Raw genomic sequence first — 57,671 nt, 5'->3', positions numbered from 1 at the left:
ACCATCAGGGATATTACAATGAAAATCCCACACAGCCTTACTGCAGCGCCGTGGTAGGTCCTAAAATCCAGAAATTCAAAAAGCATTTCGGTGAATTGGGAATGCTGAACACAGAGTAATAAATAAAATCAAACCTTGAAGGTTTAAAAGATTAAAAAAATAAAGCGAAGAGAAACTGTTCTCTTCGCTTTTCTAATAATAATTAATGGTAAGTCTATGAGTATATTAATATCCAGGATTTTGTGTAAAATCTTTTGAGGCGTCAATAGTTGCCTGAGGAATCGGGAAAATTCTTCTGTAAGGCTGGGATGCAGGTTTTGCTGTTCCGGCAAGATCAAATTTCCCGAACCTGATCATGGCTTTTCTTCGGTACATTTCCCAGTAAAGCTCAAATCCTGATTCTCTGAATAATGTATTCGCATCAAGAGTAGTTAGAGCAATACCCGGAGCATTGTTCTTTAAAGCGTCATTCGTTCTGCTTGTTCTCAGTATATTGACATCTGCCAATGCTGCCGTTATATTTCCGCTTCTGAAATACGCTTCCGCCCTCATCATATAGATGGTTCCCAGTCTGTACAAAGGTACATCCATCCCACTCGTTCCGTTGTTTCCGTACCCGGGATCAAATTCAAACTTGAAATTTCTTACCCCTCTGTTGATCTGTGCCTGCGTAAATACGGCCTCCGAAGGGTTGTCAAAATTCAGCTCAGGAGTAAAATCAGCTGCTAGTGTCGTATTTTTTTCTGTGAATAATTTGTACACTTTAATTCTTCCGTCTGAAGTCATATCAAAATTACCATTTGAAAGAATTTTAGGACCATACTGTTGCCCAACCTGCAGACCTCTGTTGAAATGAAACCACGGTTTTCCGGTTCCTTCCACTTTGCTTGTAGAAGGCACGCTCACATCGGTACCGTCATTTCGGAACCAGGTTCCGTCTTCGTACTGGTATGATCTCTGAAAGCGCGGGTCATCGTGATTTCCGTTCCACGAGTAATAAAATTCAGGAGTTATACAAGAAGCATTGGTTCCTCTGTTATCCGGAGATGGCTTTTGAATTCTTTCCATCGACATATAAGCAAGATCATTATCAGAACCTTTATCAGAGCCTGCAAATTTCTTCTGAACGACTGAGAAAATCATTTCTTTACTGTTGTCATTATTGATATCGAAATTGTGGAAATAATTGGACTCTAAGCTGAACAACGAATTATTAATCAACAAATTAGAATACTGAATTACTTTATCCATATCCGTCCCTCCCCCATTTACAGCCTGTTCCGTGAAGTTGAAGGAACTTGCAGTTTTATTCTTAAGAACTGCCCTGTTCAGGTACATATCTGCCAAAAGAGCATAAGCCGCCTGTTTCGTGAATCTTCCTGCATGGGTATTCTGGGTTTTAATATCCGCTAAATTAGGAATAAGTCCTTCCACTTCTTTAATCAGCTCATCGATGGTTGTATCTGCTTTTCTGATCTGGATCGGCGCGTTGATATTGTCCGGATCTCGGTAAGGAGCCTGCCCGAATAAATCAATCGTGGTATAAGTATAAAATGCTAATAACCCTTTTGCTTCAGCTAAAAATAATGTCTTATTGCTTCCCGTACTTTTATTGGCACTTGAGATGGCGGTTAAAGATTTTGTAATTCCGAAATTCAGCTGGTTCCAGGTTGTTTTTACCACATCACTGTTGGCATCCCAGGTAAATTCATGCATGGCTCTCCATTTCCCGCCGTCTCCCCAGTCGCTTCCTCTCGTTGGTAAGAGCGCCTCATCCGTAGAGTATTCCTGCAAAGCAAAAACACTTCCGTGATCTACAAAAGTTCCCTCCCCAAGCTGGCTATACGCTGCAGCAAGAGCTGCTTCCGGATCTGCCACTTCAGCACCCAGTACCTCATCGATTACTTTTTCATCCAGATTGGTACAGCCTGTTAAGGCCAATACAGCAACGGATAAAATGATTTTATTGATCGTTAAAAATTTAGATTTCATAATTTTTTAGCTTAATTAAAATTTAACAGTTGCTCCCAGAATGAATGTCTTTGCAGACGGGTAAGTAGTGTAATCAATTCCCAGAGACTGGTTTCCTCCCACCTGCTTATTGGTGTCAACAAGCGGATCGTATCCGGAATAATTGGTAATGGTAAACAGATTCTGAGCACTGATATACAAATTGATGCTTTTCAGGAACTTCAATTGGTTCATATCAAAAGTGTATCCTAATCTTACATTATTCAGACGAAGAAAATCTGATTTTTCAAGATATAATGAAGATAGCTGCGGCTGATTGGTAAAGCTTGCCCCTGATTCATAAAAACTTTTCAATACGTTTCTGTCTGATGCCAAATTATTGATGTTCAGATCCAATGCTGTATTATTTACCAGGTAACCTCCGGTTTGTCCGATAAAAGAGAAGGCGAAATCAAACTTTTTATATTTCATGTAAGAGTTGATCCCGAATGTGAAATTAGGAATAGCTCCTTCAAAGATCTTTCTGTCATTCTGGTCGATTCTTCCGTCTGCATTCAGGTCTTCATAAATGTATTTCCCGTTCGCGTCTATTCCCAGGTAATTGTACATATAAAAAGATCCTGCTTCATAGCCGTTTCTGTAAATATTGGCAGTAACCCCGGAAAGTCCCGGCCCGGAAACTTCTCCCGAATAAATGGCAGAAACCGGAAGGTCTTTTACCACATTATTCACCGTTGCTCCGTTTACATCAACATTCCAGGTAAAGTTTTCATTCCGAATAATTTCTGAACCTAATGAAAATTCAAAACCTTTATTCACAATTTTCGCATCGACATTTTTCCATACGGTACTGGTAGGACTTAGAGGGCTTGAAGGAATATTCAGAATAGGGTCTTTTGTTGTTTTGTGATAATATTCAAGCGATCCGTATAATTTGTTTTTCCATAAGCTGAAATCCGCACCAATATTACTCTGCTCCACAACTTCCCATTTCAGATCAGGATTTACCGTTCTGTTAATAGATACTCCGTTAATTAAATTTAAATTAGGATATAAATAGTATCCTGCGGCCTGCGTAAGAGACGAACTTGCCTGCGTAATTTTATTTGGAACTTCCTGGTTTCCGGTTTGTCCCCAGCTTCCCCGCAATTTTAATTCGTTGATGATTTGTGAATCTTTAAGGAAATTCTCGTTAGAAACCGTCCATCCCACAGCAACAGAAGGAAAATATCCGTATTTATTATTTTTTCCGAAACGGGTGGAACCGTCTGCTCTCAGGGAAGCTGTTAACAAATATTTCTTATCAAAATTATAGTTAACCCTTCCAAAATAGGATTGTAATTCATTTTCCTGAGCATAACCCGCACCCGGAACAAAAGCCGTCCCCGAATATCCCGGATTAATTTCCGGAGAAATTCCCGCTCCCTGCGCAGCAATATCTCTTACTCCGAAATAAGTCCCCGTATTCTTAAATTTCTGATAAGAGAAACCACCAAGAACATTAAAATTATGCCTGTTCAGATTAAAATCATACGTCAGATAATGTTCCAAAAGTACGTTGTAAGAATCCAGATTAGCCTGTACATACATCCCTTTCGGCGTTCTGTCGGTAACGTTCGGGTACATGGTTGTATTTCTTTCCGACATGGTTTTATCAACACCCAGATTAAATTTATAATTAAGTCCGGGTAAAATTCTCAGTGTCGCTTCCGTATTTCCCAAAATCCTGAATGTATTGGTTTTGTCATTATACACACTCAGCAAATACAAAGGATTGTAATGAGCATTCATATTGAAATTGGTGAAATTTCCGGTTTCATCGTATACAGAACGGGTAGGATTCGCCATCAAAGCATGGATAATCAGCTGACCGTCTGAACCGGCATTTCCTCCGTTCGGAATTCCGGTTTCTTTGATGTCACTCGCCGTAAGGTTTAGTTTTACCTTTAACCTTTTATTATCGAAGAAAGATTCTTCCGCATTCAGGCGGGCAGTTGTTCTCTTAAAGCTGCTGTTTAAAACAATACCATCCTGATCCATATGAGAAAGGGATGCGAAATAACTTCCTGTGTCCGTAGCTTTTGAGAAAGACACCGAATGATTGGAAGAAACGGCATTTCTGTAAATTTCGTCCTGCCAGTCGGTATTTCCTCCATGATCATACAAAGGATTAATACCAGCCGTTCTATATTCATCCGCCGTTAAAAGATCGAGCTTCTTAATGACTGAAGAAAAACCTAAATAGGTATCATAAGTGAAGATCGGCTCTCCTTTTTTTCCTCTTTTTGTAGTTACCAGAACAACTCCGTTTGATCCTCTTGCTCCATAGATCGCTGCAGCCGATGCATCTTTTAGTACTGTGATTGATTCTATATCCGAAGTATTCAGAAAATTCAGCGGGTTTTTAGCCTGTACATTTCCCAAACCTACATTCGGGCTTTGCGCGCTTACCGGGTCGTTATTCAACGGCACACCGTCTACAACGAATAAAGGTGTACTTCCGCTTCTGATGGATCCGATTCCCCTGATGGAAACATTCACACCGGCTCCCGGTTCACCACTGGTCTGTACAATACGCACCCCTGCGATTTTTCCCTGCATCAGGTTGTCTACAGAAATATTCATCCCTTCTTTGAAGTTCTCTGCTTTCAATTGGCTGATCGCACCGGTTAAATCAGATTTTTTCTGAGACCCGTATCCTACAAGTGTTACTTCTTCAATAGCGGTGGTTTCTTTATTTGATTTCAGCTGAACCGAAACCGCAGTTCCTGAAATTTTGGTTGTCTGAATTTCATATCCATCATAAGAAATGGATAATGTCTGACCGATATTTGCAGAAATTTTGAAATTTCCGGCATCGTCGGTCGTAGCCTGAGTTCCGGTTTCAACAACAGTAATTGTTGCTCCTGCAATGGCAGCACCGTCCTGATCCGTTACATTTCCGGTAATTGTTTCGTTCACCTGGAAAGCAATACTGTGATTTGCCGAAAGATTTTCTGCATAGGTTTGATTTGCCAACAGGAAAATCATCGCAACCGGAATTAGTTTTTTAAAACTAAAAGAGTTAATTTTGTGGTACATATCATTAAGTAAGTAATTACAAGACGTTACATGCTTAGTAAAAGCCGCTGTTGTTGCCGCAACAGTGGTTTTCATTTCTGCCCGTCGTTAGTTTTTATTTCGGGATACAAAGTAAAAACGTTTAACCTGAAAACATTTTAACATAATATTATCTTAAAATCAATAAAATATCAATTCCTTATTGATTGTTTAAAATTGACATTTTAATTTTCAGCCAGTTAATAATTCATCATGTTATATTCATTTACATAATCTTAAAGAACACTTAACATAATATACAAGCCGACTATCATAAGACTTCCTAATTTCGCCAAAGAAAATCGAAACAATGAAAAAGGTAGTTCTTTTAGGATTGTATGTAACATCTATACAACTTTTCCAGTCACAGACGCAGAATCTTAATAATCTAAAAATAAATCAGGTACAGGTAATAGGCTCCCATAATTCTTATAAAAAGGCAATTTTGCCGGAAGTGTACCGCTATTTATCACAAAAAGACACCTTGAATTTTCTGCCGAGAATTCAGTATGAACATATTCCTATTCCGCAACAGCTGGACCTCGGCTTAAGAAATCTTGAAATAGATGTGTACGCAGACAGCAAAGGCGGAAAATATGCCCATCCTAAAATTCTGGATCTTGTAAAAACTTCCCAGCCATTTGATCCCGAAGGTAAAATGAAAAAGCCCGGCTATAAAATGATTCATATTACAGACATTGATTACCAGACACAATATTATACACTGGAAGACTGCCTGAAAGATTTAAAGAAATGGTCGGACATGCACCCTGATCATGATCCTGTTTTTATTACTCTGGAACCAAAGGATGGAAAAGCCAACCAGTTCGGAACAGAAGCGGAACATTATACTTCAAAACTTTTTGATGATCTTGACAATGAGCTCAGAAAATATTTAGGGGAAAATAAAATCATTACTCCGGATGATATCCGCGGTTCTTATAAAACTTTAAATGAAGCTGTTTTAAATAAAAACTGGCCAAAGGTACAGGATGCGAAAGGCAAGTTTCTGTTTGTTCTCGACAACAACAGTGAAAACAGAGATCTTTATATGAAAGGACATCCTTCGCTGAAAGGAAGAATAATTTTCACCAATTCCGAGCCGGGAACGCCTGAGGCTGCGGTGTTATTCAGAAATGATCCGAATCCCGAAATTGCAGAGCTTGTAAAACAAGGATATATCATCAGAACACGGGCAGATGCAGATACGATGGAAGCCCGTAAAGAAGATTATTCAAGATTTGAAAAGGCTAAGGAAAGTGGTGCCCAGGTTATTACAACAGATTATTATCAACCAAGCAAACTGTTTAAATCCAGCTATAAAATCAGTTTTGACAATAATTCTTACGAAAGAAAAAATCCCGTAAACGGAAATTAGAACATTTTTACAATTAGATTTATATTGGAAAAGGCTTTCAGAGATCTGAAAGCCTTTCCTGCTTTTTCCGGCGGATCATTTCCGTATGCGGAATATCATCTTCCAGATATTTCTTTCCGGTATCTTCAAAACCGAATTCTCCGTAGAATTTAATTAAATAATCCTGTGCGGAAATTCTTACTTCACTGGTACAAAAGCGTGCTTCGATAGCTTCAAGAGCATAGGCTATCAGCTGCTTTCCAAGATTTTTCCCTCTCCCCTTTTCAGTGGTCAGCACTCTTCCAATCGAAGCTTCAGAATATTTAATGCCTTTGTCAAAAATCCTGCAGTTTGCGAGAATTTCACCGTCTTTCTCAGCCCAGATATGAATTGCTTTCTGATCATAATCATCCAGATCAGGATATGGACAGTTCTGCTCTACTACAAAAACATTGATTCTTGCTTTAAGAACATTATATAATTCCGGAATGGTAAATTCTTCAAAAGTTTTGATCTTCCAGATAATATTACTCATCGAAATTTACATTATTATTAGCCAGAAATTCATTGGTTTTTTGAATAAAATCAAGGATTTCATCGCAACCTTCTTTTTTCTCCGCAGAGGTTACGTAGATTTCAGGAAGATCTTCCCATGTTTTGTGCAGCTCTGTTTTATAATCTTCAACATTTTTTATCGCGGCATTTGGTTTTAGTTTATCCACTTTTGTAAAGACAATAGAAAAAGGCACACCGCTTTCCCCGCACCACTGAATGAATTCCATATCGATCGTCTGGGGTTTATGGCGGGAATCTACCAGCACAAAAAGATTAACGAGATTTTTTCTGTTAAGAATATAGTTTGTAATCAGCTTTTCAAAATCTTTTCTGATTGACTTCGACACTTTAGCGTACCCATATCCCGGCAAATCCGTAAGATACCAGTTTTCATTCACTAAAAAATGATTGATGAGCTGGGTTTTCCCTGGAGTTTGGGAAGTTTTGGCGAGATCTTTATGATTCATCATGGCGTTGATGAGTGAAGATTTTCCAACATTGGATCTTCCGATAAAAGCATATTCCGGAATATTGGGCTCCGGACAATCCTGCCATTTACCGCTACTCTTTACGAATGTTGCTGTTTTAATAACCATCTTAAAATATTTTTAGAAAAACAAACCATTAAGAAAGTTCTTAATGGTTCATTTATATTTAATTTAAACTTTATCTTTTAACCAGCTGTACAGAATTTCATTAAACTCATCCGGCTTTTCCATCATGGCTGCGTGACCGCATTTGTCTATCCAGAACAGATCAGAGTTCGGAATGAATTTATGCATATCTTCCGCTACTTCAGGAGGCGTTACGTTGTCCTGTTTTCCCCATATGAGACAGGTTGGCGTAAGGATCTTCGGAAGATCATGAATCATATTATGCTTGATCGCGCTTCTGGCCAGCATGACGGTTTTGATCCCTTTCATCCTGTCATTCACCACTGAAAAAACCTCATCTACAAGATCTTCCGTAGCAATAGCAGGATCATAGAAAACCTCTTCCGTTTTTTTCCTGATATACGAACGGTCGTTTTTTCTCGGAAAACTATCTCCGAAAGTTCTTTCATACAATCCTGAACTTCCTGTCAGAACAAGATTTTTGATCAGATCCGGTCTTGCCAGTGTTAAAATCAGCCCTATATGCCCTCCCATTGAGTTTCCTACAATAGTTACGGGCGCTTCTACATGGGTTTCAATAAACTTGGCGATATATTTTGCTAATGTTGTAAGATTGGTATTGAGTACCGGCAAATCGTAGATTGGCAGCTGGGGAACATATACTTTGAATCCCCTGTCTGAAAAAAAATCAACCATCTTATCGAAATTGCTCAACCCACCCATTAAACCATGCAACAGCACCAATGGATGTCCTTCTCCCGCCTCAATGAAGGTGTATTTCTTTTCTTTTTTTGTACTAAATATCATAAAATGCCTTAATAAAGCCTTGCAAAAATACAAATTAAACCTCAAAAATATTTTGATAAGCCTAATTTAAAATAAAAATAATATACCAAACTGCTTTTTAAAGCATTTTTTCTTAAACACTTTGCTATGGACTGAATAACAACTTAGTCAACACCCTATATACCAGTTTACTAAACAACTGAAATTCAAGATTTAATAAAACTTATCAACATTAAGGCAAAAAGTGGGAAAAAGTGGGAACTTTTGGAAATTATTATATAAATTTGTCCCAAATGAAAAATTTCATTGGAACATATGAGTGTAAAATCGATGATAAAGGGCGTTTAAAGCTACCTTCTTCTTTGATTAAACAAATGGAAAACTTCGACGATAAAACGTTTGTAGTTAAAAGATCCGTGTTCCAATCCTGTCTGGAAGTTTACCCTATGAATGCATGGGATAAAGTGATGGGCAAAATTAATAAACTAAACAGATTCATTAAAAAGAATGCTGATTTCATTAGAATGTTTACGGCAGGTGTAAAAACAGTAGAGCTGGACAATGCAGGAAGACTTCAGATCTCAAAAGATCTGATGACTTTCGCAAACCTTCAGAAAGATATTGTAATTACAAGCGCAGGAGAACTCTTCGAAATATGGGATAAAGACGCTTACGAAAAAGTAATTTCCATCAACGAAGAAGACTTTGCAAGCCTAGCCGAAGATGTGATGGGCGCTTTCGATGAGGAATAAACGAAGTTGATTATTAATTAAAAAGCTAAAAAACACAACTTAAACATGTATCATAACCCCGTTTTGTTGAAGCAAAGTGTTGATGATTTGGTAACGAATCCAGACGGAACATACGTGGACTGTACTTTTGGCGGTGGCGGCCATTCAAGAGAAATATTGAGCCGACTCTCCGACAAAGGAAGGCTTTTCAGCTTTGATCAGGATCTCGATGCTCTTAAAAATACGATCGATGACCCGAGATTTACATTAATCAATCAGAATTTCAGATTTCTCGAAAACTCTCTGCTGATGCATGGTGTTTCCCAAGTAGACGGTATTCTGGCCGACCTTGGAGTTTCATCCCACCAATTTGATGAGGCCGACAGAGGCTTTTCCACAAGAAGCAATGCTCCACTGGATATGAGAATGAACGTAATGCAGAATCTTGATGCTAAAAGAGTTATCAATGATTATGAAGAAGGAGAGCTTGCGGATATATTTTACCATTACGGTGAGTTGAGAGAAGCAAGAAAGCTGGCAAGAGATATTGTGCATCACCGGAAAACAAAAAGCATAGAAACAACGGAAGATCTGAAAAAACTTTTCAGTTACATTCCGCCGCATAAGGTAAATAAATTTTATGCCCAGTTATTTCAGGCGATCAGGATTGAAGTAAATCAGGAGCTGGAAGTATTGAAAGAAATGCTTGTTCAGGCATACAATGTTTTAAAACCTGAAGGCAGACTGGTTGTCATTTCTTACCACTCCCTGGAAGACAGGCTGGTAAAAAGATTTTTGAAAAACGGAATGTTTGAAGGAGAACCGGAAAGAGATATTTACGGAAATTATAAAAAAGCATTCGAGCTGGTAAAAAGCAAAGCGATTATCCCGGATGAAAAAGAAATTGAAGAAAACTCAAGAGCCAGAAGTGCTAAAATGAGAACAGGAATCAAGGTAGGATAAATTCCACCCGCAACTTCCCCTCCTCTGGAGGGGTGGCGAAAATTCAAAGAATTTTTGACGGGGTGGTTAACAAAATAATATAAAAATAAATCAGACAAAGTCTGTGGCAAAAAGAACAACATATCGTCCTCAGAAAAAACTCACTTTTATAGACATTATAAAAGGAAATTTCCTGAACCGGGATGAAATCAAAATACATTACCGGTATTTTCTCCTGCTCTTTGTGCTGATGATGGCCATGATTTACAGCAATCACCTGGTTAATAAAAAGATAGAAATCGTTAATGCCTTAAAGGAAGAAACAGAAGAATATAAATCACGAAACGCTTATGCACAAAGTAAGCTGATCAAAGTAAAAATGGAATCGGAGTTGGGGAAAGAAGTCGCCCGGGATTCTTTGATGACCCTGGAAAGCCATCCTCATAAATTGCTCATAAAACTGGACAGTACAGATGCAAAAACAAAATGAATACGATAACAAGCGTAAAAAAACGTTACGTTGGGGCTACCTCTTTGCAGTGGTAGCTTTGTGCGTGTTTGTCATGTTTTTAGCAAGGATTGTAATCCTTCAGAATACTAATGTTCAGGAAATTAAAGACGATTACATTAATAAAAATTACCGCGAAGCCACTCTTAAAGCTGCCCGTGGAAATCTTTTCGCTTCAGATGGTTCTATCCTCGCAACAACTGTCATGCGTTATGATATTTATCTTGATTTTAAAACGATGAAGGATACCGTTTACACGAATAATATCGGTGCATTAACGGATTCTTTGAGCAAAATGTTTGGGAAACCAAGAGGTGACTTCAGAAAAAAGTTTGACGAGCAGAGAAAAAAGAAAAACCAATATTACACTTTGGTGAAAGGTCTTGATTTTGACCAGTACGACAGAATCCGCAGATTCCCGATTTTCAAAAAAGGCAAAAATAAAGGAGGCTTTATTGTCGACAGAAACTATAAAAGAGAACTGGCTACTTCCGAAATCGGAGCAGGAACAATCGGAATGGATAACGGTGAGTACAGTTCCGGTCTTGAAGGTGCTTTCTCAAAATATTTAAGAGGAACCGACGGAAAAAGACTGGAACAGAGAATTAATTCCTCACAGTGGAAACCGATTGACTTCTGGAAAGTTCAGGAGCCTGTTGACGGAGAAGATGTTTACACTACGCTAGACCTTAGAATTCAGGATATTGCGCACTCGGCTTTGCAGAAACAGCTTGTTAATTTCGAAGCAAAACACGGAACTGTCATTGTAATGGAAGTGGAAACAGGAAAGGTTCGCGCAATGGTGAACCTAAGAAGAAACGATGACGGAGAGTATGTAGATTCTTACAATTATGCCTTAAAAGATAATATCGAACCCGGTTCCACTTTTAAAACCATTTCCCTTCTCGCTGCAATGGACGACGGTTTTATTGACGAAAATACAACCGTAGATGTAGGAAACGGAATCTGGGTATATGCCAAACAAAGAATTTCCGATGGCCACGGCGGCGGAACATACGACATCAGTGATGTTTTGGCCAAATCCAGCAATGTAGGCTCTGCAAAGCTTATTACGAAATATTATGCGGAAAAACCCCAGATTTTCCTTGATCATTTGAGACGCTGGAAATTGTTTGATAAAATGGATATCGAACTTCCCGGAATTACAAAACCAAAAATTCTTACTCCGGAAAGTAAAAGATGGAATGCCGCAACATTAGCATCCATCGCCTATGGATATTCTACCAATATTAACTTGTTACAGCTTACAACTTTCTACAACGGTGTTGCTAACAATGGCAAAATGCTGAAGCCACTATTCATCGATAAAATCATGAAAGACGGAAAGGTTATGTACAATGCAAAACCAGAAGTAATGGTGAGCAGAATGGCATCCGACAAAGCCGTTAAAATGATGACACATGCTTTAACAAAAGCTGTGGAAAAAGGTACGGCTAAGAGTATTTTTACCCCGAATCTGAAAATGGCGGGAAAAACAGGAACGGCAAGATTTGAATACTGGCTTCCCGGGCCTATGAAATACCGCTCTTCCTTTGCAGGCTTCTATCCCGCTGATAATCCAAAATATACGTGTTATGTAATGATCAGCGAGCCGAATACTTCGAAAGGGTTTTACGGAGCAACGGTTGCAGCCCCCGTATTTAAGGAAATTGCTGGAAAAACGTTCCTGAAAACGCCACAAAATATTGAAAGAGAAATGCTCGTTGACAGAAAGGTAAACCTCAATAAAATGGTTGAGCCTAATGTGAAAGTAGCCGTCAATAATAAACAGATGCCCAATGTTGTGGGACTGATCGGTAAAAACGTGATTCCGCAATTGGAAAATTTGGGATATCGTGTTGACTTTAAAGGCGTAGGAAGAATTAAAGAGCAATTTCCAATGGAAGGCACCATGATTAGTAAGAATCAGAGAATTTATTTGTCTCTGCAAAATTAAAGAAACAGTCCTGAAAGGACAATTTAAAACAGAATAGGATAAAATCCTATTAAAAATGAAAATATTTTAAGAATATAAAGCATCAGTATAAATGCAGTTAAATGAATTATTAAAGAGAATTCCAGTTTTAGAAATTCATGGTGATGACAGCCGTGAAATCTCACAATTGGTTTTCGACAGCAGAAGGGTTACGGAAAACTCTTTGTATATCGCAATGAGAGGAACGGTTGTGGATGGACATTCATTTATTGCAGCTTCTGAAGAAAAAGGCGCAAAAGCTATTGTCTGTGAAGAATTTCCGGAAATTCTTGATGAAAGTATTACTTATGTTAAAGTAAAAGATTCATCTAAAGCGCTGGGCCAGCTGGCCTCTAATTTCTACGGAAATCCTTCAGAAAAATTAAAATTAATCGGTGTTACAGGAACCAATGGAAAAACATCTGTTTCTACCTTACTTTTTGATGTTTTCAAAAATTTAGGCTATGATTCTGCATTGATTTCTACAGTAGAGATAAGAATTGCAGACCAGATCATTCCTGCAACCCATACAACACCTGATGTTATCACTATTAATAAAATTCTGGCTCAGGCAGTTGAAGAAGGCTGTGAATTTGCCTTCATGGAAGTAAGTTCTCACGGTATTGCCCAAAACAGGATTGAAGGCCTCCATTTTAAAATCGCCGGATTTACTAATCTTACCCACGATCATCTGGATTATCATAAAACCTTTGATGAGTACCTAAAAACAAAAAAGAGATTTTTTGATGAGCTGGATGGAAACGCCGTTGCTATCACAAATATTGATGATAAAAACGGAAATGTCATGCTTCAAAACACAAAGGCAGCAAAAAAGTCTTATGCTTTGAAAACCATGGCAGACTATCACGGAAGATTACTGGAAGTGGATTTTAACGGAATGCTGCTGAATTTCAACGGAAAAGAATTCTGGACAACGCTGACGGGAAAATTTAATGTCTATAATTTACTGCTGGTGTTTGGGATAGCTTCAGAGCTTGGTTTTGAGCAGGAAGAAATTCTGCAGGCCATCAGCCAGCTAAAAAGGGTTTCCGGAAGGTTTGAAACGTTCAAATCAGACGGCGGAATCATTTTTATTGTAGATTATGCTCACACTCCGGATGCTTTGGAAAACATTCTGGACAGCATCAACGACATTAGGACAAAAAACGAAAGACTGATCACAGTTTTCGGTTGTGGAGGCAACAGGGATCACGCTAAAAGATCTGAAATGGGAAATATTGCCACCAAAAAATCAACATTGGCGATTATCACATCAGACAACCCGAGAACGGAAGATCCTGCAGCCATTATCAAAGAAATTGAAGCGGGTGTAGAACCCCAGAACTTCAGCAAATATACTTCCATTCCTGACAGGAAGGAAGCTATTAAAATGGCGATAAAATTTGCTGAGCCGAAAGATATTGTTCTCGTAGCCGGAAAAGGCCATGAAAACTACCAGGAAATCAATGGTGTGAAACATCATTTTGATGATAAAGAAACCATTAATGAACTTTGGAAATTGATGAGCAAGTAAAAATTTATAATCGATAATTGATAAATGTTAATTGGTTTTATCATTCATCAGTCATCATTTATCATTTATTAAAATTTGAAAAAATGCTATACTATCTATACGAATATCTAACCAACCACGGAATCCATGTCCCCGGACTTGGATTGTTGAAATACATCTCTTTCCGAGCGGGAATGGCGGTACTGTTTTCTTTAACCATTGCTCTTATCTATGGAAAAAGAATCATTAATTATCTGAGAGCCAAACAAATGGGCGAACTGGTACGTGATCTCGGTTTAGATGGACAGAAGCAAAAAGAAGGAACTCCAACTATGGGAGGGCTAATTATCATTCTGGCCACGCTGATTCCTGTATTGCTGTTTACAAAATTTACCAATATTTATATTGTTCTTCTCATTGTTTCAGTCCTTTGGATGGGCGCCATCGGTTTCCTTGATGATTACTTGAAAAAAATAAAAAAGAACAAAGACGGCCTCAGTGGCAAGTTCAAAATCGTAGGTCAGGTGGGATTAGGTCTGATTGTAGGCGTTACAATGTACTTTCACCCCGATATTACCGTAAAAAGAAAATATCTGGACGCTAAAGTGGTAAACCGTAACAATGTAGAGCAAAACTTCATGCCTACCGAAAAGATTGCCGTTTCCACCGTTCCTTTTGCAAAAAATAATGAATTCGACTACAGCGGAATTTTGTTTTGGATGAATGATAAAGATGCTCACGAATGGGCATGGGTTGTTTTCATCCCTATTGTAATTTTCATTGTAACAGCCGTTTCAAACGGTGCCAACATTACTGATGGAATAGACGGTCTTGCTGCAGGTACCAGCACCGTTATTTTACTCACATTGGGATTGTTCGCTTATCTCTCAGGAAACATCATATTCGCTGATTATCTGAACATTATGTTCCTTCCCAACATGGGTGAAACCACCATTTTTGTAGTCGCCATGGTAGGAGCTGTGATCGGTTTTTTCTGGTACAATACTTATCCTGCCCAGGTGTTTATGGGAGATACGGGAAGCCTTATGCTGGGTGGTGTAATCGCCGTTCTGGCAATTATTCTGAGAAAAGAACTGATGATTCCTGTATTATGCGGAATTTTTTTAATAGAAAACATTTCCGTCATGCTTCAGGTGATTGTTTTCAAATACAGAAAAAGAAAATACGGGCTTGAATATGCCCAGAACAATAGATTATTCAGAATGTCACCTCTTCACCATCATTATCAGAAAGGCGGTTTTCATGAAAGCAAAATCGTTAACAGGATGATCATCATAGGGGTAATGTTAGCAATTGTATGTCTCATTACATTAAAGATGAGATAAACCGGCGGTATGCAATAAGCGATAAGCATCAGGCTTAAAGCTTATAGCTACAGCATAAAGCAAAAAAGTATGAAAATAGTTGTTTTAGGAGGAGGAGAAAGCGGTTGTGGCGCTGCTTATTTGGCTAAAAAACAGGGTCTGGAAGTTTTTCTTTCAGACCAGGGGGCTATTAAGGATCACTATAAGCAGTTTCTTACGGATAATGAAATTGAATTTGAAGAAGGAAACCATCATGAAGAAAGAATTCTGGATGCAGACTGGATTGTAAAAAGCCCGGGAATTCCTAAAAAGGCAGACATCATTCATAAGATCCACGATAAAGGAATAAGACTTTCCTCGGAAATTGAATTTGCTTCGGAATTTACCGATGCCAAAATCATCGCGATTACAGGAAGCAACGGGAAAACAACTACGACGTCCTTAATCTATTACATCCTGAAAAATGACGGCTTGAATGTAGGCTTAGGAGGAAACATCGGGTACAGTTTTGCTAAACAGGTTGCCGACGAAAAGTACGACTATTATGTATTGGAAGTAAGCTCGTTCCAACTTGATGATATTCAGAATTTCAGACCCTATATTTCTTTATTGCTGAATTTGTCACAGGATCACTTGGATCAGTACAATTACAACTATGAAGAATATGCATTAGCAAAGTTCAGAATAACGGAAAATCAGGAAAATGACAATTTCTTCATCTACAATAAAGATGATGAAATGAGCAAAAATATCCTTGAAAAGCTGGAGGTTAAAGCGAAAATGATTCCTTTTTCCACTAAAGAGAAACTGTCTGAAGGAGGTTTTGTTGATAATGAAAATATTGTGGTTAAAATGAAAGAAAAATTCTCAATGAAAATCGAGGAATTATCTCTTCTTGGCAATCACAATGTAGCCAATAGTCTTGCTGCATCAATTGCGGGTAAGATTCTGGAAATCAATAATGAAAGTATTAGAAATTCACTAATGACTTTTCAGGCCGTTGAGCACAGACTGGAATTTGTGACAGAGATTGATGGCGTAAAATACATCAATGACAGCAAGGCGACCAATGTCAACGCAACCTATTACGCTTTGGAAAGTATGAAAAATCCAACCGTATGGATTGTTGGCGGAATCGATAAAGGAAATGACTATACCGAAATTGAAGATTTAGTCAAAAGAAAAGTAAAAGCAATTGTATGCTTAGGCATTGATAATGAAAAGATTATCAACTTCTTTAGGGATAAAAAAGAATTTATTTACGATACTTCAAGCATGGAAGAAGCAGTAAAGATATCAAAATCACTGGCCAAAAAAGGAGATATGGTTTTACTTTCACCATGTTGTGCAAGCTTTGATTTATTTAAAAGCTATGAAGACAGGGGACAACAATTTAAACAGCAGGTTTTAAAAGCAGGTGGCAATTAGCCAAAAGCTAACAGCATTAAATATGAACGAACAAGATACAGAAAACAGATTTGAATTCCTGAAGGGCGATAAAGTACTTTGGATGGTCATTCTTGTGATCTCCATCTTCTCTATTTTCCCTGTATATTCTGCAAGCTCAAATCTGGAATATATCGTAAATAACGGGACTACAACAGGTCACGTGATCAAGCATATGTTCTTCGTAGTCTTAGGTCTTTCGATCATGAGAGTGGTAGGAATGGTAAAATATGAATACATCGGAAAGCTCAGCAGCATACTGCTTGGTTTAATGATTATTCTTCTCATTGTCACGATGTTTACCGGGCAAACCATCGATGGAGCAAGTGCCTCAAGATGGTTGAAAATTCCGGGGACGCCGATATCATTCCAGCCTTCTTCTTTTGCATTCCTTATGCTGATCATTTATCTCTGCAGGTATCTGACCAAAAAAATAACAAGAGAAAGGCTTCCGATTGAAAATATCATGTACATCTTTGGCCCTATTCTCCTTGTCTTTGTTCTTGTTGCAAAAGATAACGGATCTACGGCATTAATGATCCTGATGGTTTCTGTGATTGTATTGATTATCGGGCAGCTTCACTGGAAATATATTGCAGGATTCATCTCCGCATCATTTATTGCAATTGTATTGTTTTTGATTATTGCACTCAACACAAACCTTATCGGAGGAAACCGGGTACACACCTGGATGAGCCGTATCGAAACTTTTACTTCAAGCAAAGCCAAGTCGGCCGATGTAGACGATGAAAGTGTAAAAGCTAAAAACTATCAGGTAATGCAGGCTAAAGCAGCCATTGTCCACGGTGGGATAACAGGAATGGGACCCGGAAAAAGCGCATTAAAACAAATGCTTCCACAGTCTGCGTCCGACTTTATTTTTGCGGTAATTGTTGAAGAATATGGAGTAATAGGTGCAGCCTTTCTGATCAGTATGTATTTAATTATGATGATCAGGATTGTAATGATTGCCAGTAAAATGCCGGCATTTTTCGGATCGTTGCTCGTGCTCAGTCTCGGGGTAATGATCTTTATACAGCTTTCCGTAAATATTGCGGTAGCCGTCAATCTGATCCCGGTAACCGGCCAGCCGTTGCCATTGATCAGCTATGGGGGGACATCCATGCTGGTAACCTATTTACAGCTGGGAATAATTTTAAATATAAGCTCACGAATCCAGATTTATGATGAAGAAGGATTGGGCAAAAAGCAAAGCATTGCAGAAATAAACGACATTGCTTAAATAAAAAAAGAGTCTCGAAGGGACGACATAAATCAGGATAGGATGCAAATCCTGTCAAATTTAAAACAGATAAAATAAAAAATGGACAATCAATCATTCAATAGCCAGAAGCCACGAGCCATCCGCGTTTTATTATCCGGAGGCGGAACAGGAGGACACATCTTCCCGGCTATTGCTATTGCAGACGAAATCAAAAAGAGATTTCCGGATGCAGAATTTTTGTTCATTGGAGCCAACGGCAAAATGGAAATGGAAAAAGTTCCTCAGGCCGGCTACAAAATAGAAGGCATTGATATTGCCGGAATCAACCGGGGAAATATCCTCTCTAATTTAGGGCTGCCTTTTAAGATTTTAAAAAGTTTATCTAAATCTAAAAAGATCATTAAAAGTTTCGCTCCCGATTTCGCGATAGGAACAGGCGGTTTTGCAAGCGGACCGGCTTTGTATGAAGCAAGCAAATTGGGAATCCCGATTTTTATTCAGGAGCAGAATGCCCATGCAGGTGTAACGAATAAAATTTTAAGTAAAAAAGCGAAAGCAGTGTTTACTGCTTATCCAAAAGTAGAAGGCTTTCCGTCCGAAAAAATAAAGTTTCTGGGTAATCCTATTCGTTCAACTATTGTTTCCGGAATGCAGGATACTGCTCAGGCAAAAGAGAAAATGGGACTTGATAAAGATAAACTGACCATTTTATCTGTCGGCGGATCTTTAGGTTCAAGAACATTAAACAATGCCTGGAAAGAAAATCTGGAAAACCTAAAGAAAAAAGGCTACCAATTGATCTGGCAGACCGGAAAACTGGACTACAGCGAATTATCTTCCAGCCTCCAGCCTCCAGCTTCCATCCAGTTAAAAGAATTCATCAAAGATATGGAAACCGCATATTCTGCAGCGGATGTTATTGTTTCAAGAGCGGGAGCTATTGCCATTTCAGAATTGGCAGTAGCGCAGAAGCCTGTATTATTGGTTCCCTTCCCTTTTGCAGCGGAAGATCATCAAACCAAGAATGCGATGAATCTGGTGGAGAAAAATGCTGCAAGAATGGTAAAGGATTCCGAAATGAAAGACCAGTTTTGGAAGACGCTCACAGAGATCTGTGATGATGAAAATTTAAGAAAAGAAATGTCCGGCAATCTCAAATATTTTGCGAAGCCAAATGCAGCAAAAGAGATTGTAGATGAGATTTTAAAGTGATAAAGTAAATAAAAACGGTTGTCATTCTCAATGGAACACAGTGAAATGAAGAATCTATAATGTTGAGATTCTTCGTTCCTCAGAATGACAAAATGAAATTTTAAATAAATGAACAATTTAGAAACATATCAGAATTTTTACTTCGTGGGAATCGGAGGCATCGGGATGAGTGCTCTGGCACGGTATTTCCATGCTTCGGGCAAAAAAGTGTCTGGTTATGACAAAACCAACACCAAGCTTACCCAGTCCCTTATGAGCGAAGGAATTGATATTGTTTTTGATGATATAATTGACGAAAGAATTACCTCACTGCAGAAAGATGATACTTTGGTAATTTATACACCTGCCATTAAGGTTTTAGAAATTCTGGATTATTTTAACGATAATAAGTTTGAAGTTCTGAAACGCGCAAAAGTATTGGGATTAATTACAGAAAATACAGACTGTATCGCTGTTGCAGGAACTCATGGAAAAACAACAACTTCTACCTTGGTTTCGCATTTATGTAAAGAAGCGAATTTGCCGTTCTCCTGCTTTTTGGGCGGAATTTCCGAGAACTTCAAATCAAACTTTCTGTATAATGGGACTCAATATTCTGTGGTAGAAGCAGACGAATATGACCGAAGTTTTCTTAATCTCTCTCCAGATTGGGCAGTGATCACCTCCACCGATGCAGATCACCTGGATATTTATGGCGACAAAAACACCATTGAAGAGGGATTCAGGCAGTTTGCCGCATTGGTTCCGGACGACAAACAGCTTTTTGTAAGAAAAGGGATTGACATCGGAAGACCACACCTCACCTATGCCGTAAATGAAACAGCAGATTATTATTCTGATAACCTGCGTATGGAGAATGATACAATCTATTTTGATTTTCATACTCCGGAAGAAACAGTAAAAGATTTTGCCTGGGAAATTCCGGGAATCCATAATGTGGAAAATGCAACCGTGGCATTGGCAATCCTTCATAACCTGGGAGTCGATTTTGAGACTTTGAAAAAAGCAATTATCAATTTTAAAGGAATTAAAAGAAGATATACCAAACACAGATATGAGAACGGTAAAATTTACATTGACGATTACGCTCACCACCCGACTGAAATCAATGCGGTAATGAGCTCAATCAGAACTTTTTACCCGGAAAAGAAACTGCTGTTGGTTTTCCAGCCGCACCTGTTCAGCAGAACAAGAGATTTTGCTGACGGTTTTGCAGAAAGCCTGAGTCAGGCCGATGAATTAATCCTGCTTGATATTTATCCGGCAAGAGAACTTCAGGAAAACTTTGAAGGTATTAATTCAGACTGGCTCCTTGAAAAAGTGACTTTAGATAAAAAGGAAGTTTCAACATTAAGTGATGCTTTCAGTAAAATAAAAGAAAAAGAATTTGACATCCTTCTCACCGTAGGCGCAGGGAATATTGATACGCTGTATGATCCTGTTTGTGAGTGGATGAGTAAATATTAATTTAATAAACGCAGCGAGCGCAACGGAATTTATATAACTCCTATAAAGTCGTTCGCAAGGGCGTTTCACTTAGCAAATGATAACTGGAAATATCATTTAGGAATAAAAAACACAAGATGACAGAAAATGAAATATCAAATGTAGTTTTTGATGCAGGGATGAAAGTGCATCGAAAACTTGGAATAGGAATCTATGAAAATGTGTATGAGCAATGCTTAATCTACGAATTGAAAAATAGTGGACTTAGGATTGAGAGTCAAAAAGATATCAGTATCAATTATGAAGATTTGCTAATTGAGAAAGCATTCAGAACGGATTTGGTGATTGAGAATAAAGTTATTATTGAAATAAAAGCTGCTCCGGAAATTAATACGTATCATTTCTTTCAGCTTCTTAACTATTTAAGAATTACAGAAATGAAATTGGGGATGATTTTAAATTTTCATTCTAGCTTATTTAAAAACGGAGTAAAAAGAGTAGTAAATAAATTATAAAGCTTGGTTTAAATACCATAATAAAAGTATAAAAAGCATAATGTTTTCAGCTAACATTCGCTGAGTGAAACGCCCTTGCGAGCAAAAAAGTAACAAATAATAATAGAAAAAAGCCTTGCGAGCTTAGCGTTAAAAAATTTAAAAATGAAAAATAAATACAGAATATTAAAAATTGCCATTACAGTAATCATTCTAGGGTTTCTGCTGAGTTTCTCATTGAAGAAATTCAGTGGACAGAAGATTACGGACAATAAAATTTCTGTAAAAATGAGTGAGAAAACACCAGTTTATTTTATTGATGAAAAAGATATCCGGGAAATTGTAAAAAAAGAAAACCCTTCCGGAAAAGTGGGGGATCTTAATATTCCTGCCCTGGAAAAGAAGATCAATGCCCTTCCTGCTGTAGACAGCGCTAATGTATACCTTAATCTGAACGGGAAACTGAACCTGGATATCAAGCAAAGGGTTCCTGTTTTCAGGCTTAATAAAAATGGACGTGACTTTTATGTAGACGAAAAAGGAATAGAATTTCCCATTTCTAAAACATACTCTCATCCGTGCATGCTGGTAACGGGAGATGTACAGAAGGACGAATACCGGAAACTCGCGGAATTGGTAGAAAAGATCGATAAAGATGATTTCAGTAAGAAATATTTCATCGGCATTTCAAAAGATAACGGCGACTACAATTTGCTCACCAGCGAAGGTAATTATAAAGTAGAAATCGGAGATCTGGACAATATTGAATTTAAAGTAAAAGGTTTTAAAACCTTTGTAGAAAAATATCTTGTTTATCAGGATCCCGAAAAATACAAAATGGTATCGGTAAAATATCAGAACCAGATTGTCACCACTTTAAATCCTTATTTTAAAGAAAATGACAGTATTCTGAATGTAAGAAATAAAGAACTGGCAAAAGCTTCATTAGTTCCGGTAAAGAAAGCCGACGATAAGCCCAAACCGGCAGAAATAAAAAAGACTAACCAACCAACTTCCTCTTCATTAAAACCAAAAACAGTAACCAAGCCAAAAGAAATAAAAAAAACAGAGAAGAAATCTACGGCAGCAAAGCCGAAAACAAAGGCGAAAATTAAAATAGAATAAAAAATCAAATCGATATAAACAATGGAAAATCAAGAGTATTCAGTAGGTCTGGACATCGGGACGACGAAAATCGTCGCGATTGTCGGAAGGAGGAATGCACACGGGAAAATAGAAGTTCTCGGTGTAGGGAAGGCTAAGAGTCTTGGTGTTCACAAAGGTATTGTGAATAATATTTCACAAACCATTAATTCAATCAAAGCTGCTGTGTCTGAAGCACAGTCCAGCGCAGGAGTTCCTATCCGTAAAGTAACGGTAGGGATTGCAGGAAAACACATCCGTTCTCTGCAGCACTCTGATTATATTATGCGTGAACATCCGGACAAATTCATCACAGATGATGACATTGAAGCATTAAAAGATCAGGTCAAGAAGCTGGTCATGCTTCCCGGTGAAGAAATAATCCATGTACTTCCCCAGGAATATAAAGTAGACTCCGAAGGAGAAATTCAAGAGCCGATCGGTATGCACGGAAAACGTCTGGAAGCCAACTTCCACGTAGTGGTAGGACAGATGGGAAGCATCCGTAACATTGCACGATGTGTACGCGAGGCGGGACTCGAAATGGAAGCCCTTACCCTGGAACCATTGGCATCTTCAGAAGCCGTATTAACCAAAGAAGAAAAAGAAGCAGGAGTAGCCATCGTAGACATCGGGGGCGGAACTACCGACATCGCTATTTTTAAAGACAATATTATTCGTCACACCTGTGTAATTCCTTACGGTGGCGGAATAATTACCGAAGATATTAAAGAAGGCTGTTCTATCATCGAAAAGCATGCAGAACAGTTAAAAGTAAAATTCGGTTCAGCAGTTCCTGAACTTGAAAAAGACAGTACCTACGTAACCATTCCGGGGCTTCACGGCAGACCGGATAAAGAGATTTCACTCAAAACTTTGGCACAAATCATTAATGCTAGAGTAGAAGAAATCCTGGAAATGGTGAATACGGAACTTAAAGCGTACGGAGCATTCGAACAGAAGAAAAAACTTATTGCAGGAATCGTGCTTACAGGAGGCGGGTCCAACCTTAAGCATCTGCGTCAGCTGGCGAACTATACCACAGGATTTGACAGCAGAATCGGTTTTGCTAACGAATACATAGCGAATGATAAAAATCAGTATCTTAAAGGACCTGAATTTGCAACTTCCATCGGGTTATTAATGGAAAGTTTAAAGATCAGGGATAAAAAACAGAATGCTGAACTCCAGGAACCTGAACAGCCTGCCGAAACAAAGACCGAGACACAGTCTCCCGCAGCAGAAACGGCTCAGGAGAACATCGTACAGCAGCCTGAAATTGCACAACCCGAGCATACAGTAAGCGAGCAGCAGTCTAAAAGAGCAGCAAAACTGACTTTCGGGCAGTCGCTCATGGAAAAAGTAAAAAAATTCTTTGAAGAAGTAGAATAAAATATAAATGATAAAATGATAAGCGATAATGATCTTTTCCTTGTCATTGATCATCAATCAATTATCAATTATAAAAGTATAGTTATGGAAAATATAGGGACACAGGGGTTTTCATTTGATTTGCCAAAAGGAAATTCATCAATAATAAAAGTGATTGGTGTTGGAGGTGGCGGAAACAACGCACTGAAACACATGTACGAAAAAGGGATTCACGGGGTAGACTTCGTGATCTGCAATACAGATGCCCAGACTTTGGATAATAATCCGGTTGCCAATAAAGTGCAGCTGGGAACAACGATTACAGAAGGACTCGGAGCAGGTGCCGATCCTGAAGTAGGAGAAAAATCAGCTATCGAAAGTATCGAGGATATCAAAGCGGCTATGGGCCAGAATACAAAAATGGTATTTATCACTGCCGGAATGGGTGGCGGTACAGGTACCGGTGCTGCTCCCGTAATTGCCAAAGTGGCAAAAGATATGGGAATCCTTACGGTAGGTATCGTTACCGTTCCTTTCAGCTTTGAAGGTAAAAGAAGACTGGAGCAGGCGGAAAATGGTCTTGATAAATTAAGAAATAATGTAGATTCCCTTATTGTTATCAATAATGATAAACTCAGACAGCAGTTCGGAAATCTTGGCTTCAAACAAGGATTCTCAAAAGCCGATGAGGTATTGACCAATGCAGCCAAAGGCATGGCCGAGGTAATCACCGGATACTTTGATGTAAATATTGACTTTAGAGATGCTAAATCCGTGCTTCAGAACTCTGGAACGGCATTGATGTCTACCGGAGTTGCTTCAGGTGAAAATAAAGCCGAAGAAGCCGTTAAAAAAGCATTGGATTCACCATTGTTGAATGATAATAAAATTACCGGCGCTAAAAACGTTCTTTTATTGATCCGAAGCGGTGTGGAAGAAGTAACAATGGATGAGATCGGGGTAATTATGGATCATATTCAAAAAGAAGCCGGAAATACCGCAGATATCATTTTCGGGGTGGGTTCTGATGAAGAATTGGGTGACTCTGTAAGCGTTCTTGTAATCGCCACAGGTTTTTCAAATGATAATAAAAAATTTTCCGGGCCTACAGAGAAAATCAAGATCAGTCTGAACGACAGCTTTGATACACCGAAAGAATCTCCATTCAAAACAAGACAGGAAAGAGAAGACGCACCGGAGCAGTCTTACGATTTTGGAGGGAAAAGCCTTTTCAGACTTGATGACGAAGATAATGATGCTCCATTCTTCAGTTCATCTTCTGAAAAAAAAATGATCATTGAAGAAGAACCTGCCAGAACTGAAATAAAATTCACTGACAGAGAGGAAGATACGGTTCATACCCCGGAACACAACTGGAGAAACGAAGAAGAAGAGTCTTTCAGCCTGTTTTCTCTTGATGAAGAACCGGAAGATCCGAATGATCTTGAAATAGAGTCTTTCAAATTTGATTTTGATCAGAAAAAAGAGGAGCCGCAAGCAGGAAATGCTTCAGCCAGATCGTATTCTGAAGAAAAACCTGTTGAGTTCAGCTTTTTTGTAAATGAATCAAAAAATACGGATCCAAAATCTGATTTCGGGCCGAAAGCGGAATTTACTTCTTCAACCGAGGTAAACCAGCTTACGGAAGAGCCTCTTCAGAAAGTTGAGCATTTCTTTCAGCATCTGAAAGAAGAACCTGTTGCAGAAACTCAACCTGAAACACAGGCGCCTAAACCCGCAGAAGAAGAATTCACCTTCGTGAATAAAACAGTTGATCAGGAAAGAGTAATGGAACGCAGAAATAAATTGAAAGAGTTTAATTCTCGTTACCAGAGCTTCGACAGTTCCAGCGAGTTTGAATCGGTTCCGGCATTTAAAAGAAAGAATATCTCTATCGAAGGAACCAATGCTTCAGAACAGAATATCAACACTTATCTGTCTGAAAACAATGGAAACATGCAGATCAGAGAAAACAGATTTTTGAATAAAGACGTAGATTAATTGCTACTGGCGATTGGCTTCTTGCAAATGGCTCTAAAGTCAGGTTTAAGAGCCAGCAGCTAATTGCCAGCAGCTAAATGCCAAAATAAAATGAGTTTAGAAAACACCATAAATGAAGCGATAAAAACGGCTATGAGAGCGAAAGACAAAGTTGCTTTGGATTCTCTTCGTGCCGTAAAATCTCAAATATTATTGCTTAAAACAGAAGCCAGAGGAGCAGAAGTTACCGCAGAGCAGGAAATTGCCATTCTTCAGAGAATGGTAAAGCAGCGTAAAGATTCTTCAGAACAGTTTACTGCACAGGGAAGAAATGATCTTGCGGAAGTAGAAGAAGCCCAGATGAAGATAATTGAGCAGTTTCTTCCGAAACAGCTTTCTGCAGAAGAGCTGGAAGCAGAAATGAAAAACATTATCGCCGAAACCGGTGCCGAATCTATGAAAGATTTGGGAAAAGTAATGGGAATAGCATCTAAATCCTTAGCCGGAAAATCCGACGGAAAAAGTATTTCCGAGATGGCTAAAAAGCTGCTTTCTTAGGTATTGATTTTTTGAGTTGATATAGTATCAGCTACAACCAAAAAGATCAATTTTTATAAGGATATTCAACCTTTGCACATCGATTTGATTAAGAAGCCCGGAACCTTTCCAGTTCCGGGCTTCATTTATTTTTCTCCTTAGGAATAGCTCAACTCATAAGAATTGAACAATTAATTCTGAGGGAATTGGTTAAATACTTTTTTTCATGGTATTGTTTTCAGAATCTGGATCAAAGATAATTGTTTTTTAATAATCAATATCAACAAATGGTATATTTTAATTTAAAAACATATTTTGTATTTTACATTATATTAATTGTTGTTTTACGGGAAATATTACTCTTATTCTTTTCTGTTCTCTTGATCATTCGAATTACTTTTTTATATTAAAATATATTCTGATGAAATTTACATATTGAAAATCAAATATTTATATTTTTAGCGTAAAATAAACACAAATAAATTTGGAGCTTCAACTTTCGTTTTACTAAATTTGTGTAATAATAACGCAATCATGACCTATACATTAGAAAGCATTGTCGATCGTTTTAACAAAAATGAAAATCTTGAATTTTTATTCTTTTGGGGGCATACTGTTAAAGATGAAATTACCAAGGCTTGCTTTAGTCAGTGGTTTCCTTTACAATTCAGAGAAGAAGAGGTTATATATAAAACCGCCGAGCATTACATGATGGCAGGAAAGGCAAAATTATTCAATGATACTGAAATTTTAGAAAAGATTTTAAACTCTGAAACTCCAAACCTGGCAAAAAGTTTAGGAAGAAAAATCAGAAATTTTAATCCTGAAATCTGGGATGAACATAAATACCATATTGTGAAGCAGGGAAATCTACTAAAATTTTCACAAAATGAAACGTTCAAAGAATTCCTGCTCTCAACCGGGGATAAGATATTGGTTGAAGCAAGTCCTTACGATACCATTTGGGGAATCGGAATGTTGGAAACAGATCCTAAAGCTAAAAATCCGGCACAATGGAATGGCGAAAATCTTCTGGGATTTGCATTAATGGAAGTAAGAGAGGAACTAAGAATAAACAAGAACTGTAAACAATATCGAAAGTGTCTGATCTGAATAATGAGATGTAATTAGCTTACATTGACGTACTTAAAAGCAGTTAGTGTAAAGTGATCTTCGCAGACCTTATTTATATTTAAATTACAAGAGCAATCAAACTCAATAAATAAAACATGAAAATTGAATTAATAAAAGGCGACATCACCAAAATTGAAGCAGATGCTATCGTAAACGCTGCCAATTCTTCATTATTAGGCGGAGGCGGAGTTGACGGGGCCATTCATCGTGCCGGAGGAAAACAAATTTTAGAAGAATGTATTCAGATCAGAAACCAACAGGGTAAATGCAATACCGGTGAAGCTTTTGTGACCACTGCGGGAAATCTTCCTGCAAAATATGTCATTCATACCGTTGGCCCGGTCTGGGATGGAGATGAGGAAAAATGTTCAAAATTATTGGCAAATTGCTATAAAAATTCTTTGATATTAGCAGAAAGCCTTGGTGTAAAAACCATTGCTTTTCCTAACATCAGTACCGGAGTTTACAGATTTCCAAAGGAACTCGCAGGCAAAATTGCAACTGAGGAGGTAAAAAATTTCAAATCAGAAATTCTGGAAGAAGTAATCTTCGTTTGTTTTGATGAGGAAAATGAGGAAATTTATAGAACATTGTTAAAGAATATTACAGACTAAAGTCTTTGTAAGCTTTGTTAAATAGAACACTTTTGCGAACTTAAACCATTAGCAGTAAATAAAATCTTTGCGAGCTTTGTGTTTAAAAATAAAAAACCAATGAAAAAACTAACCATATTAACCGGTGCCGGAATCAGTGCCGAAAGCGGAATAAAAACCTTCAGAGACGGAGATGGTCTCTGGGAAAATCATAGCATCACAGATGTAGCATGTCCTGAAGGATGGCAAAAAGACAGAGCATTAGTCCTGGAATTTTACAACCAGAGACGCCGGCAGCTTCATGAGGTAGAGCCTAATGAAGCACACCGGTTATTAGCAGAACTGGAACAATATTTCGATGTTCAGATCATAACTCAGAATATTGATGACCTTCACGAAAGAGCAGGTTCCACGAATATTTTACATCTTCACGGCGAGTTATTTAAATCCTGCTCATGCAATGATAAAACCCTAATCTCCGAACAGAAAAGCGACATTAATATTGGTGATAAAGCGGAAGACGGGGCACAATTACGGCCGTTTATCGTTTGGTTCGGGGAAGATGTCCCTCTGATGAGGGAAGCTACAAAAATGGCTAGAGAATCTGATATTTTTCTGGTCATCGGAACTTCGTTACAGGTTTATCCGGCAGCCGGGCTGATTCATGATATTAAAGATGCCTGCCTTTTAATAGTGATTAACCCTAATGAAACCGGTTTTGGGTACGGACAAAGAGCTGTTGTGATGAAAGAGACTGCAACACAGGGCATGAAACTGTTGTTTGATAAATTGATAAATCTTGCCTGATGGACAATAAGGTAAAAGCGGGAATTTTCGGGGTTTGTGTGGGTGATGCGCTTGGTGTTCCGGTGGAATTCACTAGTAGGGAAATTTTAAAAAGATTTCCCGTTGAAAATATGCGGGAATTCGGATCATGGAACCAACCGAAAGGAACATGGAGCGACGACAGTTCATTAACTCTTTGCATTGCAGATGAACTTACAAAAAGTTATGATTTGGAAAAGATCGGACAAAGCTTCGTAAAGTGGGTAAATACGGACATTGGACCGCTCACGGAAGATTGTTTGATATCGGGGGAACAACAAGGCACTCCATTGCTAGGTTAATAAAAGGAGAAAACGTAAAATTTTCGGGAAATATTTTTGAAGAAGATAATGGAAATGGTTCTTTAATGAGAACCCTCCCTTTGGCTTTCTATCTTAAAGACGAAGAAAATATTGAAAAATTGTATCAGAAGGTAAAAGAAGTTTCTTCAATCACGCACGGACATTTTCGTTCGGTGTTTGCCTGTTTCGTTTATGTGATTTTTGCCATTGAATTAATCAAAGGAAAAAGTAAGGCTGAAGCTTATCACCATACACAGAAAACAGCTTTGGAACTTAAAGAAATTCAAGGCTTTAACCCTAAAGAAATCCAACTTTTTGACAGAATTTTGAAAGATGATATTTCAAAATTTCCCGAAGATTCTATCAGTTCAGGTGGTTATGTCGTCCATAGTTTAGAAGCATCATTATGGTGTTTTCTTAATTCTGAAAATTATTCCGAAGCGGTTTTAAAAGCCGTTAATTTAGGCGAAGATACCGACACCACAGGAGCCATCACCGGTGGAATTGCCGGAATTTATTACGGTTTTGAAAATATTCCAAAAGATTGGGTTGATATGTTGGCAAGAAAGAAAGATATTGAAAAGCTCTGCGAAAAATTAGAAGAAAAATTAAATAACAGTAATGAACGAAAAACATAATAAAAAAATAAGCAAATTCCTAAGTCTGGTATTAAGACATCAACCTGGAATCATTAACCTGAACCTGGATGAAAATGGATGGGCAGATGTAAAAGAACTGCAGGAAAAATGCGCGAATAACAATATCCTTTTTACCCTTGATGAGCTTGATGAAGTGGTAGAAACCAATGATAAGAAACGTTTTATTTTTAATGAGGATAAAACTAAAATAAGAGCGAGCCAGGGACATTCCATTGCTGTTGATCTTGCATTGAAACCTCAGCAGCCACCGGAATTTCTATACCACGGAACGGCGCAAAATAATTTGGATTCTATTTTAGAAAAAGGTATTGAAAAAAGAAGCCGACAGCATGTGCATTTAAGCAGCAGCAAAGATACAGCCGAAAAAGTCGGAATGCGCCACGGAAAGCCTGTTCTTCTTACCATCATGACAGGAAAGATGCATGCAGACGGAATTCTATTTTATCTTTCAGAAAATAAGGTCTGGCTTACCGACTTTGTTGATCCTCAATATATAAAATATTAAATAATAGATAAAAAATAAGAGACTGTCTATTAAGGCAGTCTCTTTTAAGTTGTCTATTTGGGCAATCCTCTTTTCAAGGCGATTTCGGCTCTTTTAACGGCCACCTTCTCTTTCCAGTCCATGTATTTCTTCTTGAAGTTTTTCTTCATCACATCATCAAATTTCCTTTGTACCGTAAGATTCCACAAAGAATGTGCTTTCACAGCCCAGGATTTGTCCCATGCTCTCAGGGAAATGGAGAAACTTCCATCCAGATACTTCATCCAGTGCCACCATCCGGTTGGCATAAACAAAGTGTCGCCATGTTCAAGGAAACATTCTATGCCTTCTACTCCATCCAGTGCAGGAAATTTTGTAAAATCGGGATTTTCGATATCATAATCTTCAAGTGCATAGGTAGCATAAGGGATTTTATAAAGCCTTTCTTTCCACTTGTAATCAAAAAGAAGAATATGTTTTCTTCCGTTGAAATGGGTATGGAAAATATGCGCCATATCGATATCATAGTGAAGGAATGTTACAGATCCTTTTCCACCGAAAAACATGGAGGGATATTTGTCCAGGAAACCGCCCATCAGATCTTTAGGGGAAATATAATCTGCCAGTAATTTTTTGGCGTGCTTGATAGGATCGAAAAAGAAAATTCTGAGATCTGTAGGTTCTCTCTGGATAAGATCCACATAATCTGTAAACTTCATTTTTGCGGCAGATGCGTTAATGGGAGCGGCGGGATCAGCCTTGCTGCTGTCATATAACGGAACCTCTACATCTCCTACTACTTCCTTCATGTAATCCATGGTCCATTTTTGATAAGCAGGCCACTTTCTCGCCATATTCTTAATCACCACAGGTTTTCTGGGCTTAAGATATTTTTCAATGAACTCTTCTCTTGTAATGTCATCTACAATATCAATAGGCTTTAAATTGATTCCCATTTGTTTAAAATTTAATGTTACAAAATTATTAAATAAAAATATATGTTAACAGATTTAAGCTTTTTTTAATCTATGATTCAAATCATTTTTACCTATTTATTCTAAATAAAATTTTCTTACAATGAAATACCCTGTAAAGTTTACAGGGTATCAAAACACAATAATGAACAAAAAAGATCCATCTAGTGCTAATATAAAAACTTTATCCGATAAAGCTAATTCATAAAAAGTTAATAAAATATGATTAAAACATTTATTTAAAAAATAATTTCCTATTACAACAAATTATTGATAAACTCATAAAACGAGAATCCTATTTTAAATTAAATTTTTTCTTAAAAAAAATTAATCCTTCCCATTCAATTTCCAGTTTTTAATATAATAAATGAGTGCAAAACAAAAATTTCTTGCTGAAACACAATTAAATTCATATTCAAAAGAAATTATCACTAATTTTGTAGTGATAAATGTTTTTTTAACCTTTCTCATTTATATCAATCTTTCTTATTGTGTAACAAAAAGCTTTAACGACTAACTAATAGCATAAATAGTAAATTATGAAATTGAAAATTACTTTATTCGTCATGATTTTTTTCTCCGTTCTTTCTTTCGCACAGAAAACTGTTTCGGGAAAAATTACGGATGAAGACGGCCAGGCAATTCCCAGCGCCAGTGTTACCATAGAAGAACCGGGCAAAGATGCCATCCTTGCTTATGCAATTACCAATTCCAAGGGAGAGTACAAAGTAACTTTCACCTCTTCGGAGTCTAATGTAGACCTGAAGGTAAAGGCATTCAATCAAAGACCGTTAACAAAGCAGATCAGCAACAGCGATCAGACTGCAAACTTCAAAATGCAGGGCGAGGCTACGGAAATCAAAGAAGTGCAGCTAAAAACAAGGATGATTACGGCAAGAGGTGATACCATCTCCTATGACCTTAAAGCCTTTGACAGTAAAAGCGACAGAACACTTGCTGATGTAATGAAAAAAATTCCGGGCATAGAAGTGAATACGGATGGAACCATCCTTTATCAGGGTAATGCCATCAATAAGTTCTACGTTAACGGAAAAGACCTTATGGAAGGCGGCTACGGAACGATCAACAACTCGCTTCCGAAAGATGCCGTACAAAAAGTTGAAGTCCTTGAAAATCATCAGCCTGTAAAAATCCTTCAGGATAAAGTGCCTTCGGATCAGGCAGCGATCAACATCAAACTTAAAAATTCCGTTACCATGACAGGAAGAGGCGAAGTAGGAACAGGTTTTGGAGATCCGTGGCTCTGGAACGTTAAGCTTACGCCGATGTTCTTCGGACAGAAGAGCCAGTGGGTAGTCAACTACAAGACCAATAATATGGGAGAGCAGGTGGAAAATGAAGGAAATATTCTTGCGTTCGGAAACAGGTTTGAGGGAAGAAGAATTAATGCCTCCCAGAATGACTGGCTGAATGTGGAAAATGCAAGCACGCCTAATCTTCCGGTAAAAAGGTATCTGATGAATAATGTTCATTATTTGTCTGCCAATTATCTTACCAATATTGACAAGAAAAAAGAATGGGAACTGAAAGCCAATGCCAACTACACGAATAATGCAGTGGAAAGAGAATCTTACAGCAGAACAGATTATTTTGCCACAACAGATGAACCTGCGTCTACTGTTACCCAAAATATATTTAATAACTTTTATACCGATAAAGCGAAAGGAGAGCTGATATTTACGAAAAATGCTAAAAAAGGGTTCTTTAAAAATACCACCAGCTTCTCACAATTCTGGAATGCAGATAGAGGAATTGCAGACAGAACAAATTCTTTGACGAATTCTAACAGACATGGTGAGGAAGCTATTGAATCTCCTACAACATCTTTCCAGAATTCATTAAGTACGATTGTTCCATGGAAAGAAAAAATGGTAAATGTTTTATCATTTATTAATTATCAGACAGACAGGCAGACTCTTGAAGTTTCGCCGGCATCCTATCTTGAAATACCTGGCTTTTTTACCCCTTCAGGAAACGGTGTTGTAAGACAGAGCCTGAGACTGAAAACATTTGAAGCCAACCACTCTGCCAATATCGGCTTTTCTACAAAAGGATGGACGTTTACTCCGGAAATAGGATTCAATTTTAAAACAACAGATCTTGTATCTGATCTTTCAAATATAATAACGGTTCCGTCTTCTGATACTACTCCGCTTTCAGCATATAGTAATGACCTTACTTATACCACTGCAACTCCTTACGGAAGTGTTGGGGTGAATTATAAAAATGATTCCTGGATGGTGTATGCCAACTTCCCGGTAAACTCCAATAATATTAAAGCTGAAGATCCTTTAAGATTGGTATCGAAAACCGTAAACAAAGTAACTTTTGAACCCAATGTTTTTGCACAATATACATTTGCATCTTTCTGGAAGGCTTCTGTAAATGCCAATATCAATAATAACTTTGGTGAAGTTAATACCGCTTATTCCGGATTCCTGATGACTTCTCCAAACGGAATTAACGCAATGGCTGCCAATAACCCTATTCCTCAGAATAATACAAAATCTGCAGGAACAAGAATTGAATATAGAAATCCGCTGAACAACTTATTCTTTAACGTGAATTACAGATTTTCGGATGCCAAAAGAAATCTTATTTCGTCTCCGATAAGAAATAATTCGGGTTATACCATCATGCAATACATAGAGCAGGAAAATCATGTACTGAATAACGGATACAGCACTGAAGTTGGTAAATATTTCCCGAAATTTAAAACAAATGCTTCATTAAGCTACAGCAACAATACTTCGAAATCCGACGCTTATCAGAACGGGTTTGCCTATACCAGCAGAAATAATTCTCAGTCTTACGGATTTAAATTCAACAATACCTACTTCAGCTGGATGAGTATTGATTATAATTTTAATATCTCAAAGACAAAACAAGTAAGTAAAAGTAATACACCTCAGCTGAATAATGAAAACTCCAGAAGCGGATATAATCACAACTTAGGTGTTTTCTTCTATCCGATTGAGAATCATACGATAGGATTTAATTGGGATCAGGTGAATACAAGTGCTCTTGATCAAAAATATACTAACGGATTCTTTGATGTTTCCTACCAGTTTACATGGGCTAAAAAGAAAATTGATTTTGAACTGAAGTGGATGAATATAGCCAATAAAAAAGTATTTGAAACTTACGATATCAATCCGCAAAGTATTTCTTACACAAGAATACAGTTGAGGCCAAGCCAGGTAATGTTTACCGTAAAATTCAACTTTAAATAAAAAAATAAAACCAATCTTAATGAGATTGGTTTTTTTATGATTAGAAGGCTCTCAGCTTTCCCTTTCATTTTCCTGCAAGGTGCTGTAAAAATTCGGGAAGCGCAGCTGTACGGTTGTTCCTTGGTTTTCGTAGGAACTTACAATCAATTCACCATGATGCATTCTGACGATGTTTCTGGCTAAAGGAAGCCCTATTCCGTACCCTTCATAATTCTTTGTATTGGAGGCTCTGAAAAAAGGATCATAGATTTTATTCATCTCTTTCTGCGGAATACCGATTCCGTTATCTTTAACGATAATATAAACATCATTATCAGTAGCACCCAGAGATACTTTTACCTGCTGGAAATTCGAATATTTACATCCGTTCTGGATAATATTGGTAACTGCAAGATGAAGCAGCTGTTCGTTCCCCTGAACCTTTAACTTTTTAGGATTATCGGGCAGCATGCTTATATCGAGAAAAATATTGTTTCTTACATCAATTCTCCGTAAAGTTTCGATAACATCCCAGAGCAGCTGATCCATCCGTACTTTATCCATTTTCTGGATCTTACCGTCAAATCCTGTTTGTGCGATCATCAGAAGCGCATTAATTTTTTTATCCAGTTTTTCGGCTTCATCAAGGATGATTCCGAGTGTTTCTTTATACTCAGCATTGGTTCTTGAAATCGAAAGCGCCACATCTGCTTCACCCATGATGGAAGTGAGAGGCGTCCTTAATTCATGTGAAACATTTCCGATGAGGTGGTTCTGGGTTTCAAAAGACGTTTCGATACGGTTCAGCATATCATTGAATGTTTCCACCAGCTCGTTCAGCTCTTTATTATCCGGTTGCGGCTCCAAGCGAAGATGAAGGTTTTCGGAACTGATTTCCTTTACCTTTCCTGTAATTTTCAGGATCGGTTTAAACAATGTTTTAGATAAATAAAAAGAAAAAATCATGCTGAAAAACAACGAAAGCACAATACAGGTGATCAATGTTCTCTTCAGGAATCCGAGGTAATATACCACATAATGGTTTTTTGCTGAAGCAATCGCAATATAGCTTTTATTATCATGCCGGAAAGTCTGTCCGATATAATAAAATTCTTTGTCATTGTAATTTGCTTCCCCTTTTCTGACGATATTTTTGAAAAAAGAAGACGGAATATGAATTTCCTGTGAAATTTTATTAAAATTAGAATCTGTGGGAACCGCAAAAACATAGTCTCTTTCCATCGGAAGCTCTTCATCATTCAGACCGTTCAGAATATAGTTTTCGGGAAGATCCAGATTATCTTTGCTTTTTTCTACCTGAATGATGGTGGTGGTGCGGATTTTTAAAAGTTCGTAAAATCGCTGATGAGAAAAATTAACAATAGAAAAATACACCAACCCACTGAACAGCAAAATAATAGCTGTAAAAACCAGCATGAGGAGCACCATTGTTTTGGTCTGATTGGTAATGACTTTATTGAACATCCGCTAGTTTTTTTTTAAAACATATCCCATTCCTATAACGGTATGGATGAGTTTATTATCTTCTTGGCTATCCAGTTTTTTTCTTAGATAATTGACGTAAACATCAACAACGTTTGTTCCGAGTTCGTAATTGACTCCCCAAACCGCATCAAGAATTTCTGCTCTCGAAATTACTTTCTCAGGATTATTAAGAAAATAAAGCAGCAGCTTGTATTCTGTTGAGGTAAGTGAAATCTCCTCTCCGTTTCTTGTTACTTTTTTAGTGTAATCATTAAGGATTAGATCCGAAAACTGATAAACATGTTCCTGACCTGCTTCGGGCTCTTCAATTTCAGCGGTATTTCCATTGGTACTTCTCCTTAAAAGTGATTTTACGCGGGCAACCAATTCAATAAATTTAAATGGTTTTACGAGATAATCATCTCCGCCGCTTTCCAATCCAAGGACAATATTTTCAGATGTTCCGAGTGCCGTTAGAAACAAGATTGGAACATGCTGATTGGTTTTTCTGATCTCTTTGCAGACATCGAGCCCATTCATTTCCGGGAGCATGATATCCAGAATAACGAGATCAAAATCATTGGTCCGTACAAGCTGAACGCCGGTTTTCCCATCAAATGCTACAGAAACTTCATACCCGCTTTCCTGAAGTCCTTTTTTGATAAAGGACACCACACTTGTTTCGTCTTCAATAAGAATAATCTTTTTCATGAGCATAAGGAATTATACAAAAATAGAAAAAAGATTGGGAAGTGTGGGATTTTCGAAGTTTGCGGGAAAGTATTTTGGCCTCTACATTATCCGTGGCATGTTTTTATGGGAATAGTATTCTACTGTTACATAAATTTTAGTTGTTTGGGGATCTGTTTCGCCCTACAAGGCTTTGGTAAAGTAAACTGCAAAACCTCAACTTCCAGATCCGTGCATTCAGCTTGGTGGTTAAGGTATCTATATAGCTTAAGGGGGGGGTACTTTTGAACCCTTTGGAAAAGATTTCTATATTTCAACCAGAGTAGGAATATTCTTGAAACTGCTGAATAAGTAATTGAATTTATAACTAAGTAATTCGATAATGAATATTGGAATTTACAATCTGTATACAGAAATATCAAATTAATCAATTTTCAAAACATTGCAATTTATGTTATAAGTTTTTCTATTACTAATCATACCATCATCACTCCATGTATATCCCATTACTTGATAAGCTCCTGCTGCAGAACTATATACTTTATCTCCATTCTTCTTTGTATAACATAAAACTTTATTTGTGGATGATTACCACATTTTTATTATGGGGTGAATTCGTAAAGTTTCCACCACCAAATAATTTAGTATAACCACTTTCAAAATCATGGGAAATATAAACAATATGATTCTTTTTTGTTTTTTTGTTATATTCTAAAGATTAATTAACTCTCTTGTACTTCCCCTACACGTAAAATCCGCAGCTCTCACTCTAGCTTCACATTCACAAACTTTTTCCTGTTTTGCTCTTCTTACACTTGTTCCAATAAAAATTATATTGCTTCCAGAATACCTTGATTATTTCTCCTTTTTCAAAATATAGGTCTTTTCCTTTCCTTCACTAAAATTTTCGTCTATATATGGGCATAGCCACTTATATTTTTTACCGTCGAAAAAAATTACCCCAAAGTCTTTTGTTTTTTTTAAATGTATTTCGTTTTCTGTATTATCAAGGGCTTCTGAAAAATCTAATTGTAGATTATTATTATTTTCTTTTGATGATAATTTATAAAACTCATATAATTGAAATCCTTCTGCTGAATAAATTATAGAGTTTTCTGATATAGATAGTTTTATCTCGTGAATATTTCTCCAATCTTCACTATTTTCATTAAGTGTCAATGAATATTTTCCATACCAATTAGAAATAGAAGAACCAGCTTCATCTTTGAAAAGGTTCGGAAAATTTGCCTTGAAAAATTCATAATCTGCATAAGGCGGTAAAATAGTTACAGCATTTATTCTTTTTAGATAATTCCATTTATTCTTTTTAGATAATTCCATTTATTCAAATTATTATCGTATAAATAAATCTCCGCTTTAGAATTTTCTTTTAGAAAAACATTTTCTATAGTGCATTCTCCGTTACTGTTTAGATATTCTGGGGAAACAAAATAAGAAAAAATATAATATTTGTCTAAATTGCTTTTTAGAAGTGTACTTATTTTATTTTTATCCTTTCCGAAATTGTAGTTGTTGAAATCTATATTTTTATAGTAATCATTCATCCAAAAATTTAGTATTTTTTTTTCCTTAGGAATAAAATGAACACTGAAATATCCCAAATCTTTACAAGCTAAATACCGAAAAAAAGGGTGATCTGAAATAGTAGATTCATCTATAGCAAGTTCATATCCACCAAAATATCTTTTATCAAAAAAATTTATACTGGAGTTTTTCTTTGTTTGCTCGTTTTTAATAGAAGTTTCTTTGATGATATTTTTCCCTTTTTGAGCATCTCCTTTACAAGAAAATAATAGCATTGCTATTATCAGAAATATAGTTTTATTTAATTGCATTACCATTATTGTCAAATTTAGTTTTCATATAATCCTCAGGTTGTAATCTATTTTTGCCTAAAAAAGTAACTGCTTTTGCACCATCAGCACAAGCTTCAATATGGCAATGCCAATTTTTTTTATCAATCCCATGTCCTTTTACTCCATTTGGAAGACCAGAATAGGAAGCATTGCCTGTAGAGCCGGATAATGCGATTTTTTGACCATGCTGAATTTTATCTCCAACTTTAACATATACTTTATCTAAATGGCAATATAGTATATATATAGTTTTTCCATTTTTATCTTTCGACTTTACATTTATAACATTACCCAATTTAAGATATCCATATTGATTTGTTTTAAATGATGTCACTACAGCTTCAACGATTCCACACATTAAAGAATGAACGGCTTTATATACAGGACCACTTAAAATATCTACTCCTTTATGTCCTCGTTTACTTCTCCCATATCTATTGTTATTTTTACCCCCATTATCACTACTTATTTCAGGATTTTCCCAGACATCTGCATATTCAAAGCACTGTGAACAATCTTTAGGACATATTGAATTATTTTTTTCTTCTTCTTGACTACTACCACAACTAAAATTATTTTCTTTTACAGACAAGCCTTCTGTATATAACTGTTGAGCCACCATTGTAACTTCCCAAACATAAGTATTTCCATCGGGGTCTGTTGGAATTTTTTTCTTAATTTTTCTTCCACTTTTCTCAATTATTTTATATTCCCATTCTCCTTTTTCTTTAAAAAATAAAGGATTATTTCGATATGCAGCTCCATGCAAAACTACATAATCTCTTTCTGAACCATGCCCACATGCTTTCGGGTATAAAACAGCTAAGTATAAGTCCGTTAAAGTTTTGTATTTTTCTTTTTTTGGCATTAAATGTTTATGTACGTAATCCATTTGTTCTATGAAAGACATTTTAACTAATCTTTCTTGTGTAGTTCCAACTGTTTCAGCAGCATCTTTTCCAAATTGGATAAGCCCAACATAACCAATTCCGTTATCTATAGCAGGACTAAATGTTTTTGCTGTCTCTAATGCCATTACGGTCATTAACCAGTTAGGATCAACTTCTAAGTTTTTAGCTACTTCTACAACTTTTTTCCGTTCATTACAACCAATTTTATTTCCCCAAACCAAATCGTACCCTTTACATAGACATTTATCGTCTTCCTTCTTCTCCTGCTTAGCCTCACTCACCACCACCGGGCTTCTTCCCTCCGGTTTCCGAATGGTTGGCCGCTGGTCTTTTTTTATCGTTCCTTTACTTTCGCTCCAATCCCAAAGTTCCCGAAATTGATCATCAATATTTTCCAAAATCCCTCTTTCCTCTTTTTTAGATTTCGGTTTTTGTTCTGCCGGTGAGCCTTTTGCTTTGGAAACGGAAGATATTGGCGGTTTTTTAAATTGTGGTTTTGAACCCTTTAGAAATGGATTGTTGATTTCCACATTATCCGAGGCATGTTTTTTATGGGAATAGTATTCTACTGTTATATAAAATTCTAGTTGTTGGGGATCTGTTTCGCCCTGCATGGCTTTTTGCGTTAAAGCTTTCGACAGGAGAAATTCAGTAGCAGCAATGCCGTTGTGGTCTACTTTTGTTTTTTGAGTGGCAATGGGCGCATTGCTTTTGTTATGTCCGCCTCCCTTTGCATCATCCTCCCAAAGGGTAAAAACAACTTCTTCATCAAACAGATTCACTGTATAAGCTCTTGCCCGCAATTTCTCCATAAAGCTGAACGTATCGCCTCTGGAATCATCCACATAAAACAGTTCTACTTTACTTATTCGCGGTATTTTGTCCCGCCTTGGCGTGATGATCAATCCACCTCCCTCAGGTTTATAAAGATAAGCTTCTAAACGGAAAGTATGTCCTAACGCTTTTTCACCAAATGTGAAATCACCGATTCCCTTTTTCTTAATATGCGTGGTACCAAATTTCCCATTGCTCCTTTTTATGAAAAGTTCCCAGGTAACCTGAGAGGGATCTCTTTCCAAAGCCAATGTATCGGGATACCAACCTGCAATATGATAGGTGTATTTTTCTCCCACTACAGGAGATGTGTTTCCGGAAACTGCCGAAACGCCTTTTTTATTCATCATCCTGTTTTTAAATTACCACGCCATTCCATAATTACTCCCAAACTCCTCCTGAAATCTCTGAAAATCCATAATAGGATTGTATACATGCTGTTCTTGAGCATCGGCTTTTGCAACCTGGCTTTTCACGGGTTCACTTTGCTGACCATGTTTTAGAATGGTAATTTTTCCTCCGGAGGTACACATCAGCTCGGAGATTTCTGTGACGCAGCTTCTGTCCATCACTTTTACATTTTCATAGATTTTTGTCCATTTCCCTGCCGGTGCATAAACACATGGAAGATACCCTCCGGATGAGGGCTTCAGTTTGCATTGTCCGAAAGGCTGCGCAACAGGATCAAATTGAGTATCGTCTTCGGTTACGGCAAGATAGTCTGGCTGTCCGTGTGCGTCATTCCAATAAAGTTTTTGATGGCTGGTTACTTTGAATTTCGGATATTTAAAACCCTGATTGCACTGACACCTTCCTTTCTGTACAACAAAGTATTTTCCGTCGTGCAATTCGGAACGGCCTATGCTGTTTTGGCTTTCTTGCTTTTTTGAGGTTTCTTCTTTTTGCTGTAAGTCCTGTTTTTTATCCTCGGACAGGATTTTATCACTATAGCCGTTTAATGTATCGGAAGTTTTTTCATCTTCTTTGAGATATTGTGCATCCTCAGGAATCAAAAGCTGCTTTCCCGGAACCAGTTCATAGCCCAATAAGTCTTCCAGAGGACAATGCGTATTGTGAAAACTCCGAAGCGTTTGTGCATCTTTTACAGAAAATCGTTCTGCAACGGATGAAAGGGAATCTCCTGTCTGGATAAGATATTTTTTCATCGGATGTTGTGTTTTTATGATTGATTAAATTTAATAAATTAATTTTTTCTCTGAAGAATTAATTTATGAGTGCTGTATATTTTATCCTTATTTTTCAAAATAATTTTGATTTTTGCTTTTAAAAGCTGCATTGTATGCTTTTCCTTTTCATATTCACAAATTATCTCCCCGGAAACCGGTTCTTCAGAATGTTCGGGAAATTTCCTTCCTCCCAGCAATTCCTGTAAGGTGCAGCCGTCTTTTATATTTCCGCGGAGTATTGTCAGAATATGACCATCTGATTCATCATGGTATTCAGCTTCCATCAAACATGTTACAGGAAATGAATTTTGAATGATGTATAATTTTTCTTCCCAAGATTGGTTTTTATGAAACCATTCCATTTTTGGGAACAGGAACTGATAAAGCAATGTAGAGCGAAATTTTTCAAGCAGGAGTTTTTCATTGTCAAGATAATTCCTGAATTGAGTAATATAAGCCTGAGAAATCTCACCTACAAAAAAATTTTCAGGGTCCTGCAATTTCTTCCTGAATGTTCTTATCATTTCTTTATAATCATAAAATCCGGAAATAGATCCCTGAGCAGGAACAGTAAAAGCGACAGGATAAAGAGCTTTCATGCAGGATATTGAAAGCATGCTTATTTTATCTTCGGGAACTTCATTATTTTTTTTAAACTCAGAACTTTTCGTTTTGATTATAAATCCCTTATTTTCAAGCTTATGAACATTTATTGAAACGACGTAACTTATTATTAAACCTTCTGTTCCCGGTTTTTCAAAATGCTCACTTACTTTGTAATTGTCTGCATAGAAATTTTTGAACAGATAATGCGAAGGACGCATTTCCTGTTTTGAAACAATACTGTTATTTTCTCTCAGTTCTCTGATCTTTTCAGGCGGAGGAATGAGTATTTTACGCACATTGTCAAGATCATGTCCGATAAGCTCATCAAGGCTGCAGTAGGTATTATGATATCGTTTCAATACTTCGGCAGAGACGCCTGTTTCCCGGGCAACAGATTCTAATGTATCTCCTTTCCTGACGTAATAGTTGAGAATGCTAATCTCCATTATTGATGTTGTTAAATAATTTACTTTAGTCGGAGGTCTCGCTCACGTTAAGGCGTTCCCTTCACGAAAGCTTCTGTTTCTGAGCCATTAGCATATAACCAAAACTCCCATATAAATTCTTATGATATCTTTATTTTATGTTACAATCATGAAGTTTGCACCAGCTAAGGATTTGCTTGTTCAAAAAATAGTGTTTTGAAAATTCTTCATAACGCATTACCTTATCTCCAGAATATATATGTTTCTTATCCATACCTATTGAAGCCTGCCATTCAGATTTATTTCTTTGGACATTAACGACTTTGAATGAATTTATATCTGCGTTTAAAACTTCAATTCCTCTCCAATAAATTTTATTGTTTATTTTTAAATATGCCCCTCCTAGTATTTTATATTCCTTTGCTTTTCCAATTTGAAAGAATTGTGGAGTTGGCAAATCATCTCTATATATATATATGTGGTTTCTATCTATGAAATAATTATAAAAAGGATTGCTTAAATAATAAGGATTATTTATTTCTTTTTTTTCCTTTATATTAATTGGAATTAAAGCAAACGATTCAATATCAATACTATTTTTAATTTCTGTTTCAATACCATTAATTTTTACCGTTTTAAAAAAAATGGTGTCATTTTCAACAAAGAAATTTTCCCCTCTTCTTTCTCCCAATAAGAATGGGACTTTAATAAAAATATCATCGTTACGTTTTAGAATAAAATCATTTTTTTCCTGTCCTTTACAAGAAAAAATTAGAATTAGTAACACAAAATAAAATACTACTTTCTTTGGATTTTCCATAATATTGTTTTAGTGGAATCCCACTGTGAAGATTTTCCTGATTTAAACCTATTCAGGCAAGTATTAGCAAAAGTCCAACTGGTTTGTTTTCTAATCCCTTCTGCAATATCACTGAAGTTTCCAGAAGAAGAGGTAATGCCATGTTGGTCATAGATAGCATATTTGGCATCACAAGGATTTGAATTGTCAATTAATAAAAGTAAAGTATGAAACCCATTTGTAACAGTAAAATAAAAAACATGAAATCCTATTTTATTACTAATAATATTTTCAAAATAACCGAATAATTTATTTTTACCTCCTGTATTAAAATTGATGATATCATATTTTACTTTACCATAATTTGCTGAATCTATAATGGATTTTCTTTTTGTATGATCAATAGAATAATCATTAAATTCAAATTGATTTGAAACATAACCATTTGCTTTGATTTTATTTCCTCTGTCTATAGCTGTTAAACCAGAAAAACCAATTCGATTTCTATGTTTATCCGTTCCTCTTTCTACAGAATAAAAATCGGTATAATTTTTTAATAATTCTGATATGCCTCTTTCTGCCGCCTGCATACAATAATTTTCATCATATTCAGGCTCTGTTTCTGCGTCGGCTTTTGGTTTTATATAATGTATCTCATCAATCAATCTTTTTGATTCCGCATTAGAAAACACATCCTTATAATTAACACATTTTACTTTTATAGTGTTAAGTGTTTTCCCTTCTGCTTTTACTGTAATTGTAGTATTTCCTAACTCTTTAGCTGTTATTTTAGTTTTTAAAATCCATTCATTTTCAGCATTCCATTTTGATGTAGACAAAGAAATATTAGAATTATTCAGTTCAAATTCTATTTCTCTTTTTTCATCGTCATTTTTCCCACCTACTTTAAATTTAACCTCTCTCGTTTCATTAAGAGCAATATTATATTCTATAATTTTAGAGCATTCAAAATTTACGGAAGTAGGAAATATTTCTCTTTTAATTGAAGACCAATTACCATAACTAATCCCGCCCATCTGCTTTTATTTTTTTCACAGAGTTGAACTCCAAATTATCTTCAATGGCATCAAAAGTCATTTTTTTTTGAGTTGAAATACCCAAATTTTCTGTCATAACAATATCCTTTTTGGATGTTACTATTTTTATGCTTTTTGCTTGCTTTATAATAGCCATAATATTCTTGGTTAATGATTAGTTCCTTTTTCTCCACTATTCATATGCACAGTTTTTGCACTCTGTATCAAAATATCTTCTTCAGAACTAATGGCTGTTATTTTTTTCGCAAAGATGTCTGAAGTATCAGATTGTCTGGTATAGTCTTTTTGTACTATTTCCGTTCTATTATCTGACATTTCCATTCTATTTCCCGTTGCCGTTTCTATAATGTCATTACCAGCAGTAACCCCAATGTTATTTCCTGCATTTGTAGAAATATTTTGACCCACACTTATAGTCATATTTTCTCCAACATTAATGTTCAGGTTTTTTCCTACCGTAAAATTCATGTCATTCGGTGCATTCACATTAATATTTCCCTTCCCATCCATCAAATAAGTATTTCCACTCGGGTCTTCTATAAAAATGCTTCCTTCAGCATCATTTAAAACAATCTTGGTTCCGCTTCGGGTATGAATAACTTTCTTATCATTTCCTGAAGTATGATAAGAGCTGATTTCACTACCATTATAATGCGTTCCTATCACGAAAGGCTTTTCCGCATTTCCGCCCTCAAAACCAACGAGCACTTCCTCGCCAGTTTCCGGAATAAAATGAAATCCTTTTCCGGATCCTGAGTGAGGCTGTACCATTCTGATCCATGGGGCCTTCTGGTTTTTGTCTTCCTGCCATGGGAACTGTACGCGAATCCTACCCATTCCCATTGGATCATTGTTGTCTAAAACTCTCGCAGGCTGTTCACTACTTCTTGGTACAGCTTCCGTATCTATATAAGGTGCGGCATTAAACAAATCCGGGATCCCCACAAACTCATTATAATAATCATCACCACCTTCATGAATATGTTTAATATCTATGATTCGGTAGGTTTCCATCGCTTTTCCGTTGATATCAGCCAGCCTTGCTCTTCCTCCAATTTTCAGTTCCGGATCTCTACTCTTTCCTTTTACAAGCACCAGATTTTCCCTTCGTTCTTTTTCCCTTAAAATTGCCTCTTCAAGCTCTTTTTCCGAATTCTCACCAATTCCTGTATGACTGAAAAACATTTTCGGTTTTTTTTGAAATATCTTTCCGGATGTATTTACAGCGATTGTCTGAAAAATATTCTCCTTGAATTCAGATTTCAGACTGTTGCTGTCTTTTTTCATCTTTGATCCCCTATAAATATCATAGGCCGTATAGCTAAAATCCTGAGCATCTATTTTCAGATCGAATTCAACACTGATAAGATCAACATTTTCGGCAAGGTCAATAAGAGGCTGTGTAGATGTTCCGAAAATTAATTCCTCTCCATTGTAATAGAAAAATTCACCGTACCTTCTGGCAAGTCTCCGGATGAAATTATAATCTGACTCCGCATATTGTACGGTATATGGCAAGGCGTGTTTGGTATTGGGAAGATCAACTTTTATTTTAACTTCCTGAGGATAATCTTCTGTAACCTGCATGATAATTTCTTCCAGTGTTTTATCTTCAAAACTTTGACAATCTTTTCCGTTTTCCAGTAAGATTCCCGGTGAACTGCCCGTAATGATCAGGTTTCCATATCCTCCCCCTTCATCTTTCATATTTTTAATTCCGGTGATAATTCCTGAAAAAGACTGTCTGATTTTCCCGAAACGCCAGTAAGCGATCCCTACATTTTTTCCAAGAAGGTTTTTAGACTTTTCCATGACATATCCTTCAAAGCTATCTAATGCATCATCCGGGACTGTAATAATAAAATGATCATGATCTGCTGTTTTCTGGTGAAGTTCCACCGAATAGCTGTTTCTGGCTAGAAATTCTTTACCGTCAAGGGTAAGCAGGCAATAGACTATCGGGTTGGAAGGATCCTGAAGCCATTCTTTAAAGGAACGTGAGGTACTGAAGACCAAGCTATTATTAAAATCTGTATTTTCCATATTTGTATTTTGGTTGATGGCGTATACTTTACGCACCAGAATTCATTGCTTTAGTCGCGCCACATTTTTTCGTGAATAGCACCATTTATATTAAACTTTTTTGCAATGAGATGCATTTCTATCTGTAATGGTTCTTCGTTGCCGGCATTGAAGCGTTCAGAAAATTCAATGCAGTATGCTTTTTCAAAAACCAATTCCTGTAGTTTGCTCATTGCATCCCGCCGGTAGAAAATGATTTTCCCGTTTTTTACCTGCTGATGATCCAGCATCCAGTTCAAAAGTTCCGGATTGCCTGTACTTTCGATACGGATCATGATTTCACCACCTTTAGGAATTCCTTTTGGCTTTCCTGTACTATCTACTGGCTGAGTAAACCTGTATTGGCATTCGAGAATAGTATATATATTACCGTCGAGTTCTAATTTTGATAAAAATGACATGATTCTTTGTTTTCAATGGAAATGTAATTAGCATATTATTTTTTTGAAAAAACGGATAATATTGTTGCCCATTCTGACAAACCATTATACCCATTCATTTTCATAGGCACCACTTCCCATTTCTATTTTCCGGGCGGAGATTGTAAATGACTCGGTGAGCGGGTTTTCTCCAACCGAATCAAATTTTTCTTTATGCTTTACGAGATAAGCTTCTGTGAATTTAAGCTCTTTGAGTGTGGCTTCACTGTCTCTTTTGAAGAATACTATTTTTCCGTCTTTTCTTTCGAAAGAATTGGTCATCCATTCAAAAAGTTCCGTAGACCCTGTTCCTTCTACAGTAACATCAACTTTTCCTCCTCTTGTAATGGTAGACGGACGTCCTGTAGCATCAGTTTCCTGGAATAATCCATAATTTACATTCAGAATATTGTACTTTTTTCCGGCTACTTCTAATATTGCTTTAAATGACATAATAATTTTTTTTCGGTTAAGTGTTTTGTTTGATAAGTAAGCTTTGGTTTTTTAAAAGATCATTGGAGGATACCTATTTAAGAATTCCGCAGGTATTTTCTGATTAAAAATCTCTTTTATGAAAAATACAGAAGCTATATTTTTAGTTTGAAATAATTCATTTTGAATGTAAAGAAGGTTAAACCCATTCATTTACATGTTTGGCATTACCCAATTCAATTTCTTTTGCTGAAAGCACGAAAGTTTCAGTAAGCGGATTCTCTCCTGAGGCATCAAAATTTTCAGTGTATTTCACAATATAAGCTTCCTTGAATTTAAGCTCTTTCAATGTAGCATCACTATCTCTTTTAATGAATTTAACACTTCCATCTTTTCTTTCAAAAGAATTGGTCATCCATTCAAAAAGATCAGTTGCACCGGTTCCTTCTACGGTTAAATGGATTTTCCCTCCTCGGGCTACCGAAGACGGCCTCCCCGTTTTGTCGGTTTCCTGTAACATGCCGAACTCTACTGATAAAACATTACGCTTTGTTCCGGCGTATTCTAAAATGGTTTTAAATGACATAATATATTTTAAGTTTAAATAATAATATTACCAATAATGGAATATATTCATGCGTTCTTCAGCTTGACTTATCGGCGCAGAATACTGTTCAAAAGTAAAATTAATTTTAATAAAACCAAAAAATATTTATAAAATATTGCAGTATTTTTTATTATGTTAATAATAATATGTTTAAAAATATAAAAATAATTAATAAAATAACATATTTTTATAAATAATCAATTATTCACATCAATCTGTAAAATATAAAGTGTTTTTAGGATAAAACAATTTTAAATTTATATCTACATCAATAGAAAAGCACAGAAGCAAAATGCTCCTGTGCCAAAAAAACACAAATTACGAAAAAGACAGGAGGAATTGCTCACACCCTTACTTATTCACTCCTGCTGCACCATGTCACGGTGCTATTTCCGTTTATTTTTGCTCATATTCCGTATTCCATTCATTACCATCATCTCCTTTATGACCATCCATCTTAATAAGGAAATTTTTTGCCGGGAAATAAGGCTTCATATGAATATCCAGGTGAATTCGGTCTTTTTGTACCGGATCCTGTTCGAATTTTCTGATTTCGAAGTTTTCTATAAGCTTACCGGGACCTGTAATAGCATCTAAAAAGCGTACAATCTGATTCATGATTTCTTTTCTGGTTACAGCAGTAAAATTCTCAAAAGCTCTCCTGTTAAGAAAATCCATCAGGACTTTAGTTACATAATCAAATACCCTGACTACGGAATAGGTTTGCAGCCCAAGATTATCTCCGTTGAATAGTGTTTTTCCGGAGAATGCCATTACTTTCCCATATTCATTAACCATAGGGATCAATCCCATATTTTCAAGGTTGGCGATCTCACTTTTTTTTAGGTCAAACTTTACTCCGTCCACTTCATTAATCCCTCCGAATTTTTTGCCTGCAGTTACCTGCGACATTAATGTTTTATATACCTTTCCGGCCAAAGCTCCTGACGGAGGCACAAATAAATCTTCCTGCTCACTAATTTCTTCAAAACGGCCTCTTCCTACCAGCCAGTTGCAGGTCATTAAAATATTTGAGCGGTAGATTTCACCACCGGTAAGATAAGCCTGATCAAACATTTCCATCACATCATCCGGCTCATCAAGATGTTCAAAATCCGTTATGAGTATCACCTTATTTTCATGAGCAATCTTCGCCCATTTTTCTACAACGATATTGGATCCCAAATATCCCGGAATTACCAGAATACCATAGTTGTTCCTGAGGTCAAGCCTGTCATAATTATCAGAAAGCTCCGCATGGATTGTATCAATAAAACGGGTATTGTCTAGGTCCTTCAACTGTTCCAGCGTAGCATTTACTACTGTAATATTTCTTACTTTTTCAGACTCGGTATTTTTATAGAATAAGGCGATTGTTCTATAGTTGGCTTCCAGTTCCCGGGTTGCTTCCACTGCCCTGAAAAGATTTTTTGCCAACAGTTCTTCTGCAGACTTTCTTTGAGCATCACAGTGGGACACCATATCGGCAACAGAATTATTCTTTCCGATTATAATAGTCCAGAGCTCCAATGTCTTTTTAAGTATCTCTCTTTCTTTTTCTTTACTTTTTTCGGTAAGAAAAATTTTTCTTCTCGCTTTACGATCCGGATTTATATTCTGAATATTTTCAATAGAGGTTTCCAGCAAGTCGAATCCTCCGTAGCGTGCCAACTTTTCCAATAACTTATCCGCAGAAGCATGTCCTGCTATTTTCTGCTCCAGTACGGGAGCTTCCATTGGTTGCAATTCTTGTTGTTTTTGTGACATCGTTTTGTGTTTTTAAGATTATTTATTTTCTTCAAGTTCTTTGATGAGCAACAGCAGCGTATCGTGCAATGCTTTCTTTGCATCGGGATCTTCAAGGGCCGCTTTCAGGATTTTGTTTGTTTTAAGCTGCTTCACAATTTTCTGATATTGGTCTTTTTCCGTTTCCAATACATTGAGAAAATTACTTTGTGCGGTAATTCCTTTGGTTCCGAAGTCTCCAAGATTGCTGAATTGCAGAGATTCCATTTGGGTAGCACCTTCTGCATTTTCAAAATCAACTTTAATTTCGGGTTTAAAATGTTCAAAGACTTTTTCTACCGTAGTTAGTCCTTCTACGAGCTCCGGTTTTACCGGGTCTTCTGCTGTAAGTTTCTGTGCGAAAAGGGTTCTGTTTTGCGGGATTTCCACAATCGCTTCATTTGCATCAAATGGTACTTCATTACCACCGATTCCTTTGTTTGATAACATACTATATTGTGTTTAAATTATTCGATATCTTTAATTTTATATTAAGTTGTAATGATTCTCACCTATTTTTCAAATAAGCGGTAAGGATAAATATTTGCGGATGCATTTTTTAGGTTCAGCAAAAAACTATCGCACAGATATTCCCATTCTTCTTTACGGATATTTTCTTTATTTCGGACAAGAAAGACGTCAATAGTTCTGCTGAAGCCTCCTTTCAATGAAACTTCTTTCTGTGTACCTTTCCTAACTTCAACATCTTTGATAAGCTGCCTGAAATGATTCATTGCAAAAGCCCTGATATCTGCTACCGTAACAATGCGACCTCTTGTCAGTAAAGCATTTCTGTATTCCAATATTTTCTCCTGCGGAGAAAGCTTCTTTTTCCCGCCCACTGAAGTACGGATAGCCAAGGCAGAATTTTCAAACAATCCGTTTTCCGGACCTACTGCTGTGAGCCGGGTCATCTGCTTTACATCATTTCCATCCTGTGCAGCGGTAGACCAGTAAGAGATTTTGCACTGTACATCTGTTTCCGGATCTCCGGAAGAAATAATCAGGTATGGACTGTTGGCCTGAACAAAGTTTTTTTCTTTTGCAAGCTGATGAAGTGATGCCATATTCTGATTAATCTGCCTGAGAATATCATTGACGGAATTGGAACCTATACTTGCAAACGCAGCCGTTTCGTCTTTGATCAGTTCTAATAAATACTGTAGTAATTCCGACGCGCTCCTGCGGTCGAAACGGGAAACACCTCCCCGCCTCAAAACGGCTATTGGTTCTTCATTTTCAGATTCATAATTTTTAATATCTAATCTTTTTCCATACTCGTCCGACACATCATCAAGTTCCAGAAATTGCTCTGCATCATCGATTGGAATGATATTCAGCCTGCTTTTTATTCTACGGGTGATGTTTTGATTCCTGATATTAATAAAAGGAACACAGTTTAATGCAAAACGGACATTTTGTAAAATCTCAGGAACAATTGCTTCCGAAAATTTAAACTTAAGCCAAAAAATATCTTGTTCAGCCGCTATCTCATTTTCCGGAAAGTGTTTAAAAAACAGCTCTTCTTTTTCCGGTTTCTCAGAAAAAGACAACCTCGCTTTCAGCGTAAAGAAATATGGTTTATAAAACCGGTTGATTTCATTATAAATATATTCCAGGTCGGAATAATTTTTAGTAATAATCTGTTCTGGATTCAGGCTGTCATTTTCTATATTATAGCCTTCATTTAAATGATACTCTCTATTTCCAAAAAAAACTTTTACCTGCTTCAGATAATAATAAAAGATCTCTTTCTGGAAGCTATTACTACTATCAATAAAAAGCACCAAGTCCTCAAGATCTTCTCTCAGATGAGAGTGTATTCCCAGCCATAATTCACCTGAGGGAAGATGTTCTTCTGCCTTTCCGATAATTTCATCAGAAAAAAAGTCTTCAATGTGCATCATTACATTATCATAAGCAAGATATTTTACTTTTGCAGCAAACAATTTTGTTTCTATCGAAGGACTGAAATACAAGTCTTTAACAGTACTTTCGGATGGATTGTAAATATTCTGTTTTCGAATTGTAGTTTTAAAACTACTATAGTACGAAATAAAGGTATTGTTTTCCAGAGGGCTCACCTGAAGCAGGGTTCGTGCCGGTACTACACCGGAAACCTGTTCGGGGAACATTACTTCCAAAACCCTTTCTATAATTCTGGAACGGGAATTTTCAAGCTCAGAGCCCAGTTTTTCAAGTTCTGCGGCACAGGCAGATAACAATAAGCTTACAACGGGATCGAAGGAACTTTCCGACTCCAACTCACTGTATCCCCACAACTTTGAAGCCTTTCTTAATATCCTGTCTATAATTCTTTCCTGATTCATGTATATTTAATTCCGTATTAATATGAAAGTGGTCCCACAAAAAAACAACTACTGAACACAAATGAACGGTCAGTCTCTGCAATGAGCCCTTTAATGGCAAATGACACTCTTTTTTTCATTCTTCTTTTTACTGAATTTCCAAGATTATGGTCACTTACATAAACCTCAACATTTTCAAGTTCCAGCCTTTTCTCATGTTTTATAATTGATTTCTTTAGAGTCTCAGAAATTAATTCTTTGAGGCTGTTGTCGCTCTTCAGGAGATCAAAATCTATTTCCCATATTTCCGAGCCATAGGTTTCATCAAATTTACATTCTCCCAATGCCGTGGTTGCCAGCAGAAAGAGATGTTGCCGCAGTGATGTTTCCAAAGAAATTTTATCGACCTCTTTTTTGCCGGTAAGTCTTTCAAAATCAATTGGTATGTTGTAGTAAATATCTTTCATTGCCGTGTTAAATTTTACAGATAAATAATTTTTTTAATACTTCCTTTATTATTGTATTCGAAATTCATCGGAACCTGCTTTCTTTTGATAATCCTGAGTTCTACTTTGGGAGTAAGTTTCAGAAATTTTTCACGGTAAAGAATATCTCCGATAAAGCTCTTTCCCTGATCATTATCTACAACAATAAAATATTTCTCAACATGTTCCGGTTTTATAAAATTGCTGATATCTCCTGCATAAATTACCATCTTATCCCCGCTTCTTTCCAGCTGGTAAAACAGCATATCGTGAGATAATTTTCTGTATGCTGAAATATCGAATGTTTCAATGCTGTCCTGTTTCGGCTCAAACGGAATATTTTCGTAGAGATAAGACGCTTTATCAAACTTTTTAAATCCGAAGAATGACAACCAACTTTTTTTATTTTTGGTTTTAACAAATCTCAATATATCTCTTGTTACCTGATAAGATCGTATTTCTTCTGTCTTGTCATCGGTCACAATTAGTTTATACGTGGGAACTTCAATTTCATTTCCATTAATCTGCAAAATTATAGTCCCCGCCTCCTGATCAGATATCGTAAGACTAATCGTATATTTCCTGAGTGCAGAATCCGTTCTTATGATTATTTCTTCTTTTCCCTTTCTATTAAAAGGAAAATCAGGATCTTTTGACATTCCTAAATTCAGATTTAATTCAGGCAGCGGACTCATTTTATACGATTTTATTTTACTCTCTTATTTATGGATTTCACCTTTTCTAATCTTATATGCTGAAAGGCAATTAATGTAATGGAGAATATCCTGCCTATGCACTTCGTTCAGATATATCTCATAATTTTTTTTATACGTGTAAATTTGTAATTGTGTTATTTCATTTTCTTTAAATTTTTTAAGTTCTTTTTTACTTAACTGTCTTGCGAAAAGCGACTCACAGTTGATCGGAAATTCATTTTTCAGGACAGTAACTTCGCCTGTTTTAAAATAAACGTCAACATTTTTATCATTATTAATGCAGATATCTTCTCCAAGCAACTTCAGATAGAGATATATTTTATTTTTCCTTTTTCCCAGCTGAAATGAAGCGTACATTTGCTCTTCATTATCTATTCTCAGGCTTATTGCCGGAACACTTGCAAAAAAACGGTGATCCAGCTTTTGCTTAGTCTGGATAATTCCACAATCAAAATGAGCAAATTGTGCAGAATCAAATGGTTTATTCTGAGCATAAAACTTATGCTCAAAAAAGAATATACCACAAAAAATTATACAGAATCTTAACATTTCGATTATATATTTAATACAACACTTTTATCACTGAACCTGATAAAGCTGTCTGCAGACATCAAGATCGGTTTTCATTTTATCATATTCTTCTTTCAGTGCTTTGTTTATTGTGTTTAAACTGTCCATCAGTTCCTGATTGCCTGAAAGCTGTTTGATTTGTTTCTTAGCATCAATCAGGTCTTTGTAGGTCATGATGGTGTTGTTGTACATGTTCTTGTTTTTCAGGGTATCTTTCGGGAGTTGTTTGTACATGTCCGCAAGAATGGAAAGCGCCAACTTTTCATTAAAAAAATCATTCTGCCCCGGCATTCCCATAGAATCTACAGCCACTTTTACTTTTTCCAGCTGAAATGAAAATTTATTCTGTGTTTCCATTTCTTTTTTCATTCGTATGTTTTCAGCTTTGAGAAGGCTGTTTTCTTTAAACGGAAAATAAGTATTGAAAAAAACAGCTACTACAATAAGTGTGGATGTAAGCAGGAAAAACAATATAAAAAACCAATAAGCGGTTCTCCGCTGATTTTTATTTAAAACTTCCATGAATGATATTTAATTTTAGAAATATAATTTTTAGCTTCATTTATCGTCTTATAATCATTCTGCCAGGAAGGTACGGCTTCTTTTGGCATGGATAATTGTATCCTTTTCATCGGTACTTTCCGATACGAAAATGCTTCCATCACGTTTTTTCCCGATGTAATCAAGTCTGCTTAAAATGGAGAAAAGATTTTCAAGTGTTTTCATAAAACGGGTAATCTTTACAATCATTCTGTCCATCTGATTATGGTTATAATCAAGATTAATAACATCCGAAAATATGATTTCAAAATCTCCCTGGCTAACGTTGCACCATTCTGCAAAATAATTCAGAAGTTCTTCTTTTCCTGCTCCGGAACGGGCATCAATAAAGTTTTTAAGAATTCTTGCCAGAATCACAACCGAAAGAAGCATGTTGACCGGAGCAGAATGCGGCACCATCCATCTGAAGCGGTTGATTTCAATGCCTAAATAATTTAAAGTTTTATCAGACATAAGTTCCATCATCACCGCCAGGCTGTTTGACTGTTTTTTTGCATATATTTTTTGGGAAATCTGCGTAGAATACAGTTCAATCTGTCCATAAAACCGATCAATTTCAGTATGTAGATCCTGAAGCCTGTGATGTCCGGCGATAGTGACGGAAGGAGGAATATAATTTTCATCAATTTTAGATTCTCCTGCGTTTACCAGAATCTTTCCTATGGTCAGATAATTACTTCCAAAACCCATATTCCTTTTTAGTTCGTCTTCTGAGATTAAATTAAGTGAATATTCAGGATGAGTATAAGGATATCTTGGCGGATTTTCTTGTGGATCCGGCTCTCCGTAAGGCGTTCTTTTGAATGGATTTACTGAAATACAAGCCAGTAAGACCGCATTTTCATTTTCTTTCAGCTCACGCACTGCTTCGGGATAGGGAATGGATAAAGCGATGTTTTCGTAATCACCTCCCCCAATTTCTATTCTTGAGCCATTAGGTGTTATGGCGTGGCACTCTTCCACCTGTATACGCAGAAGTTTATGATTATCAATAATAAGATGAATCTTAATAGAATTTTTTACCGGCAGGAGACCATAATTGATCATTGAAGTATGCACTCCAATTGCATCACGCACCGAATCGCTTACAAAATCCTGCATATCAATAAAATGAGTTTTATTGATCTTCATTCCGTCGATCCAATTTACCGGAAAGTGAGTTAATTTTTCTATCATTTGTGTTAATCTTTATTGTAATGGTTTTATTGATATTCCCTTTCTTTTTCCTGATTATATTCAAAGTCTGTTTTACCGGCTTCTTTATTTTTACCTAAAACCTGCTCTGTTCTTATACAAAACACCACGCTGTTTTCTTCAATGCCATTCATGTAAAGGGTGAGATTGGGATCAATATATTTAGTAGACTCGTACCATTTGGGCTGTAGAAAGAATACCCAGCTGAAAAGTCCGTTTTCGTCTTCCACCTGAATCTGATCTTCCGGATGTCTCTGGTTGTAATCTACTGTAAAGTTGTAAAAAAGCCTTCCGAAATCAAGTCTTGTTGGTCCTTTAGCTCTGTATACGCTGTATTTTCTGGCAGTTTTATCTTTATCCATCACATAAGTGAAGACAACCATATCCCGCCATTCATCATCAGATAGACCAATGGTCTCTTTATAATTTTCCGGAAACTGCCATGTTAGGTAGACTTTGGGAGGAATACTTATGATCCGGTTAAATGTATCATTTAAGAAGGTTGGAATAAAAAATACAATAAAATGTCCCAGCATCAGATAAACGAGATCTGTTCCGTTAAAAAATGAGTAAATCAACATAAAGGGAACGGAGGCATATAAAACCGAAAGTAAAGTAAAAAGATATTCGTTACCGGATTTTCTGAATTCAAATTTATCAAAATATGCACGATAGGCATAACAATGAATGATCCCTATAATTAAAGAACACAGTTGATAGAAGACAAATTCATAGAGATTATTTCCTTGGAATAGCCTATTATAACCTAAAAGCGCAATGATTGCGTAAGCAAAAGCAAATGAAAAAAGATAGATGTAGAATTTGGCCCGGTATTTTTGTTTGAAATCTTTTGTTTTTTGAGAAAAAATCATCGTGAGGATGATACATAAAGCAATTCCTACCAACAAAATGACAAAGAGTTGGGGATCTAATAAATTAACAATATGCTTTTTTATCTTAATCATATACAGGTATTGTATCCTAAAATAGCTTCGGTCTGCCGACTCATATCAAATTTTTCTTCATTTTCCTGAAGAAGAATTATTGTAGTAATTTCTATTTCGAGCGGAAAAAAATATTCGCAGAACATATCAACAAATTTTTTCTTTTTTCCTGTATGGATAAAGTCTGTGAATGTCGACTTTTTCAAAGGACCAATTTTAATATCGATATGTCTGGAATAATCATCATATTGAGTTCCTGTAATAGAATCCAGTCCGAGACGGGTCTCACCCAACAAAGTTGTTTTGCTGTCGTCAGCATATTTTTGATATCCGCGTTCATTTACTGTTACTTCTTCTTCAAGCAATATCGAAAGAATGTGGCAAGCCTGAGATATATTGCCGACTATTTTATAGGCGAAGGGAAGGAGCCTGATGAATTTTGAGATTAGCAGTGGCAGAAAGTCCCTGCTCATATTCCAGAATGTATAAAACAGATCGGGAGCTTTGTTTCCGTTGAGTGCAGACAGGAAGGAACTCTCAAAATCTTCTATTTCTACACCGAATTCAAACATTTCATTTTCAAAAGGCTGAAAAAACTTCCTGGCCTCTTTTTGCTGTTTTTTTTGATCATAATATTCCCGAATCATCACATCCACATCTTTTCCTGAAGTATCATTCTGAGAGTTATGGAAAATTCCCTGCGGCAGTGTATCGTACATGCTGTCCCTGGAAAGATTCAATACGAGCTGCGCTTTTTCATCATCGGAATCAGCTACTTTTGCATCAAGCACATCGAAGCGATAAGCCCTCGAAAATTGGCCTTCTTTAAGAATAGTATAGTCTTCGGCTTTGAGATCTTCGCTTTGTATAAGATCATTGATAATGACTTCTGCTCGGATATCCTGAGGAAAGGACGTAATTAGAGAGGCAATATGTTGTAAGTGATTCATTATTTCTTGTCTTTTAATCTTCCTGCAGCTACAAAACGCAGCTGAAAATATTCATCATTGAAATTATAGATATTAAGACCTTTAGAGGTACACGCCAGAATACGGTCATTATGAAGATACAGCCCTACATCAGAAATAGGATGGGATTTATCATACCGAAAAAAAATGATATCACCCTCTTTCAGGAACATTCTTCCTGTAAAAAGCTGTAACATTTTTGAACGAAAAATACCATCCGGTGTTTTAGGAAAGGTTTCTTCGTATACTTCACTGAACAACGCCTGTATAAGATAGGAAGCATCAACTGCCTT

Annotated in this window: 55 protein-coding genes (2 of these 55 only partly in view); 24 read left to right on the top strand and 31 right to left on the bottom strand. The window is 36.7% G+C overall.

Annotated features, from left to right (window positions below):
- A protein-coding gene (gene msrA / locus M0D58_RS11725) for a peptide-methionine (S)-S-oxide reductase MsrA (protein ID WP_248389444.1) crosses the window boundary here: on the top strand, positions 1 to 119 show its 3' end. 436 nt of this gene lie to the left of the window's left edge; the window shows 119 of its 555 coding nt (coding positions 437-555); the start codon falls outside the window, past its left edge; it ends in the stop codon at positions 117 to 119.
- A gap of 106 nt (positions 120 to 225) precedes the next feature.
- Here msrA and M0D58_RS11720 read toward each other — a convergent pair whose 3' ends face one another.
- The gene (locus M0D58_RS11720; RefSeq protein ID WP_248389442.1) at positions 226 to 1,992 is read right to left on the bottom strand and encodes a RagB/SusD family nutrient uptake outer membrane protein; all 1,767 of its coding nucleotides are present in this window, start codon (positions 1,990 to 1,992) and stop codon (positions 226 to 228) included.
- Positions 1,993 to 2,007: 15 nt separating this feature from the next.
- Entirely contained in the window at positions 2,008 to 5,052 is a 3,045-nt protein-coding gene (locus M0D58_RS11715) for a SusC/RagA family TonB-linked outer membrane protein (protein WP_248394975.1), read from the bottom strand.
- A gap of 328 nt (positions 5,053 to 5,380) precedes the next feature.
- On the opposite strand from M0D58_RS11715, the gene M0D58_RS11710 reads away from it, so the two are divergent.
- A complete protein-coding gene (locus M0D58_RS11710) occupies positions 5,381 to 6,448 on the top strand; it encodes a phosphatidylinositol-specific phospholipase C1-like protein (RefSeq protein ID WP_248389440.1) in 1,068 nt (355 codons plus the stop codon).
- A 37-nt stretch (positions 6,449 to 6,485) separates the two neighbouring features.
- Here the strand turns inward: M0D58_RS11710 and M0D58_RS11705 are convergent, their stop codons facing one another.
- The 3 genes from M0D58_RS11705 to M0D58_RS11695 form a co-directional block, all read right to left on the bottom strand.
- The gene (locus M0D58_RS11705; protein ID WP_248389438.1) at positions 6,486 to 6,962 is read right to left on the bottom strand and encodes a GNAT family N-acetyltransferase; all 477 of its coding nucleotides are present in this window, start codon (positions 6,960 to 6,962) and stop codon (positions 6,486 to 6,488) included.
- Positions 6,955 to 7,578: a ribosome biogenesis GTP-binding protein YihA/YsxC gene (gene yihA, locus M0D58_RS11700; protein WP_248389436.1), complete on the bottom strand. Its 624-nt coding sequence runs from the start codon at positions 7,576 to 7,578 to the stop codon at positions 6,955 to 6,957. The genes M0D58_RS11705 and yihA overlap by 8 nt, the downstream gene beginning before the upstream one ends.
- A gap of 63 nt (positions 7,579 to 7,641) precedes the next feature.
- Positions 7,642 to 8,403, bottom strand: a complete 762-nt coding sequence (locus M0D58_RS11695; protein ID WP_248389434.1) for an alpha/beta fold hydrolase — start codon at positions 8,401 to 8,403, stop codon at positions 7,642 to 7,644.
- 272 nt (positions 8,404 to 8,675) lie between these two features.
- Between M0D58_RS11695 and mraZ the strand changes: the two genes are divergently transcribed.
- From mraZ to M0D58_RS11590, 21 genes are all read left to right on the top strand, one after another.
- Positions 8,676 to 9,134 (top strand): division/cell wall cluster transcriptional repressor MraZ, encoded by a 459-nt coding sequence (mraZ, locus tag M0D58_RS11690; RefSeq protein ID WP_248389432.1) that lies wholly within the window; start codon positions 8,676 to 8,678, stop codon positions 9,132 to 9,134.
- A gap of 45 nt (positions 9,135 to 9,179) precedes the next feature.
- Positions 9,180 to 10,076, top strand: a complete 897-nt coding sequence (gene rsmH, locus M0D58_RS11685) for a 16S rRNA (cytosine(1402)-N(4))-methyltransferase RsmH (protein WP_248389430.1) — start codon at positions 9,180 to 9,182, stop codon at positions 10,074 to 10,076.
- Between the two features lie 103 nt (positions 10,077 to 10,179).
- A complete protein-coding gene (locus M0D58_RS11680; RefSeq protein WP_090001746.1) occupies positions 10,180 to 10,545 on the top strand; it encodes an FtsL-like putative cell division protein in 366 nt (121 codons plus the stop codon).
- The gene (locus M0D58_RS11675) at positions 10,529 to 12,520 is read left to right on the top strand and encodes a penicillin-binding transpeptidase domain-containing protein (RefSeq protein ID WP_248389428.1); all 1,992 of its coding nucleotides are present in this window, start codon (positions 10,529 to 10,531) and stop codon (positions 12,518 to 12,520) included. The genes M0D58_RS11680 and M0D58_RS11675 overlap by 17 nt, the downstream gene beginning before the upstream one ends.
- A gap of 91 nt (positions 12,521 to 12,611) precedes the next feature.
- Positions 12,612 to 14,072, top strand: coding sequence for a UDP-N-acetylmuramoyl-L-alanyl-D-glutamate--2,6-diaminopimelate ligase (locus M0D58_RS11670; RefSeq protein WP_248389426.1), 1,461 nt, complete (start codon positions 12,612 to 12,614; stop codon positions 14,070 to 14,072).
- A gap of 83 nt (positions 14,073 to 14,155) precedes the next feature.
- The gene (mraY, locus tag M0D58_RS11665) at positions 14,156 to 15,397 is read left to right on the top strand and encodes a phospho-N-acetylmuramoyl-pentapeptide-transferase (protein WP_248389424.1); all 1,242 of its coding nucleotides are present in this window, start codon (positions 14,156 to 14,158) and stop codon (positions 15,395 to 15,397) included.
- A gap of 69 nt (positions 15,398 to 15,466) precedes the next feature.
- On the top strand, positions 15,467 to 16,804 hold the full coding sequence (gene murD / locus M0D58_RS11660) for a UDP-N-acetylmuramoyl-L-alanine--D-glutamate ligase (RefSeq protein ID WP_248389422.1): 1,338 nt from the start codon (positions 15,467 to 15,469) through the stop codon (positions 16,802 to 16,804).
- Between the two features lie 22 nt (positions 16,805 to 16,826).
- On the top strand, positions 16,827 to 18,065 hold the full coding sequence (locus M0D58_RS11655) for an FtsW/RodA/SpoVE family cell cycle protein (protein WP_248389420.1): 1,239 nt from the start codon (positions 16,827 to 16,829) through the stop codon (positions 18,063 to 18,065).
- An 81-nt stretch (positions 18,066 to 18,146) separates the two neighbouring features.
- Complete coding sequence (gene murG, locus M0D58_RS11650) at positions 18,147 to 19,259, top strand: undecaprenyldiphospho-muramoylpentapeptide beta-N-acetylglucosaminyltransferase (RefSeq protein ID WP_248389418.1); 1,113 nt, start codon at positions 18,147 to 18,149, stop codon at positions 19,257 to 19,259.
- A 108-nt stretch (positions 19,260 to 19,367) separates the two neighbouring features.
- Positions 19,368 to 20,726 carry a UDP-N-acetylmuramate--L-alanine ligase gene (gene murC / locus M0D58_RS11645; protein WP_248389416.1) on the top strand — a complete coding sequence of 453 codons (1,359 nt, stop codon included), beginning with the start codon at positions 19,368 to 19,370 and terminating at the stop codon, positions 20,724 to 20,726.
- A 116-nt stretch (positions 20,727 to 20,842) separates the two neighbouring features.
- The gene (locus M0D58_RS11640; RefSeq protein WP_248389414.1) at positions 20,843 to 21,220 is read left to right on the top strand and encodes a GxxExxY protein; all 378 of its coding nucleotides are present in this window, start codon (positions 20,843 to 20,845) and stop codon (positions 21,218 to 21,220) included.
- Positions 21,221 to 21,364: 144 nt separating this feature from the next.
- A complete protein-coding gene (locus tag M0D58_RS11635) occupies positions 21,365 to 22,324 on the top strand; it encodes a cell division protein FtsQ/DivIB (RefSeq protein ID WP_248389413.1) in 960 nt (319 codons plus the stop codon).
- Between the two features lie 21 nt (positions 22,325 to 22,345).
- Positions 22,346 to 23,734: a cell division protein FtsA gene (gene ftsA / locus M0D58_RS11630; protein ID WP_248389412.1), complete on the top strand. Its 1,389-nt coding sequence runs from the start codon at positions 22,346 to 22,348 to the stop codon at positions 23,732 to 23,734.
- Between the two features lie 84 nt (positions 23,735 to 23,818).
- The gene (gene ftsZ, locus M0D58_RS11625) at positions 23,819 to 25,714 is read left to right on the top strand and encodes a cell division protein FtsZ (RefSeq protein WP_248389411.1); all 1,896 of its coding nucleotides are present in this window, start codon (positions 23,819 to 23,821) and stop codon (positions 25,712 to 25,714) included.
- Positions 25,715 to 25,804: 90 nt separating this feature from the next.
- A complete protein-coding gene (locus M0D58_RS11620; protein ID WP_248389410.1) occupies positions 25,805 to 26,251 on the top strand; it encodes a GatB/YqeY domain-containing protein in 447 nt (148 codons plus the stop codon).
- Between the two features lie 513 nt (positions 26,252 to 26,764).
- On the top strand, positions 26,765 to 27,343 hold the full coding sequence (gene ybiA, locus M0D58_RS11615) for a riboflavin biosynthesis intermediates N-glycosidase (protein WP_248389409.1): 579 nt from the start codon (positions 26,765 to 26,767) through the stop codon (positions 27,341 to 27,343).
- A 116-nt stretch (positions 27,344 to 27,459) separates the two neighbouring features.
- Positions 27,460 to 27,978 carry an O-acetyl-ADP-ribose deacetylase gene (locus M0D58_RS11610; protein ID WP_248389408.1) on the top strand — a complete coding sequence of 173 codons (519 nt, stop codon included), beginning with the start codon at positions 27,460 to 27,462 and terminating at the stop codon, positions 27,976 to 27,978.
- 99 nt (positions 27,979 to 28,077) lie between these two features.
- Positions 28,078 to 28,764, top strand: a complete 687-nt coding sequence (locus M0D58_RS11605; RefSeq protein WP_248389406.1) for an SIR2 family NAD-dependent protein deacylase — start codon at positions 28,078 to 28,080, stop codon at positions 28,762 to 28,764.
- Positions 28,764 to 29,084: an ADP-ribosylglycohydrolase family protein gene (locus M0D58_RS11600; protein WP_248389404.1), complete on the top strand. Its 321-nt coding sequence runs from the start codon at positions 28,764 to 28,766 to the stop codon at positions 29,082 to 29,084. Before M0D58_RS11605 ends, M0D58_RS11600 begins: the two co-directional genes overlap by 1 nt.
- Positions 29,003 to 29,722, top strand: a complete 720-nt coding sequence (locus M0D58_RS11595) for an ADP-ribosylglycohydrolase family protein (RefSeq protein WP_248389402.1) — start codon at positions 29,003 to 29,005, stop codon at positions 29,720 to 29,722. Before M0D58_RS11600 ends, M0D58_RS11595 begins: the two co-directional genes overlap by 82 nt.
- Positions 29,706 to 30,248, top strand: a complete 543-nt coding sequence (locus tag M0D58_RS11590) for an RNA 2'-phosphotransferase (protein WP_248389400.1) — start codon at positions 29,706 to 29,708, stop codon at positions 30,246 to 30,248. Before M0D58_RS11595 ends, M0D58_RS11590 begins: the two co-directional genes overlap by 17 nt.
- 53 nt (positions 30,249 to 30,301) lie before the next feature.
- Here the strand turns inward: M0D58_RS11590 and M0D58_RS11585 are convergent, their stop codons facing one another.
- The gene (locus M0D58_RS11585; protein WP_248389398.1) at positions 30,302 to 31,183 is read right to left on the bottom strand and encodes a cupin-like domain-containing protein; all 882 of its coding nucleotides are present in this window, start codon (positions 31,181 to 31,183) and stop codon (positions 30,302 to 30,304) included.
- Positions 31,184 to 31,740: 557 nt separating this feature from the next.
- Here M0D58_RS11585 and M0D58_RS11580 point away from each other — a divergent pair.
- Positions 31,741 to 34,455 (top strand): carboxypeptidase-like regulatory domain-containing protein, encoded by a 2,715-nt coding sequence (locus M0D58_RS11580; RefSeq protein WP_248389396.1) that lies wholly within the window; start codon positions 31,741 to 31,743, stop codon positions 34,453 to 34,455.
- A 51-nt stretch (positions 34,456 to 34,506) separates the two neighbouring features.
- Here M0D58_RS11580 and M0D58_RS11575 read toward each other — a convergent pair whose 3' ends face one another.
- The 25 genes from M0D58_RS11575 to M0D58_RS11455 all read right to left on the bottom strand — a co-directional run.
- Positions 34,507 to 35,919: a sensor histidine kinase gene (locus M0D58_RS11575; protein WP_248389395.1), complete on the bottom strand. Its 1,413-nt coding sequence runs from the start codon at positions 35,917 to 35,919 to the stop codon at positions 34,507 to 34,509.
- A 3-nt stretch (positions 35,920 to 35,922) separates the two neighbouring features.
- Complete coding sequence (locus tag M0D58_RS11570; RefSeq protein ID WP_248389394.1) at positions 35,923 to 36,630, bottom strand: response regulator transcription factor; 708 nt, start codon at positions 36,628 to 36,630, stop codon at positions 35,923 to 35,925.
- Between the two features lie 834 nt (positions 36,631 to 37,464).
- Positions 37,465 to 37,950, bottom strand: a complete 486-nt coding sequence (locus M0D58_RS11565) for a hypothetical protein (protein ID WP_248389393.1) — start codon at positions 37,948 to 37,950, stop codon at positions 37,465 to 37,467.
- A complete protein-coding gene (locus tag M0D58_RS11560) occupies positions 37,914 to 38,471 on the bottom strand; it encodes a hypothetical protein (protein WP_248389392.1) in 558 nt (185 codons plus the stop codon). The genes M0D58_RS11565 and M0D58_RS11560 overlap by 37 nt, the downstream gene beginning before the upstream one ends.
- Positions 38,452 to 40,581, bottom strand: a complete 2,130-nt coding sequence (locus M0D58_RS11555; protein WP_248389384.1) for a M23 family metallopeptidase — start codon at positions 40,579 to 40,581, stop codon at positions 38,452 to 38,454. The genes M0D58_RS11560 and M0D58_RS11555 overlap by 20 nt, the downstream gene beginning before the upstream one ends.
- Before the next feature lie 12 nt (positions 40,582 to 40,593).
- Complete coding sequence (locus tag M0D58_RS11550; protein WP_248389383.1) at positions 40,594 to 41,397, bottom strand: DUF4280 and LysM peptidoglycan-binding domain-containing protein; 804 nt, start codon at positions 41,395 to 41,397, stop codon at positions 40,594 to 40,596.
- 38 nt (positions 41,398 to 41,435) lie between these two features.
- Entirely contained in the window at positions 41,436 to 42,470 is a 1,035-nt protein-coding gene (locus M0D58_RS11545) for a LysM peptidoglycan-binding domain-containing protein (RefSeq protein WP_248389382.1), read from the bottom strand.
- A gap of 130 nt (positions 42,471 to 42,600) precedes the next feature.
- Positions 42,601 to 43,269, bottom strand: coding sequence for a DKNYY domain-containing protein (locus M0D58_RS11540; protein ID WP_248389381.1), 669 nt, complete (start codon positions 43,267 to 43,269; stop codon positions 42,601 to 42,603).
- The gene (locus tag M0D58_RS11535) at positions 43,248 to 44,285 is read right to left on the bottom strand and encodes a hypothetical protein (RefSeq protein WP_248389380.1); all 1,038 of its coding nucleotides are present in this window, start codon (positions 44,283 to 44,285) and stop codon (positions 43,248 to 43,250) included. Before M0D58_RS11535 ends, M0D58_RS11540 begins: the two co-directional genes overlap by 22 nt.
- Positions 44,272 to 44,442 carry a hypothetical protein gene (locus M0D58_RS11530; RefSeq protein ID WP_248389379.1) on the bottom strand — a complete coding sequence of 57 codons (171 nt, stop codon included), beginning with the start codon at positions 44,440 to 44,442 and terminating at the stop codon, positions 44,272 to 44,274. Before M0D58_RS11530 ends, M0D58_RS11535 begins: the two co-directional genes overlap by 14 nt.
- Positions 44,443 to 44,453: 11 nt before the next feature.
- Positions 44,454 to 46,349: a type VI secretion system Vgr family protein gene (locus M0D58_RS11525; RefSeq protein WP_248389378.1), complete on the bottom strand. Its 1,896-nt coding sequence runs from the start codon at positions 46,347 to 46,349 to the stop codon at positions 44,454 to 44,456.
- 50 nt (positions 46,350 to 46,399) lie between these two features.
- Positions 46,400 to 46,789 carry a type VI secretion system tube protein TssD gene (gene tssD / locus M0D58_RS11520; protein ID WP_248389376.1) on the bottom strand — a complete coding sequence of 130 codons (390 nt, stop codon included), beginning with the start codon at positions 46,787 to 46,789 and terminating at the stop codon, positions 46,400 to 46,402.
- 84 nt (positions 46,790 to 46,873) lie between these two features.
- Positions 46,874 to 47,260 (bottom strand): type VI secretion system tube protein TssD, encoded by a 387-nt coding sequence (gene tssD, locus M0D58_RS11515; RefSeq protein WP_248389375.1) that lies wholly within the window; start codon positions 47,258 to 47,260, stop codon positions 46,874 to 46,876.
- Between the two features lie 178 nt (positions 47,261 to 47,438).
- A complete protein-coding gene (gene tssD / locus M0D58_RS11510; RefSeq protein WP_248389373.1) occupies positions 47,439 to 47,825 on the bottom strand; it encodes a type VI secretion system tube protein TssD in 387 nt (128 codons plus the stop codon).
- Between the two features lie 417 nt (positions 47,826 to 48,242).
- The gene (locus M0D58_RS11505; RefSeq protein ID WP_248394974.1) at positions 48,243 to 49,583 is read right to left on the bottom strand and encodes a DUF5458 family protein; all 1,341 of its coding nucleotides are present in this window, start codon (positions 49,581 to 49,583) and stop codon (positions 48,243 to 48,245) included.
- Between the two features lie 48 nt (positions 49,584 to 49,631).
- Complete coding sequence (locus M0D58_RS11500) at positions 49,632 to 50,081, bottom strand: hypothetical protein (protein ID WP_248389371.1); 450 nt, start codon at positions 50,079 to 50,081, stop codon at positions 49,632 to 49,634.
- 62 nt (positions 50,082 to 50,143) lie between these two features.
- On the bottom strand, positions 50,144 to 51,961 hold the full coding sequence (locus tag M0D58_RS11495) for a hypothetical protein (protein ID WP_248389369.1): 1,818 nt from the start codon (positions 51,959 to 51,961) through the stop codon (positions 50,144 to 50,146).
- Between the two features lie 17 nt (positions 51,962 to 51,978).
- A complete protein-coding gene (locus tag M0D58_RS11490) occupies positions 51,979 to 52,407 on the bottom strand; it encodes a GPW/gp25 family protein (protein WP_248389367.1) in 429 nt (142 codons plus the stop codon).
- Positions 52,408 to 52,421: 14 nt separating this feature from the next.
- Positions 52,422 to 53,120, bottom strand: a complete 699-nt coding sequence (locus M0D58_RS11485; RefSeq protein ID WP_248389365.1) for a hypothetical protein — start codon at positions 53,118 to 53,120, stop codon at positions 52,422 to 52,424.
- 24 nt (positions 53,121 to 53,144) lie between these two features.
- Complete coding sequence (locus tag M0D58_RS11480; protein ID WP_248389363.1) at positions 53,145 to 53,690, bottom strand: hypothetical protein; 546 nt, start codon at positions 53,688 to 53,690, stop codon at positions 53,145 to 53,147.
- A gap of 30 nt (positions 53,691 to 53,720) precedes the next feature.
- Positions 53,721 to 54,233 carry a type VI secretion system TssO gene (gene tssO, locus M0D58_RS11475; protein ID WP_248389361.1) on the bottom strand — a complete coding sequence of 171 codons (513 nt, stop codon included), beginning with the start codon at positions 54,231 to 54,233 and terminating at the stop codon, positions 53,721 to 53,723.
- A gap of 54 nt (positions 54,234 to 54,287) precedes the next feature.
- Positions 54,288 to 55,448, bottom strand: coding sequence for a hypothetical protein (locus M0D58_RS11470; protein WP_248389359.1), 1,161 nt, complete (start codon positions 55,446 to 55,448; stop codon positions 54,288 to 54,290).
- Between the two features lie 26 nt (positions 55,449 to 55,474).
- A complete protein-coding gene (locus M0D58_RS11465; RefSeq protein WP_248389357.1) occupies positions 55,475 to 56,431 on the bottom strand; it encodes a TssN family type VI secretion system protein in 957 nt (318 codons plus the stop codon).
- The gene (locus tag M0D58_RS11460; RefSeq protein ID WP_248389355.1) at positions 56,428 to 57,360 is read right to left on the bottom strand and encodes a type VI secretion system baseplate subunit TssG; all 933 of its coding nucleotides are present in this window, start codon (positions 57,358 to 57,360) and stop codon (positions 56,428 to 56,430) included. The genes M0D58_RS11465 and M0D58_RS11460 overlap by 4 nt, the downstream gene beginning before the upstream one ends.
- Positions 57,360 to 57,671: the 3' end of an NlpC/P60 family protein gene (locus M0D58_RS11455; RefSeq protein WP_248389353.1), read on the bottom strand. It continues 330 nt past the right edge of the window; the window shows 312 of its 642 coding nt (coding positions 331-642); its start codon lies beyond the right edge, outside the window; its stop codon occupies positions 57,360 to 57,362. The genes M0D58_RS11460 and M0D58_RS11455 overlap by 1 nt, the downstream gene beginning before the upstream one ends.

This window comes from Chryseobacterium nepalense (assembly GCF_023195755.1).
Lineage (GTDB): Bacteria > Bacteroidota > Bacteroidia > Flavobacteriales > Weeksellaceae > Chryseobacterium > Chryseobacterium nepalense.
Note: the sequence above shows the minus strand (reverse complement) of the source record. Positions and strands in the feature narration are given on the sequence as shown.

Coding starts and splice junctions, on each gene's coding strand:
- M0D58_RS11720 (WP_248389442.1), bottom strand. CDS start 1,992: ATGAAATCTAAATTTTTAACGATCAATAAAATCATTTTATCCGTTGCT.
- M0D58_RS11715 (WP_248394975.1), bottom strand. CDS start 5,052: ATGTACCACAAAATTAACTCTTTTAGTTTTAAAAAACTAATTCCGGTT.
- M0D58_RS11710 (WP_248389440.1), top strand. CDS start 5,381: ATGAAAAAGGTAGTTCTTTTAGGATTGTATGTAACATCTATACAACTT.
- M0D58_RS11705 (WP_248389438.1), bottom strand. CDS start 6,962: ATGAGTAATATTATCTGGAAGATCAAAACTTTTGAAGAATTTACCATT.
- yihA (WP_248389436.1), bottom strand. CDS start 7,578: ATGGTTATTAAAACAGCAACATTCGTAAAGAGTAGCGGTAAATGGCAG.
- M0D58_RS11695 (WP_248389434.1), bottom strand. CDS start 8,403: ATGATATTTAGTACAAAAAAAGAAAAGAAATACACCTTCATTGAGGCG.
- mraZ (WP_248389432.1), top strand. CDS start 8,676: ATGAAAAATTTCATTGGAACATATGAGTGTAAAATCGATGATAAAGGG.
- rsmH (WP_248389430.1), top strand. CDS start 9,180: ATGTATCATAACCCCGTTTTGTTGAAGCAAAGTGTTGATGATTTGGTA.
- M0D58_RS11675 (WP_248389428.1), top strand. CDS start 10,529: ATGCAAAAACAAAATGAATACGATAACAAGCGTAAAAAAACGTTACGT.
- M0D58_RS11670 (WP_248389426.1), top strand. CDS start 12,612: ATGCAGTTAAATGAATTATTAAAGAGAATTCCAGTTTTAGAAATTCAT.
- mraY (WP_248389424.1), top strand. CDS start 14,156: ATGCTATACTATCTATACGAATATCTAACCAACCACGGAATCCATGTC.
- murD (WP_248389422.1), top strand. CDS start 15,467: ATGAAAATAGTTGTTTTAGGAGGAGGAGAAAGCGGTTGTGGCGCTGCT.
- M0D58_RS11655 (WP_248389420.1), top strand. CDS start 16,827: ATGAACGAACAAGATACAGAAAACAGATTTGAATTCCTGAAGGGCGAT.
- murG (WP_248389418.1), top strand. CDS start 18,147: ATGGACAATCAATCATTCAATAGCCAGAAGCCACGAGCCATCCGCGTT.
- murC (WP_248389416.1), top strand. CDS start 19,368: ATGAACAATTTAGAAACATATCAGAATTTTTACTTCGTGGGAATCGGA.
- M0D58_RS11640 (WP_248389414.1), top strand. CDS start 20,843: ATGACAGAAAATGAAATATCAAATGTAGTTTTTGATGCAGGGATGAAA.
- M0D58_RS11635 (WP_248389413.1), top strand. CDS start 21,365: ATGAAAAATAAATACAGAATATTAAAAATTGCCATTACAGTAATCATT.
- ftsA (WP_248389412.1), top strand. CDS start 22,346: ATGGAAAATCAAGAGTATTCAGTAGGTCTGGACATCGGGACGACGAAA.
- ftsZ (WP_248389411.1), top strand. CDS start 23,819: ATGGAAAATATAGGGACACAGGGGTTTTCATTTGATTTGCCAAAAGGA.
- M0D58_RS11620 (WP_248389410.1), top strand. CDS start 25,805: ATGAGTTTAGAAAACACCATAAATGAAGCGATAAAAACGGCTATGAGA.
- ybiA (WP_248389409.1), top strand. CDS start 26,765: ATGACCTATACATTAGAAAGCATTGTCGATCGTTTTAACAAAAATGAA.
- M0D58_RS11610 (WP_248389408.1), top strand. CDS start 27,460: ATGAAAATTGAATTAATAAAAGGCGACATCACCAAAATTGAAGCAGAT.
- M0D58_RS11605 (WP_248389406.1), top strand. CDS start 28,078: ATGAAAAAACTAACCATATTAACCGGTGCCGGAATCAGTGCCGAAAGC.
- M0D58_RS11600 (WP_248389404.1), top strand. CDS start 28,764: ATGGACAATAAGGTAAAAGCGGGAATTTTCGGGGTTTGTGTGGGTGAT.
- M0D58_RS11590 (WP_248389400.1), top strand. CDS start 29,706: ATGAACGAAAAACATAATAAAAAAATAAGCAAATTCCTAAGTCTGGTA.
- M0D58_RS11585 (WP_248389398.1), bottom strand. CDS start 31,183: ATGGGAATCAATTTAAAGCCTATTGATATTGTAGATGACATTACAAGA.
- M0D58_RS11580 (WP_248389396.1), top strand. CDS start 31,741: ATGAAATTGAAAATTACTTTATTCGTCATGATTTTTTTCTCCGTTCTT.
- M0D58_RS11575 (WP_248389395.1), bottom strand. CDS start 35,919: ATGTTCAATAAAGTCATTACCAATCAGACCAAAACAATGGTGCTCCTC.
- M0D58_RS11570 (WP_248389394.1), bottom strand. CDS start 36,630: ATGAAAAAGATTATTCTTATTGAAGACGAAACAAGTGTGGTGTCCTTT.
- M0D58_RS11565 (WP_248389393.1), bottom strand. CDS start 37,950: ATGGAATTATCTAAAAAGAATAAATGGAATTATCTAAAAAGAATAAAT.
- M0D58_RS11560 (WP_248389392.1), bottom strand. CDS start 38,471: ATGGTAATGCAATTAAATAAAACTATATTTCTGATAATAGCAATGCTA.
- M0D58_RS11555 (WP_248389384.1), bottom strand. CDS start 40,581: ATGATGAATAAAAAAGGCGTTTCGGCAGTTTCCGGAAACACATCTCCT.
- M0D58_RS11550 (WP_248389383.1), bottom strand. CDS start 41,397: ATGAAAAAATATCTTATCCAGACAGGAGATTCCCTTTCATCCGTTGCA.
- M0D58_RS11545 (WP_248389382.1), bottom strand. CDS start 42,470: ATGGAGATTAGCATTCTCAACTATTACGTCAGGAAAGGAGATACATTA.
- M0D58_RS11540 (WP_248389381.1), bottom strand. CDS start 43,269: ATGGAAAATCCAAAGAAAGTAGTATTTTATTTTGTGTTACTAATTCTA.
- M0D58_RS11535 (WP_248389380.1), bottom strand. CDS start 44,285: ATGGGCGGGATTAGTTATGGTAATTGGTCTTCAATTAAAAGAGAAATA.
- M0D58_RS11530 (WP_248389379.1), bottom strand. CDS start 44,442: ATGGCTATTATAAAGCAAGCAAAAAGCATAAAAATAGTAACATCCAAA.
- M0D58_RS11525 (WP_248389378.1), bottom strand. CDS start 46,349: ATGGAAAATACAGATTTTAATAATAGCTTGGTCTTCAGTACCTCACGT.
- tssD (WP_248389376.1), bottom strand. CDS start 46,789: ATGTCATTTTTATCAAAATTAGAACTCGACGGTAATATATATACTATT.
- tssD (WP_248389375.1), bottom strand. CDS start 47,260: ATGTCATTTAAAGCAATATTAGAAGTAGCCGGAAAAAAGTACAATATT.
- tssD (WP_248389373.1), bottom strand. CDS start 47,825: ATGTCATTTAAAACCATTTTAGAATACGCCGGAACAAAGCGTAATGTT.
- M0D58_RS11505 (WP_248394974.1), bottom strand. CDS start 49,583: ATGGAAGCTCCCGTACTGGAGCAGAAAATAGCAGGACATGCTTCTGCG.
- M0D58_RS11500 (WP_248389371.1), bottom strand. CDS start 50,081: ATGTTATCAAACAAAGGAATCGGTGGTAATGAAGTACCATTTGATGCA.
- M0D58_RS11495 (WP_248389369.1), bottom strand. CDS start 51,961: ATGAATCAGGAAAGAATTATAGACAGGATATTAAGAAAGGCTTCAAAG.
- M0D58_RS11490 (WP_248389367.1), bottom strand. CDS start 52,407: ATGAAAGATATTTACTACAACATACCAATTGATTTTGAAAGACTTACC.
- M0D58_RS11485 (WP_248389365.1), bottom strand. CDS start 53,120: ATGAGTCCGCTGCCTGAATTAAATCTGAATTTAGGAATGTCAAAAGAT.
- M0D58_RS11480 (WP_248389363.1), bottom strand. CDS start 53,690: ATGTTAAGATTCTGTATAATTTTTTGTGGTATATTCTTTTTTGAGCAT.
- tssO (WP_248389361.1), bottom strand. CDS start 54,233: ATGGAAGTTTTAAATAAAAATCAGCGGAGAACCGCTTATTGGTTTTTT.
- M0D58_RS11470 (WP_248389359.1), bottom strand. CDS start 55,448: ATGATAGAAAAATTAACTCACTTTCCGGTAAATTGGATCGACGGAATG.
- M0D58_RS11465 (WP_248389357.1), bottom strand. CDS start 56,431: ATGATTAAGATAAAAAAGCATATTGTTAATTTATTAGATCCCCAACTC.
- M0D58_RS11460 (WP_248389355.1), bottom strand. CDS start 57,360: ATGAATCACTTACAACATATTGCCTCTCTAATTACGTCCTTTCCTCAG.